This window comes from Streptomyces sp. TRM70350, assembly GCF_019219825.1.
GTDB lineage: Bacteria > Actinomycetota > Actinomycetes > Streptomycetales > Streptomycetaceae > Streptomyces.
This window is the reverse complement of record NZ_JAHUXH010000044.1, coordinates 1-40813: the sequence shown is the minus strand read 5'-3', so window position 1 is coordinate 40813 and position 40813 is coordinate 1. Positions and strand designations below refer to the sequence as shown.

23 protein-coding genes and 7 pseudogenes are annotated in these 40813 nt (G+C 68.6%); 7 read left to right on the top strand and 23 right to left on the bottom strand.

The window, feature by feature from the left end; translation table 11 throughout:
* Positions 1-295: 295 nt before the first annotated feature.
* From KWI83_RS35310 to KWI83_RS35255, 12 genes and pseudogenes are all read right to left on the bottom strand, one after another.
* Positions 296-589 (bottom strand): annotated as a pseudogene (locus KWI83_RS35310) (glycosyl hydrolase 53 family protein); the annotation flags it as partial.
* A gap of 192 nt (positions 590-781) precedes the next feature.
* Complete coding sequence (locus tag KWI83_RS35305; protein WP_218518465.1) at positions 782-2818, bottom strand: glycosyl hydrolase 53 family protein; 2037 nt, start codon at positions 2816-2818, stop codon at positions 782-784.
* Positions 2819-2828: 10 nt separating this feature from the next.
* Entirely contained in the window at positions 2829-4904 is a 2076-nt protein-coding gene (locus KWI83_RS40155; RefSeq protein WP_218518464.1) for a carbohydrate-binding protein, read from the bottom strand.
* A gap of 187 nt (positions 4905-5091) precedes the next feature.
* Positions 5092-6441, bottom strand: a complete 1350-nt coding sequence (locus KWI83_RS35295; RefSeq protein ID WP_218518463.1) for a right-handed parallel beta-helix repeat-containing protein — start codon at positions 6439-6441, stop codon at positions 5092-5094.
* A gap of 4 nt (positions 6442-6445) precedes the next feature.
* On the bottom strand, positions 6446-8299 hold the full coding sequence (locus KWI83_RS35290; RefSeq protein ID WP_218518462.1) for a hypothetical protein: 1854 nt from the start codon (positions 8297-8299) through the stop codon (positions 6446-6448).
* 99 nt (positions 8300-8398) lie between these two features.
* A complete protein-coding gene (locus tag KWI83_RS35285) occupies positions 8399-9235 on the bottom strand; it encodes a carbohydrate ABC transporter permease (protein ID WP_308122361.1) in 837 nt (278 codons plus the stop codon).
* Between the two features lie 127 nt (positions 9236-9362).
* A pseudogene (locus KWI83_RS39475) lies at positions 9363-9917 on the bottom strand (carbohydrate ABC transporter permease); the annotation flags it as partial.
* 324 nt (positions 9918-10241) lie between these two features.
* Positions 10242-11525 carry an ABC transporter substrate-binding protein gene (locus KWI83_RS35275; RefSeq protein WP_218518461.1) on the bottom strand — a complete coding sequence of 428 codons (1284 nt, stop codon included), beginning with the start codon at positions 11523-11525 and terminating at the stop codon, positions 10242-10244.
* Between the two features lie 678 nt (positions 11526-12203).
* Positions 12204-13256, bottom strand: a complete 1053-nt coding sequence (locus KWI83_RS35270; RefSeq protein WP_308122360.1) for a PaaX family transcriptional regulator C-terminal domain-containing protein — start codon at positions 13254-13256, stop codon at positions 12204-12206.
* 319 nt (positions 13257-13575) lie between these two features.
* Positions 13576-14331: a transposase gene (locus KWI83_RS35265; protein ID WP_218518459.1), complete on the bottom strand. Its 756-nt coding sequence runs from the start codon at positions 14329-14331 to the stop codon at positions 13576-13578.
* A 572-nt stretch (positions 14332-14903) separates the two neighbouring features.
* Positions 14904-15302 (bottom strand): hypothetical protein, encoded by a 399-nt coding sequence (locus tag KWI83_RS35260; RefSeq protein ID WP_218518458.1) that lies wholly within the window; start codon positions 15300-15302, stop codon positions 14904-14906.
* Positions 15299-16145, bottom strand: a pseudogene (locus KWI83_RS35255) (IS5 family transposase). Before KWI83_RS35255 ends, KWI83_RS35260 begins: the two are co-directional and overlap by 4 nt.
* Before the next feature lie 121 nt (positions 16146-16266).
* Between KWI83_RS35255 and KWI83_RS35250 the strand changes: the two are divergent.
* From KWI83_RS35250 to KWI83_RS35240, 3 genes and pseudogenes are all read left to right on the top strand, one after another.
* Positions 16267-17312, top strand: a pseudogene (locus KWI83_RS35250) (DDE-type integrase/transposase/recombinase).
* 310 nt (positions 17313-17622) lie between these two features.
* Positions 17623-18519: an aminoglycoside phosphotransferase family protein gene (locus KWI83_RS35245; RefSeq protein WP_218518457.1), complete on the top strand. Its 897-nt coding sequence runs from the start codon at positions 17623-17625 to the stop codon at positions 18517-18519.
* A 1154-nt stretch (positions 18520-19673) separates the two neighbouring features.
* The gene (locus KWI83_RS35240; protein WP_374106444.1) at positions 19674-20711 is read left to right on the top strand and encodes a LacI family DNA-binding transcriptional regulator; all 1038 of its coding nucleotides are present in this window, start codon (positions 19674-19676) and stop codon (positions 20709-20711) included.
* Between the two features lie 21 nt (positions 20712-20732).
* On the opposite strand, the gene KWI83_RS35235 is transcribed toward KWI83_RS35240, so the two are convergent.
* A complete protein-coding gene (locus KWI83_RS35235) occupies positions 20733-20975 on the bottom strand; it encodes a hypothetical protein (RefSeq protein WP_256363256.1) in 243 nt (80 codons plus the stop codon).
* Between the two features lie 528 nt (positions 20976-21503).
* On the opposite strand from KWI83_RS35235, the pseudogene KWI83_RS35230 reads away from it, so the two are divergent.
* A pseudogene (locus KWI83_RS35230) lies at positions 21504-22581 on the top strand (IS110 family transposase).
* A 111-nt stretch (positions 22582-22692) separates the two neighbouring features.
* On the opposite strand, the gene KWI83_RS35225 reads toward KWI83_RS35230, so the two are convergent.
* The 4 genes from KWI83_RS35225 to KWI83_RS35210 form a co-directional block, all read right to left on the bottom strand.
* Positions 22693-24114, bottom strand: coding sequence for an MATE family efflux transporter (locus KWI83_RS35225; RefSeq protein ID WP_218518456.1), 1422 nt, complete (start codon positions 24112-24114; stop codon positions 22693-22695).
* 127 nt (positions 24115-24241) lie between these two features.
* Entirely contained in the window at positions 24242-25426 is a 1185-nt protein-coding gene (locus KWI83_RS35220; protein ID WP_218518455.1) for a glycosyltransferase family 2 protein, read from the bottom strand.
* Between the two features lie 486 nt (positions 25427-25912).
* A complete protein-coding gene (locus KWI83_RS35215) occupies positions 25913-26623 on the bottom strand; it encodes a hypothetical protein (protein ID WP_218518454.1) in 711 nt (236 codons plus the stop codon).
* 145 nt (positions 26624-26768) lie between these two features.
* A complete protein-coding gene (locus KWI83_RS35210; protein ID WP_218518453.1) occupies positions 26769-26963 on the bottom strand; it encodes a hypothetical protein in 195 nt (64 codons plus the stop codon).
* A 973-nt stretch (positions 26964-27936) separates the two neighbouring features.
* Between KWI83_RS35210 and KWI83_RS35205 the strand changes: the two genes are divergently transcribed.
* On the top strand, positions 27937-29178 hold the full coding sequence (locus KWI83_RS35205) for a helix-turn-helix domain-containing protein (protein WP_218518452.1): 1242 nt from the start codon (positions 27937-27939) through the stop codon (positions 29176-29178).
* Between the two features lie 689 nt (positions 29179-29867).
* Here KWI83_RS35205 and KWI83_RS35200 read toward each other — a convergent pair.
* From KWI83_RS35200 to KWI83_RS35185, 4 genes are read right to left on the bottom strand one after another with little or no spacing between them, the layout of a single operon-like run.
* Positions 29868-30905 carry an alpha/beta hydrolase gene (locus tag KWI83_RS35200; RefSeq protein WP_218518451.1) on the bottom strand — a complete coding sequence of 346 codons (1038 nt, stop codon included), beginning with the start codon at positions 30903-30905 and terminating at the stop codon, positions 29868-29870.
* 50 nt (positions 30906-30955) lie between these two features.
* Positions 30956-31378 carry a RidA family protein gene (locus tag KWI83_RS35195; protein WP_218518450.1) on the bottom strand — a complete coding sequence of 141 codons (423 nt, stop codon included), beginning with the start codon at positions 31376-31378 and terminating at the stop codon, positions 30956-30958.
* Positions 31375-32592, bottom strand: a complete 1218-nt coding sequence (locus tag KWI83_RS35190; RefSeq protein WP_218518449.1) for a cytochrome P450 — start codon at positions 32590-32592, stop codon at positions 31375-31377. The genes KWI83_RS35195 and KWI83_RS35190 overlap by 4 nt, the downstream gene beginning before the upstream one ends.
* Complete coding sequence (locus KWI83_RS35185; RefSeq protein ID WP_218518448.1) at positions 32589-35798, bottom strand: non-ribosomal peptide synthetase; 3210 nt, start codon at positions 35796-35798, stop codon at positions 32589-32591. Before KWI83_RS35185 ends, KWI83_RS35190 begins: the two co-directional genes overlap by 4 nt.
* 130 nt (positions 35799-35928) lie before the next feature.
* On the opposite strand from KWI83_RS35185, the gene KWI83_RS35180 reads away from it, so the two are divergent.
* Together KWI83_RS35180 and KWI83_RS40515 are read left to right on the top strand one after the other, a co-directional pair.
* Positions 35929-38907: a type I polyketide synthase gene (locus tag KWI83_RS35180; RefSeq protein ID WP_218518447.1), complete on the top strand. Its 2979-nt coding sequence runs from the start codon at positions 35929-35931 to the stop codon at positions 38905-38907.
* Positions 38908-39220: 313 nt separating this feature from the next.
* A pseudogene (locus KWI83_RS40515) lies at positions 39221-39412 on the top strand (TauD/TfdA family dioxygenase); the annotation flags it as partial.
* Positions 39413-39735: 323 nt separating this feature from the next.
* On the opposite strand, the pseudogene KWI83_RS35170 reads toward KWI83_RS40515, so the two are convergent.
* Both KWI83_RS35170 and KWI83_RS40510 read right to left on the bottom strand, forming a co-directional pair.
* Positions 39736-40283: pseudogene (locus tag KWI83_RS35170) on the bottom strand (DUF1611 domain-containing protein).
* Positions 40284-40288: 5 nt separating this feature from the next.
* Positions 40289-40681 carry a DUF1611 domain-containing protein gene (locus tag KWI83_RS40510; RefSeq protein ID WP_218518444.1) on the bottom strand — a complete coding sequence of 131 codons (393 nt, stop codon included), beginning with the start codon at positions 40679-40681 and terminating at the stop codon, positions 40289-40291.
* Positions 40682-40813 lie beyond the last annotated feature (132 nt).

Here is a 40813-nt window from a genome sequence, read left to right as displayed (position 1 = left end):
CGCGAACGGAGTGGTCGGCGCCGTGTCCAACGGCCCGACGGCGGCTGGTGCCTGCCCCGCGCCGAGCAGGGACAGACCCACGCCCGTCGCTCCGGCCGCGCTCATCTTGAGGAATGTCCGTCGTTGCATGGTCATGGATGTCTCCTTGGGTGCAGGGATGGGTGTAGCGATTGGCGTTCGGCTGGGCCCGTTGCCGGGTGCGTCCAGTCGGCGGCAGGTCGACTGGACGCGCGGCGCGAAAGCGGGTGTGGGTGCTCCTCCACCCGCGAGGGGCGGCAGGAGCGTTGGCGGTTTGTCAGGGAAGCCACCGGATGTTGGGGTTGGTGCGGCCGTTCGGGTCGAAGACGGCCTGGTTCTCCCAGGCGTTGCCGCAGTTGTTGATGTCGGCCGGGTCCCAGCCGTTGCCTCGGACCGCGTGCCAGGTGGATTCCCAGTAGAAGATCCCGGTCGTGCCGGCGCTGCGGGCGGTGTTCTGCACGGCGGCGACGTTGGCCTGCTGCCCGGCGGGGGTGGCCGAGTGACCGGAGCACTGGTGTGAAGCGGTGATGATGTCGCCGGTGCCGTCGTGGTCGGCCGTGGTGTACGGGTACGCGGTCTTGGCCCACGCCTGCCGGCCCGGCTACCGCGCCAACCCTGCATGGACTCCGTCTGCTGATCTGCCCATGCCGGCATCGCGACCTGCTTCGCCGACGTCGCACCGCCGTATCCCGGCCGAAACGCCCAGGACGACCCCGCATCATACAATCCATCCGCTTCCTGGTCCTTCGCTTGGCGATGGAGGCTATGAGGTGGTCAAGTCGTGTTCGCCGCGTCTGGGAACGACGTCGATGACCGCCGTGACCGGTCCTGTGTCGGTCATCCCGGTGACTGTCACCTCGCCCGGCCTGTCGGTCGCGCCAGGTGGCAACGGCTGCCAGCGGACGGGGACACTGGTGATCGTGTTGTTGGCGGTGGTGAGCATGTGGATGGAGGAGGGCAGCTTCGGGGCGGCTCCCACCACGGTGGCGGTGTAGATGGTGTCCTGGAGGATGTGCTTGGCGCGGCTGGCGTTGAAGACGTTGATGGACGCGTGCGGCTCCCACGTGTTCGCCAGTCCGGGCACGGCCCGGAACATCGGCTGGTAGCCGGCCGGCTCCCACACCAGCACACCTGAACCTCGGTTGTCGACCACGTCGTTGGCGGCCTGGAATACCCTCCGGATAGCGTCCGCCTGCCCCTGAATTGTTCGCGGGTAGGGTGAGTTGGGCACCGGCGAGCCGTCGCCGCCCGAGGCGGGGTAGGCGGTTTCGGCGATGTCGATTTCGTAGCCTGGATAGGTGGTGGCCATGGTGTTCAGATTGAGATCCAGCGCCTCGGGCGTACCATGCCACTCCGGGTAGTACGAGATGGCCAGCACATCAGGGTTCTGACCCTTCGCCTTCACCCGGGTGAGGAACTGGTGCCAGAATTCCATGGTTTTGGCGAGCTTGTCCTTGTCGACGATCACGTGTATCTCGACCTTGGATGTCGGTGACGCGTCGCGGACGGCCTTGATCCCGGCCGCGGCCAGGGTTGTGAACCGGTCCCACGCCTGGTCGTAGAGCTGCTGCTCCACCGGGTCGGTCGACCGCCAGTACCGCCACAGCAGGCCACCGCCGGGCTTCGACTGGTAGATGTCGGCCTGGTCGACGAAATACGGCGGATTCGTCGTGCCGATGTGGGCCGCCTCGCTGCCGTACATGAACCCATTGATGATCTCGTTACCGACGGCGACCTTCTCCGGCGTGGTGCCCTGCTGGATCAACCGGTCCAGATAGTCGGCGGTGAAGTCGTACACGGCCTGGGACAGGTCCGCGAACTCCAGCTCGGCCCAGGCGCGTGGTTTCGGTTGCTTGCTCGGGTCCGCCCATGAGTCCGCGTAGTGGAAGTCGATACCCAGGCCCATGCCCCGCTGCTTGATCCACTTCGCTGAGACCAGTGAGCGCTCCGGACCCTGGCGCGGTATCGGCGTCGGTTGACCGGTGCTCTCGCTGCGCGGCTCGTTCCATATCCGCAGCCGTGTGTGCTGCATGCCACGATCCTTGGCCACGTCGAGCAGGTGTGGCCCGGCGCCGCGGTCTTCGGCCAGGGGGTCGACCCAGTACTGCTGGTCCTGGACGTCGTCCATCCAGGACAGATCGGCGCCGAGGGTGAGGTCGTTGCGTAGGTAGTTGAAGACCTGGAGCTCGCTGACACCAGCCCGGGCACGGCCCGGCCCACCAGTGAACATCAGCCGGACGAAGCGCGTTTCCGGCCGGGTGAACAGGTGCACTTCCCCTCGTGACACGGCTCGGTTGTGGGACCTGTCGGTGATGGTCTTCCACCGGCGACCGTCGGATGAAGCCTCGACGACGTACCGGTAGGCCACGCCACGGTCCGGGAATATCACCTTGACCTTACGCAGGTTGTCGTAGGTTCCACCGAGGTCGACGGTGAGCCACTGCCGGGCGCCGGCACGACCGGGGTGCCAGGACGTCGTCGGGTCGCCGTCGATGGCCAGCCCGGCGTTCGACGAGCCGTTGCTGGCCGTCGCCGAGGCCCAGGGCTTGGCAGCGATATTGCTTTCGATCGGCTTGATGTCCGCGGTTCCGAAGGTCGCATGGGCCGGCGCGGGCACCATGAGTAAAGTCGCGGACACCATGGTGACCAACGTCGTCGTGCCCGCGATGACGCGGGGCAGACGCTTACTGCTCATGTCCTTCTCCTGACGATGTGACTTACTTGCGGCAAGTGCTGTTTCGCACGCGGTTCGGCCGTCGTTCTCATGGGCACTGCTCGTTGTGCAGCGCACCGTGGTCACGCCGGTGATGTCAGGCAGCCGCGGCACCGACATCGAGGTGGTCGACGTTGGGTAGTCCGGCTGCCGTGGCCGGATCCAACCGGATGGTGTTGCTGCCGGCGTTCAGCGAGACGGTCACGGTCTTGGTCGACCACGTCGTCCACGCACCGGTGGACTCGAACGAAACCGTCCCCACCGTGGTTCCGTTGACGACCAGGTTCACCGGCCTCGCACCGCTACTGGCGCCATTGGCGAACCGGACCCCCAGCGTCGCCGTACCAGCGACCTCGGAGTTCACAGTGAACTGCGCGAAGGCCCCCGCAGCGTTATTGCCGTTGCAGAACCCGCTACCGGAGAAGCCGGCGTGATTCGAGTCGATCGTGCCCTGGCACTCCGCCGGCGCGGTCTCTGCCTCGTAACGCTGCCCCGTCGGCGGAGGCGCGTCGGCAGAGGTCTTTACGAGTCCGAGGTCGTCGACGAAGAGGTATCCGTTGTTGCTCGCCGCTCGGATGGTGACGGTCGCGGTACCGGCGGACAGCGGGATCTCCGCGAGCTCACGACGAGTCCAGCCACTCGATGCCGGGACGTTGAGCGTGCGCGAGCGACCGGCGGCGTCGGTGACCGTCACCTGCGCGGCACTGAGCGAACCACTGGTTTTGGCGAAGAGGGACAGCTTGTAGGTGCCGGCCGGCACGGTGATCTGTTGCCGGACGCCACCGGCGTAGGACTGTCCCGCGCCGATCTGCAACCCGAAGCGGGACCCGTTCGCACCGCCGTTGACGTTGGTCACGATCGAACTCGGTCCCGACTCACGGAAGTTGGTCCACCCCCGCACCTGGGGGACGATGATGCGGTCGGCCTGGAAATTGGGGTTGAGCACGTAGTTGTTCGCCGGCCCGACACGCCACTCTCCGGTCGTGACGTTGAACTGCCACTGGCTCACCGAGTGGAACTGCGGCCTCGCGCCGGTCTTGGTTATCGGCACCCACTGGTTGTACCCGATGCCGTTCCAGGCGAAGTCGGCCCAGCGGTCGCCGGCGTAGATCACCGTGTTCTGCTTGGTGCCGTTGACCGTCACGAAGAACCCGGTCTGGGTCACGTGGCTGTAGTCCATCTCGGTGCCGGCAAGCGTGTACTCGCCGGTGTAGGAACCCTGGACGTTGCCGCTGGTCGACTCCATGACATGGTTGACCGACGTGTTCCAGCCGTGCAGATCCGACGCCGCGTGGTAGTACTTGCCGTCGAGCTTGAACATGGCGTTGCCCTCGCGGCCGGAGGAGTTGCGGCCGATCTCCACGCCGGGCTCGATCCGGAGCGAGTCGGACTCCCGGAACTTGGCCACGAAGGCGCGAGAACGTCCTTCGCGGTTGGAGAAGATCAGGTAGTCCTTGCCGTTGTCGTCGGTGAAGACGGTCTGATCCCCCGTGCCGGTCGTGGGCGAGTTGGTGATCTGGGTCTGGAAGTAGCCGTAGTCGAAGGTGTCGGTGGGTGAGTCGCCCTGCAGCAGCAGAACGCCGTGCCCGCCCCTGCCCGTGTGCCACATCTGCACGGCGAGCACGTACTTGCCGGTGTTCTCGTTGTACGCGACACCGAGCCGCCCGACCCAGCCCGCACCACCCAGGTTGGCGCCGTTGCCCACGCCGGTGGAGCGCGTCGCGACGCGGTTCTCGAACTTCCAGTTCACCAGGTCCTTGGACGAGTACACGGGGATCGAGACGAACCTGACGTCGCCGTCGTACTTCCTCGTCGGATTGGCCCGGTAGAGCTCGGCGCCGGTGTAGTGCACGCCGTACCAGTAGTAGGTGTCGCCGAACTTGAAGACCCCGCCGCCCTGCGAATAGATGGGGTTGCCGCCGGTGTCGTTCCAGAAGGTGTCGTTCGTGATGGTCTGGAACGTGCCCTCGTCAGCGGCCTTCAGATCGGCGGCGGCGGTCATCAGTGCCGTCTTCGCGGCAGCGACCTCCGATGTGGTGGCCGATGTGTCGTCGGCGACACCGGCCGCGGTGGTCAACGCCTTGGCGAAGGGTGCCCAGGAGTCAGCCGTGTACTTCGACGGAGTGCGGGTCTGGTAGTCGGACACCAGGTACTTCAGGCCGCGATCCGTCACCGGTCCAGCAGCGGCACCCCGGTCTTGGAGCGCCGTTGCCGATGTCCTCGTTGCCGATGTCTCCGTTGCGGGTGTCTCCGCCGCAGCGGTGCTCGCCGAGAGCGGCGCCCCTAACACCAGCGACAACAATGCGGCGGCGGCCACCTTCCAGTACTTCGAAACGACACGCGGTCTTTGCCTCAAGATGTCACCTTCCATCGTCCTCAAAGGCGCCGAGATCCGGCGCACTTCCGCTGAAGGGCAGTCCCACGTCGGTGCCCTTGTCAATCAGGGCACTGTTCGCCGCGAGACGGAGGTGGGGCAGCACGGGCAGGCTTCCGTCGGTCTGACGGGGCGCGTCCCAGCCGGACGTCGACACACTCTGGAACTCGGAGTTCGACAGGGGGACCCCGAGGTTCCAGGAGTTGTACGCGGCGTTCGTGCCCGCCATGTTCGACGTCGGCGTTCCGGTGGAGGCGATGTTGTTGCGCAGGTTCCCCCGGCCGACGGCGGCGCCGCGCGAGTCGACTCCCCTCATGTTGAAGTTGGGGCGGTTCCCGTAGCCGGTGTTGTTGAAGAAGTCGTTGGCCACCGGGTGGTGGTTGGCGTAGAAGCCGGCCGCCTTGTTGAGGAACGCCACCGAGGAGCGGACGGTGTGCTTCGGCGCGTTGGCTTCGTAGTCGCCCCCGTAGCCGCCCGACTTGAAGCCGGCTCCGTTGCCGGAGGGCGTCGTCGTCCCCGGCACGTACCCGTTGCGCCAGGCCCACGAGTTCTCGATGATCACGGGCGAGTAGGTGGAGATGAGGTCGAACCCGTCATCGGCGTTCCACCACGCGCGGCAACCCCGGAACACGTTCGCGGCGCGGCCGGCCGGCGTGTAATGCGAACCGAACCCGTCGGCGTTTTCACCGGGCCCGTCATTGCTGCGCAGGTCGTAGTTGTCATGCGCGTCCGAGTTGAGGACGAGGTTGCCACCGCCGCCGTTGATGAACAGGCCGGTTCCCATGTGGTGGTGGGTGTTGATCTGCTCGAAGATGTTGTTGCTGCCGGAGACCCAGATCCCCCAGGACTCGGCGTTCCGGTTGTTGTTCTGGGGAACGCCGGTGACTTCCAGTCCTTTGAGGTGGATCCAGCTGCCGGTGACGTTGAAGCCCTTGATGCGGCAGTTGTCCGTCATGCGCGAGAAGTCGAAGACCGGTTTCTCGCCCGGATGGGCCCAGTACCGGATCGGGTTGCCCGAGCTCCCGCTCTTGTTCAGGGTGATCGCGTCGACTCTGGCGGTCTGGCTCGAACAGGCGCTGTTCGCACGGGTGTAGGCGTAGGTGCCGCCCCGGAAGTAAACCGTGTCACCCGCCTTGGCGACGGCCTGCGCATGGGCGATCGATGCCCACGGAGCGGCCTGCGTACCCGCTGCGGCGTCATTCCCGTTCGGGGCGACGTAATAGGTGTTTCCGGCCGCCGCACCGCTCGCGGACGCCGAGCCGGGGACCATCGCGACGGAACTCGCCGTGACCACCGAGAGCAGGAGGGCAGGGGTGACGAACTTCGCGGTTCTCACAGCGTCATCTCCCGGCGTAGGTGATGTTCGGCCGCGGTGGCCGGGTCATGCCGGCACCGAGGAAGTAGTCGACGTGGTGGGACTGCATGTATCCCTTGAGCGTCATGGCGTTGCGGTAGGCGGGGTTGTGCGCGAGCGTGTACAGCCTGGTGCTCGTCGGGTGATCGGTGGTGAAGATGATCAGCTGGTTGTAGCTCGCGTTGGTGTACACGGCTTCCTCACGCCAGTCGCCGAGGATGTCGCCGTAGAAGGTGGGCTGGACGTTCTGGCTCGCGTCGACGGCGCCGTAGTTCGAGGTGGTGAGCAGCCGTGCCAGGCTGTTGCTGGGCTTGGGGTTGTTCGGGTTCCACTTCTCGAACTTGCCGTCGTTGAGCAGTTCCATCGTGATGTCGCCGTCCCACCACAGGCCCAGCTGCGGCCAGGGACGCAGCGAGGTGTTCGGTTCGGTGAGGCGGTTGGCGGGTGCGTTGTAGAGGCCTGAGAAGGACCAGACCTCCATGCCGGGGAACCGTGGGTCGATGTCGCCGGCCATGCCGCGTCCCACGTCCGCGGTGCCGGACGCGGTGTGCCGCCAGATGATGGAGCCGTTGGTGGCGTCGTAGTAGTACTCGCGCAGCCCGCTGGGGTTGTCCTGCTGGACGCCATAGCCCTGCAGGCCTGGGCGGTCGGGGTCCATCTTGGCGATGTGGAAGCGGTCGCCGTGGATGACGCCCGCCGGGCCCAGGGAGTACCGCAGGGTGCCGTTGCCGTTGAGCACGAACCCGATCTCGGCGACCTCGTCGGTCCCGTCGCCGTTGACGTCGATGACGCGGGTGTTGTGCCCGTCGGGTGTGTTCTGGTTGCCGCGCAGCCACTTCCACTGCTGGGTCAGGGACTGGCCGGTGAACTGCCAGGCGCCCATCATGAGGTTGAACGCCCCGTTGCCCCTCCGGTTCTTCATGAAGGCGACCAGACTGGGCCGGGAACCGTCGAGGTGGCCCACACCGAACCGGGCGTACATCGGGCCGTCCGCCAGGTAGTCCGTCGGCACGGGAGCGGTCGCGCGAGGCGCCCCGGTCATGCCGTCGAGAATCGCGATGAACTGGCGGTTGTTGTTGCTGTGGGTGAAGGTGGCGCCGTTGCCGAAGCGGACACCGTTGGCGATCCGCACGGCGACCTCGGCGCGGCCGTCGCTGTCGAAGTCGTAGACGGTCACGCCGTCGTTGTGGCCGACGTCGATGGTGGACGATCCGCCTTCGATGTTGTTCTGGTTGGTGCTGTTCGGTCCCATGTTGACCGACCAGAGGAGCTGCCCGTCGCGCCGGTAGGCCTCGAGTGTCTGCGGCGATGTCTGGCGATCCAGGACGAAGTCGTACTCACCGTCGCCGTCGAGGTCGCCGACCCAGACGAACTTCACCGGGCCACCGGCGCGCAGCGGTACGCGGACGGCCGGCTCGACGGCGTGGTTGGCCGTCAGGGTGAAGGCGCCGCTCGGGGGCTGCTCCGCGCCGTTGATCACGGGCCGTACCCGGTAGCTGTTCGACCGGGTCAAGTCGGCTGTCGTGTCGGTGAAGTTGGTGCCTTGGGTCAGGACCGCGGAGTTGAGCTTGACCTCCTGGCCTCCGGCGGTGGTCCGGTACACGTTGAACCCGATGCCGTCCGGATCGAGTCCCAGCAGCCGCCAGGAGACGAGAACACTGGTGTTGCTCGACCGCACGGCCACGACGCCGCGGCCGAGGTTCTCCATCGGTCTGGCGGCCGCCGCCGCGACGCCGTCCGTCGTCGTCGCGGCACCCGCGTCGACTGCGAGCGTCGTAGCCACGGCGGACAGGAGTACGGCTGTGGTTCCGGCTAACGAGACCTTGATGGACTGTTTCATGGATCCTCCCGTGCAGGGGCAGGGCTCGTGCCTGCCTGAAGAACTCGATGCAGGTGCGGAGACTGCTTTTCGAAAGGCGCCGACCAGGCGCGTGCTGCTTCAGAACTTCATGGCGCCGGCGGCCAGGTTGGCGATGAAGTGGCGCGAGCCGATCAGGAAGACCCCGATCAGCGGGATCACCGACATGAGCGCTCCGGCGATGACCATCGACTGGTCCGTGGTGTAGACGCCGTTCAGCTGCTGCACGGCCACCTGCAACGTCACCTTGCCCGGGTCGGTCATCACGATCAGTGGCCACAGGTAGTCGTTCCAGATGTGGAAGAAGGTGAAGATCCCCAGGAACGCCAGCCCCGGGCGAAGCACCGGCAGCCCCACCGTCCACCACTGGCGGAAGAACCCGGCCCCGTCCACCCTCGACGCCTGGATCAGCTCGTCGGCGATCGCCCCCTGCGCGTACTGGCGCATCCAGAAGATCCCGAACGCGTTGGCCGCACCGGGAATGATCAGCGCCTTGAGCGAACCGACCCAGCCGAGCCAGGCCAGGGTGACGAACTGCGGCACCAGCGCCAGCTGCATCGGGATCATGAAGGTGGCCAGCACGATCCAGAACAGCACCCTCCGCCCGGGGAAGTCGTGCTTGGCGAAGGCGAAGGCGGCCAGCGAGTCGAAGAGCAGCACCAGGAACGTCACGGCTGTGGCGGCCACGACGGTGATGCCCATCGACCCCCAGAAGTCGATCCCGTCGAACACCTTGTTCATGTTCTCCCACAGGTGGGGGCCGGGAATCAGCTTGGGCGGGTAGGCGAAGACGTCCCCGGTGGTGTTCGAGGCCATCACGAACATCCAGTAGAACGGGAAGATCGTGATCAGCACGCCCAGCAGGAGCACGGCGTGGCCCACGATCGTCCGCGACCTCGCGGCCGTCCCAGCGCGCACGGGACTTCCCCTTCCGCTTGCCGGTACCGATCACGTCCTCGTCGCGGCCGCTGATCAGCCGCCAGTTGATGACGGAGAACACCGCGATCAGGAGGAACAGCGCCCAGCCGACAGCCGCGCCATAGCCGAACCGGTTGAAGATGAACGCCTGCTGGTACAGGTAGAGCACGATGGTGGTGGCCTCGCCGCCGGGCCCGCCGACGTTCCCGTTGTCGTCCACCGGGAACAGCACCTGCGGCTCGGTGAACAGTTGCAGCCCGCCGATGGTGGAGGTGACGGCGACGAAAAGGATCACCGGGCGGAGCATCGGGATGGTGATCCGGAAGAAGGTCTGGCGGTTGGTGGCGCCGTCGACCTTGGCCGCCTCGAACACGTCGCTGGAGATGGCCTGCAGGCCGGCCAGGCAGATGATGGCGTTGTAGCCGACCCACCGCCAGGTGGTGATCGCCGCCACGGATGTCTTCATCGCCCACGGGTCGGACAGCCAGCCGACCTCGCCGGCGTTGATCGCCCGCAGCGCGCTGTTGAGCAGCCCGGAGCTGTCGCTGAAGACCGAGCCGAGCACCAGGGTCATCGCCACGATCGAGGTGATGTTCGGGACGAAGTAGGCCACCCGGTAGAGCGCCTTGAACCGCACGGCAGTGTGCAGCGCGTAGGCGATGACCAGCGCCAAGAAGATCATCGGGACGGTGGACAGGATCCAGATGATCAGGGTGTTGCCGATCGACTGCCAGAAGTCGGAGTCGGTCACCAGGTACGCGTAGTTCTCCCAGCCGATCGACTGCGTCTCTCCGATGCCGTCCCACGACATGAACGACAGGTAGATGGAGAAGCCGACCGGGAAGACGCCGAAGACGGCGAAGAGGATGAAGAACGGGGAGACCGCCGCGTACATCGGCCAGTAGCGGCGCCAGCCGGGCAGCGGCCTGGACCCGTCCGGCGGCGGCTTGGCGGCGCTCCCGCGCCGCTTGACGGTCTTCCCGCGCAGCGCATCGGCGAGGCCCATTCAGATCGCCCCCTCGCGGGTCAGCTCGCGCTCGATGGTGTCCTGGGCGTCCCTCCATGCCGTGTCGACGTTCTTGCCGGACTCCACGTTGGCGAGCTCGGCGGCGAAGACGGGGTCCATCACCCGGTCGTACGGGCTCTTGTAGACGGTCTTGACCTGCCGCGCCGACGGGCCGAACACCTCGATGGTGCGCTGCCCGCCGTAGAAGGGCCGGGGCTCACGCATCTCCGGCCTCGTGAAGGAACGCGGGGAGGACGGGAACAGCGACATCTCCGTGAACGCCTTGACCTGGTTCTCCGGAGACTGCAGCCAGGTGAGGAACTTGTAGGCCGCCTCGGGGTTCTTGGAGTACTTGGTGATCGCCAGGAACGAGCCGCCGACGTTGCCGGCGCCGCCGGGCGGGTCGGTCACCCGCCACTTGCCCTCGGTCTTCGGCGCGGCCGACTCCGGGAAGGCGAAGCCCCACCACACCGCGCCGATGCCGACCGGCTGGCGGCCGCTGGTGACCACGCCGTACAAGTCGGTGGAGCCCTCCGGGGCGCCGGCCGACAGGCCGTCCCTGCCGATCCGGTAGGCCAGTTCGAATGCCTCGCGCAGCTCGTCCCGGTCGCCGATGTACCGGCCGTCCTCGGTCATGAACTTGCTGGCCAGCTGGCCCAGCCGGATGCTCCAGACGTGGCGGATGTTGGGGCAGATCACCGCGCGCTCCTGGGACTTCTGCAGCTCCTTGCCCAGCGCGATGAAGCCGTCCCAGTCCGGGGCGCGGGCGGCCAGCTCCTTCGGGTCGGTGGTGATCCCGGCCTCCTGAAGCAGGTCGGCGCGGTAGAACAGCCCGGTGGGGCCGGTGTCCATGGGGAACGCGATCATCCGGCCCTCGGGCGTGATGCACTCGTTCCACTTCCAGTCCAGGTACCGGCTCTTCAGCTCGGCCGCGCCGAAGTCGTTCAGGTCGACGAACACGTCCTGGTTGGGGAAGTAGGTGGCCACGTCGGAGTTGATGCCGATGATGTCCGGCACCAGGGACTTGCCGGCGAGCGTGGTACGCACCTTGGTGTTGAAGTGGCCGCCGATGTTGGTGCGGCTGAGTCTGAAGCCCTCGGCCCCGGGAATGCCCTTCGTCTCGGCCCGGGCGACCAGCTCGTCGCTCACCGACCGGTCCCAGGTCCACAGCGTGATCTCATCCGAGTCGCCGAGCGAGCGCTGCGACCCGCAGCCGGCCAGCCCGAACCCTCCGGCGGCCGCTCCGGCGCCCAGCGCCAGAAGCCGCCTTCGTGACACTGCCATGGGCGGGTGCACCACCTTCCGAGCGAGCGGCCCACCCCTTGATCGCTCCGGTGGTGACCGAACAGACATCGCGAACGGCTGCTCTGGTCGAACATGCCCCGGCCGTTGAAGCCCCCGGGCCAGGCGTAGGACGACAGGGGACGTTCACGTCGACGATGTTCCGTACGCCCATCGCCCTGCTGCCGTCGCTCCCGGTCATCCACCGTTTCGTGATCCACGCGAACGCAGCCACCTGGTCGTTGATGATGCCCTTGGGCGAGCACCAGTCGTACTTGAGGCAGTCCAGGCCCCAGACGGCGAACTGGCGGGCGTCCTGCGCGTGCCCGGGCTGCGTTGGCCATCGGGAAGGTGTTGAAGTACGGCGCGCAGGTCTTGTCCGTCGGCACCGCGCAGATGCCGGACTCCAGTCCCTTGCTGTGCAGCCAGCCGCCGAGGGCTCCAACTCGCACGCTGGTCCGGGAACCACCGCAACTGTCGAGCCGACCAGCCGTAACTCACCCATGGAGATGCCTCCTGTCACCACTGATGCGGAGGTGCAAAGGCCCGAGGCGGCGTGGGGGATGCAATCCGCTCGTTGCGCGCCACATGATTGTGAACGTTCCCACATCGCTTCGAATGACAGAAAGAGTCGCGATCGGACTCTCATCTGTCAATCGCTGCGACCCAATCCCTTTGAACTCAGCCGTGACTGTGACCGATACCAGCACTCATGCCGGCGATCGTGTGGGCACTGATGTCGAGGTGCGGACCGTCCGCGGACTGGGCCGCCACCGAACGGACGTGTTCCTGGGCCGGGTGGGCCAGACCGTCGTACACCGCGACGCACACTTCCCGCGCCCGGGACCGAGGCCAGTCGGCCGGCAGCAGCTCGATGGGCAGCAGGGGGTCCAGTACCGGGAAGTGGCGGTAGGTGTTCATCACCTCGGTGCGGGCGCGCACCGCCGCGGCGCCGGTGACTTCACCGGCGCTGATACGGGGCAGCAGGCTGCTCCACCGCCGGATGAAGATCTCGTACTGGTCGGCGATGCCGGGCAGGTCCCATGCCTCGACCGGGTTGCGATTGGCCTCCGTCTCGAGATCCACCTGTCGCGCGCGGAACACGCTCACCGCCCCCAGCGCCAAGTCGGCCAGCTCAGCACGCCCCTTGGGGGTGAGCGGGTGCGGCGACGCCCAGACCGCGTCGTACAGCGGCGCGAATCCCCGCCACCGCAGCGCGGTGCGCAGCGCGCGCCGTCGCGTGCTCTCCTGTTCCGGCACGGAGAAGGCGACCAGTGTCCACCATCCGTCCCATGAGTCGGGTTGCGTGGTGAACGTGGCGATGGAGCCACCGCCGCTCCACAGATCGACAGCGGCCTCCCGCGTCAGCCGATACGAGCTGTACCGCCCCCGCCGACTGCCCTCCAGCACCCCTCGACGCGCCAGCCTGCTGATCGTCGTACGGGCGGCTCCCTCGGCCACGTCGAACCCCCTCAGCAGCGCCACGATCGCCGCCGCCGGCAGCCAAGCCCGAGCCGGAAACGTGTAATCAGCGATCAAGGTGACCGCCAAGCCCGCTGGTGAAACGTCGGCCTGCCAGCGCGGCAACCGCATCGGCCCAGTGCCGTCGCCGGAGAAGATCTGCTCGTGGTGGGACAGGTTCGCCAAGGCTGCTCCGACGCGTCTAATACGGCGGTGCCACTGTAACGGCCCGACCCAAAGCCCGGACCTGACCCGGGCGTCGGCTGTCGCCACCCTGTCCACCGATGTCTCCGACGGCCACCTCGCGCCAGGGAACGCACACCCGAACATCACCTGACTGACATAGTTGATAACAGCTCGATGCCCGGTCGGACGCTGAGTGAAGCATACTTCCGAGCAACAGAGGGATCCCGCCTGCCGCCCTGGCTGCGAGTGCCACGGACGGTCCGCCGTCATTGCATCAACGGGGCGGCGGGCCGTCTGGGCCGGATGTAGCCGGCGATGCCCAGGCCGCCCACTTGAACGATCTCCAGCATGCGCTTACATCGGCAATTGTTTGACCGTGTTACGTTCACGAGCTTGATGCGGGTGATCACGATGGCGGTGCTGGGGGCCGGGTGACCCATACGAGTCGGTTGAGCAGGTGGCGGATCTCCACGGCGGTGTAGCGGATCAGCTTTTCAACGCGGCCTGAAAGGCCCCTCTTGGGGCACCACGACCGGATGGGCGGTGCGGGCAACAGCTCCGGTTCACCGGGGTCTTGAAGGTCGCGGGTGCGGGTGTCGGTGATGGTCAGGAAGGCGAGGGCGGCCAGGGACAGGGTGATGTGACGGTGCCAGGCGTCCCAGGTGCGGACCTCGTAGTGGTCCAGGCCGCAGTCGGACTTCGCGGTCTCAAAACAGTCCTCGATTCCCCAGCGCAGGCCCATCACGCGGACCATCTCGCCGATCGGGGTGCCGGCCCTGGCGTGCACCGCGAAGTGGGCGACCTGGCTGGGGTCGGCGATCGAGCGCCGCACCAGCAGCAGGTGGACATGGCCGCTGCGGGGCCCCGTCTCGGCGCCGCCGGGCCAGGTGACCTCGGCCAGCGCCCAGTCGTAGGAGCGCGGGCCCTTGGCCCCCGCGCCACACGAGCGACGCTCGAAGACCAGCGGGATACGGGCGGCGAGCTGGACAACGCGCAGGGGCCCGGTGCCGGGGGTGGACACGGTCTCGTCCACCGGCACGGCCATGACATAGGAGATGCGGCGGCGCTCCAGGGCGGCGCGGAGCTCGCGGTCCTGGCCGTAGGCGCTGTCGGCAGCCACCCAGCCGAACGGCACGCCTGCCCGGCGGCATCGCTCGACCATGCGCGGACAGCGGGCTTGATGCCGCATCCGGCCGCGAGTCCCGGACACCGTTGTTGACCGTCGAGACTACGCGTCGCCGCGCTCGCCCCGTACCGGCCGGGCCGGTCACGGTTGCCGTCGTCCGGCAGCCACAGAAGGATCGAGCCGATGGGGCGCTGTCGTTCCATCGGCAGGGACTGCCACAGGTCAGAGATCCAACTGATGCGCGCATCCACAGCCGTCCGAAGCCGACGACGTCGACGGCGCCCTCCTGGATCGCGGAGCTGCAGCAGTGTCAACTACCAGCGATCAGCAGCAGTCGTCCATCATCCTTGACGGATATACGGATATTGGGACGCCTGGATCCCGAATGTGGAGATCACACTCAACTGCTGAGGAGGCACGGCGCGCTGAGGACGATCACCCAACCCGAAAGGGCACGCCGCCCTTCAAACAGCCGACCAGACGCCCGCATCACCTCGCTCCCGGCCAAGGTCATGCACGTCCCAATCAGTGCCAACTGGCCTGCTGTTGTGCCAACTAAAAATCCTGGTCACAGGTGGGAGCAAGGCTGCTGGTGGAGGTTCCGTCGGCTATTGGTTCCTGGCGAAGTTGCCAGTGTCGGCCTCGGTGAGGATCCCGAGTTTGACGAGGCGTTTCAGCTTGGCGCGGGTGCCTTCGATGTTCTTCGGCAGCAGTTCGTGGCCGAGGGCTTCGCAGACGTCCTTGGCCCGTAGCGGTCCGGTCGCGTGGTTGAAGGCGGCGAGGATGCGGGGGTAGTCCGGGTGCTCGGGCAGCTCCGGCGGGGAGGCGGGGAGCCGGTCGGCGAGGCCGGTGACGGTCTTGCGGGTGATCGTGAGGTGCCCCAGGTGCGTCTCGGCCTCCCGCAACCGGGTCTGCAGGTCGTCGATCTGTGCGCGGAGGTCGTCGGCCAGGGCCCGGGCGGCGTCTTCCTGGAGGTCCAGGGCATCGAGCAGGGGCCGGATGTTCACGCTGCCGCCGCCTGCTCCGCGCGCCAGGTGGGGGCGTTCGCGCCGGTGAGGCGTCGGGTCATGACGTGGGTCATCGCCCAGTAGACGCGGGAGGCGGAGGAGGGACAGTGCTCGTAGTCGCGGACCAGGCGCCGGTGCAGTATCAGGATCCCCGTAGGTCTGCTCGACCCTCCACCGCTTCGGCCGCGGCACGAACCCCTTGTCCTGCGGGTTGCGTGCGACGATCACGACGTCAATTCCCAGGCCGGCGCCGTGTTCGACGACCTGGTTCTTGAAGCCCTGGTCGACCAGGGCTTTGCCGACGGTTCCGCCGGTGTGCTCGGCGACCTGGTCCAGCAGGACGATGCCCGCGGCGTTGTCGTGGGTGTTCGCGGCGAGGACGACGACCGCGATGACCAGGCCGAGGACGTCCACGGCCAGGCCGCGTTTGCGGCCGGGCACCCGCTTGGCAGGATCGTGTCCGGTCGTGGAGGCGGGGACCCCGGCGGCCACGTGGACACTCTGGGTGTCCAGGACCACCAGGGTCGGGTCCTCTAATCGGCGGGCGCGTTCGCGGACCTGGCAGCGCAGAAGTTCATGGATGACCTGGTCGGTTCCGTCGTCCCGCCAGGCGGCGAAGTAGTAGTAGGTCGCGCTCTTCTGCGGCAGGTCGTGCGGGAGATAGGCCCACTGGCAGCCAGTCCGCCCCTGGTAGAGGATCGCGTTCACGATCTCCCGCATGGCGTAGGCGCCCTGGTGGCCGCTGACCGAGCGGTGCCGGTCCTTCCACGCGGTGATCACCGGCTCGATCAACGACCACTGCTCGTCCGATAAGTCACTCGGATACGGCTTGCGTTCACTCACCCAATCACCAACCGCGGACCGGCAGATTCCGCCCCGCCGCCACATCATCAGGCGACAGCAGACCCACTCAAAGACTCACGAACCGCCCACTGAGAGAGCACGATAGGAGAACCATCCCCTCATGACCAGCACCACGCCCGCCGGACCCGACCCGGCCCTCCGGCCGACGCGCCGCACTTTCAGCCCCGAGTACAAACTGCGGATAGTGGCCGAGTACGACGCCGCGCCCAAGAACGAGAAGGGCGCGATCCTGTGCCGCGAGCGGTTGTACCACTCGCACGTGAAGGAGTGGCGGGCCGCGCGGGATGCCGGAGCCCTGGAGAAACTGGTCGATCAGCGCACCAGCCCGGCGAGGCCGAAGAAGTCTGGCGCCGAGGCGAAGAACAAGAAACTGCGCCGCCAAGTGGAGCGCCTGGAGAGGGAACTGGCCCGGAGCAAGGCCGCGTTGGAGGTCATGGGAAAGCTTCCGCGCTCGCGCCGAAGACAGGCCACCCATCCCGCCAGGACGGTGCCCGAACTGGTGGCCACCGCCCCGTCGCAGGTGTTCACCTGGGACATCACCAAGGCGGCCGGACCGGCCAAGGGCATCTGGTATCACGCCTACGTCATCATCGACATCTTCAGCCGCTACATCGTCGGCCACACCGTCGAGGCGCCGAACCCGCCGAGCGAGACGAGGAGTTGATCCGCGAGACCATCGCCCGCAACGGGATCGTGCCCGAGACCGTGCACGCCGACCGCGGCACCTCGATGACCAGCAAGAAGGTCTCCCAGCTGCTCATCGATCTCGGGGTGACAAGATCGCACTCCCGGCCGAAGGTCTACAACGACAAGCCCTACAGCGAGGCCCAGTTCAAGACCACGAAGTACATGTCCGACTATCCCGAACGGTTGGACTCCGTGACCCACGCCCGAGAGTGGTTCGACGCCTTCATCGCGTACTACAACCATGAGCACCGGCACTCGGGCATCGGCTGGCACACACCCGCCTCCGTCCACTTCGGCACCGCCGAGGAGGTCCGCGACCAGCGGGCCGTCACCCTCGCCGAGGCATGCGCCCGCCACCCCGAACGCTTCGGCCGCCGCCCCCAACCACCCCATATACCCCAGACCGCCTGGATCAACGACCCGGCCAAGCGCCGCGAACCCGCACCACAAACCTCATAGCGTCACGACAGTCTCACTGGACTTGAAATCTTCCGGCTCAACAACTGGCACCGACCGCGCGCCGCTGGGTGAACAGGGGGCAACTACTCCCGATGTTGCCATTCATTGCCTTAGTTGGCAACACATGCGCCTACTCTGTCACGGTGGGAGATCGAGCTGGGATGCCCGTACCGTCGGCCGCGGCGATGTGGCAGCCGCGTCTGCGACCTGGGGCGACCGGAACGTTTCAGACACTTGGGCGGCCGAGAATCCCAGCCGATCCGGTCTGCTTTTGGCGTGACGAATGGGACTAGTGGAAGGCCCTGCGAGAATGATCATGCACGATGACCAAGTGGACGTGACCACCGAAATCGTTGCGACCTTGGTCCAAGAGCAATTCCCTCAGTGGAGCGGCAAGGCGATCCAACTCGTGTCGTCGACCGGGACGGTCCACGCCATCTTCCGTATCGGGAACGACCTCTCCGCGCGTTTCCCACTGCGCCTGGTCGATGCCGCCGAGGCGCTGGCGGTTCTGGAGCAGGAAGCCCAGGCGAGCGCGGAGCTGGCACAGGTGTCTCGGTTCCCCGTCCCGGAACCCGTCGCCTTGGGAAAGCCTGGAGCGGGTTACCCCATGCCGTGGTCGGTCCAGACATGGCTGCCGGGAACGGTCGCCTTTGATGCCGACCCGAGTGGGTCGGACGCTTTTGCCGAGGACCTTGCGGCCTTCATCGCAGCCCTGCGGGACGCCGAGACGCGGGGGCGGCTTTTCAGCGGCGAAAATCGTGGCGGCGTTCTCACCGACCACGACGACTGGATGGCGAAGTGCTTCGAGGAGAGTGAGGGGCTGCTCGACGTGCCCCGGCTGCGCGAATTGTGGAGCCACTTTCGGGAGTTGCCACGTACGGGTGCCGACGTGATGAGCCATGGTGACTTGATTCCCGGCAATGTACTGGTCGCGGGAGACCGGCTCAGGGGCGTACTCGACACCGGCGGCTTCGGCCCGGCCGACCCCGCGCTGGATCTGGTCAGTGCCTGGCACCTGTTGCAGTCAGGCCCGCGGGAAGTACTCCGGCGGACACTGGCCTGTGACGATCTGGAGTGGGAGCGCGGCAAGGCCTGGGCGTTCGAACAGGCGATGGGGGTTGTCTGGTACTACGTCGAGAGCAATCCGACGATGAGCAGCATGGGGCGTCGGACACTCGATCGCATTTTGGAGTCGATGGAGTGATACACCAACGGGAACAGCTCGGCTGCACCGCCCAGCCGGAAGCGGCACAGCCACACACCCCGGCATGAAGGGGATGTACTCCCGGTTCGTGGCCCTGCGGATCAGGCCCGCCGGATGCGAGATCCGCAAGCACGCCGACGGCCCGGAGCTGCCAGTTCTGGCTGTCCAACTGAGGTAGATGCGTAGGATAGTGGCAGAGGGGCAGATGGTTCTCATGAGAGGACATCGACCACGGCTGCCCCCAGGAAGTACTCGTGGGAGTCGCGTGAGCTCGCTGTCGACCTCGGCGTGCACTCCGAGGTCGACAGCGAGCTCATCGACGACCATCCACGCCTGGGAGTCGAGTGCGTACTTCGGGAACTGCACATCGCCTCCTCCACCTACTACCGCTGGCGCCGAGCGCGAGCCGTGGGGACACGTGCGCCGGGACGCCGAGTCGGACGTGGGCGTAGACGCCGACGGTGACGCCGATGTGGGTGGCCGAGGAGTTCCTTGATCACGACGAGGTCGATGCCTTGTCCCGGATCAGGCGTCGGTCGGGGCGGGGCGCTTCACTCATCTCCGTGATCCTTGTCCGGTGGCCACTGCGGCAGCTGTTGTGCGATCGGCACGTTCGTCGCCTCGCTGCCGCGGACTCACCTTCGATCCGCCCCTCGCCGGAGGGTCCGCGGGACACTTCTTGTCAGCTCCGACCATCCCCACTGGGAGCAGGACAGCCCCGGGGACGCGCCATGGACCGACTGAGCGAAGATCCACCGCTGCTCGGCTTCTGCCGCCGAACTCTCAGTTGGCGCCACCAAGGCTGCGGATCATCCGGCTCCACAGGTGCGTCCGGCAGCGCCGAAAAGACGCCGGCCTTTGCGTGCCAGCCGCGGAACACGCCACGGAACATCTGGTGGGGCTCGTGCGGTAGAGGACCCCTCAAAGAAGCCACTGTGCTCTCCTTCGCTTGGCCCGTTACCGTTAACGTGACCGTTAACGCAATTCTCGCTCAGGGGAGCGGATTCCGTCAACGCCCGCCGCCGGACGGCTCACGATCCGCCGGTGGCGTTCTGGCGCTGCCCTGCTCTCGTGGCAGTGCCGGGCTGGTGATGGCGCGGCAGGCCGGTGAACCTGATTGACTTGGACACAGGGCAGCACAGGAACAGAAGTGAGTGGGCAGCGTGGCCGGACAGCGGGAAACGGAAGACCAGCGGGCGCGGGGTGTGAGAACCGTCAAGCGCGTCACGCTCCGCGACGTTGCTCAGGCGGCAGGCGTGTCCCATCAGACCGTCTCCCGGGCGATCAACGGCAAGGGGGAGATCGACCCGGGGACTCAGCAACGCGTGCTCGATGTCGCAAGGCAGTTGCGGTACCGGCCCAGCCGGTTCGGCCGGGGGCTGGTCCGCCCGGACGTCGTATCCGTCGGGCTCATCGTCCCCGACGTGGTCAACCCCTTCTTCCCGGAGTTCGTGGCAGGAGTGATTGCGGCCGCGGACGAACGCGACTGGCAGGTGCTCGTGGCCAGCACCGAGAACGATCGGTCCCGGGAGCTGGCCCTGGTCCGCTCACTCGGCCAACAGGTTGACGCTCTTGTGGGCTACATCAGCCATCCCGATGCGCAGCTCGAACCGTACGTGGGCACCGTGCCGCTGGTTCTGGTCGATCGCGGGCTGGACTCGTCGAACCACGCGTTGGTCGACATCGACACCGCGGCCGGAATCCGGGCCGGGATGCAGCACCTCATCGACCGGGGTCACCGCCGGATCGGCATGATCGACTGCGAGTGCGTGAGCGCCCCGATGGTCCGGCGCCGCACCTTCCTCGAAGTCGTCGGCGAACATGCGCTGCCCGTCGACGAGGGCTGGGTTGTCATGGGTGAGCAGTCCCCGGCCGGGGGCGCCGCCGCGTTCGAGGCGCTGTACGCCGCGCGCCCGGACCTCACCGCCGTGGTCGCCTTCAACGACCTGGTTGCGATCGGCGCGCTCCGGGCCGCCCGCCGGCTCGGCGTCCAAGTACCGGACGACTGCGCGCTGGTCGGCTACGACGGGCTGAGCGTCGTCGATCTGGTCGACCCGCCACTGACCACCCTCCACCTCGACAAGCGACGGCTGGGCGAACTGGCCATCCACCAAGTCGACCAACTCCTCGCGGGCGAACTGCCACCCCCTATCGTCCTGACACCAAGCTTGAATGTCCGCGGCACGACGTGACCCACCTTTGACCTCGATCCGTCAGCGGGGTTCGGTCGCTGAGTGGCTCGACGGTTCGCCCATGATGTCCCCTGATGTCGGGGGTGGGCCGTCGCGTGACGCTGCGGCTGCGCCGGGTTCAAGGTGACGGCGGGCGTGTTTCGTGAGGCGGGCCGGCAGGTGGTAGAGGCGAAAGCACATGGTGCCGGGCTCGGCATCGACCAGATCGGCGTGGTCGCGCAGCGCCAGGAGGTTGTGCAGGCCCATCGCCTTGTTCGTGCGCACCCGGTCCTCCACTTCTGTGTGATCACGGTGGAGGGCGTCGAGGAATTGAGGCTGGTGGGAGCCGGCGATGCCTCACATCCGGCCGATGACCCTCCGGACGATCAGCAAGGTGCTCTTTGGGCCGGCCCTCCCGGGTGTTCAGGCCGGTCAGCTCGGCCACGAAGTAGCCCTCCTGGAGGGAGCCGTCCTGTTTCAGGGGAGGTCTCCCAGGCTGTCTCGGGCAGCTGTTGAGCCAGAGATGCTCCAGCAGCCCGTGGATGCCCATTACCCCCCGTTATCTTCTTCGCGGTTCCGCAACGGGACCGCTGGCCTCCGGGCCCGGCATGACTGTTCCCCCCTGTCGAAGGGATGACCTGGGGTGGTGTCACCGGGCCCGGAAGGTGCCGTCGGAGACGCTGATCAGAGGCCCGACTACCGCCCCGCCGAGCGCAACGCCCGGCACCTCCCGGGCGGCAGGTCTGCATAACGTGGATGCGCGTGCGACACCGATGCCGAGGCCGGCACGTTCAACTTCCCTGGAAGGGCGCGATGTTCGACACCGAAGACGTGGGCGTGTTCCTCGGCCTGGACGTCGGCAAGAGCGCCCATCACGGGCACGGGCTGACCCCGGCCGGCAAGAAGGTCTTCGACAAGCAGCTGCCCAACAGCGAGCCGAAACTGCGGGCCGTCTTCGACAAGCCGACCGCGAAGTTCGGCACCGTCCTGGTGATCGTGGACCAGCCTGCCTCGATCGGCGCTCTCCCGCTCACCGTCGCCCGCGACGCGGGCTGCAAGGTCGCCTACCTGCCGGGCCTGGCGATGCGCCGGATCGCCGACCTCTACCCGGGCGAGGCCAAGACCGACGCGAAGGACGCCGCGGTCATCGCGGACGCCGCCCGCACCCTGCCCAACGCACTGCGCTCGCTGGAACTCACCGACGAGATCACCGCCGAACTGACCGTACTGGTCGGCTTCGACCAGGACCTCGCGGCCGAGGCCACCCGCGCCTCCAACCGGATACGCGGCCGAGGCGATCCGGCCCAAGGCCCCCCGCATGGCACAGCGGCTGATCGACGAGGTCTTTGACGCGCTCGACGAACAGACCGTCATCGTTCCCGGGACCGGCACCCTCGACATCGTGATCCCGTCCCTGGTCCGCTCCCTGGCCGCCGTCCACGAACAGCGCCGGGCCCTGGAAGCACAGATCAACGCCCTGCTGGAGGCACACCCTCTTTCCCAGGTCCTGACCTCGATGCCGGGGGTCGCGGTCAGGACCGCCGCTGTGCTGCTGGTCACCGTCGGTGACGGCACCAGTTTCCCCAGCGCCGCCCACCTGGCCTCCTACGCCGGGCTTGCGCCCGCCACGAAGTCGTCGGGGACCTCGATCCATGGCGAACACGCGCCCAGAGGCGGCAACCGGCAGCTGAAACGGGCGATGTTCCTCTCGGCATTCGCCGCCCTGCACGACCCCGCCTCCCGCACTTACTACGACAAACAACGCGCCCGCAAGAAGACCCACACCCAAGCCCTCCTCCGCCTCGCCCACCACCGCATCAGCGTGCTCTTCGCCATGCTCCGCGACGGCACGTTCTACGAGCCACGCACCCCCGGAACCGCCTCCGCATGACCCACTCACCCTTGACGAAGGACATAGAGGCACCCCCCCGCCGACCCGGATGAGGAGTTCGGCCGCGCGGCGCCGAGCGTGCACGTAATCAGCGGGGACGAGTCCCCTTGTTCATCTCGTCGCGGTTTCGACGAGCCTCTGAACCCACTTGCGGCGATAAACGCGATAGCCGCTGATGACGGCCTTCACGATTTCCTCGCTGTTGATGGCGACAAAGACAAGTGGGAACGGGAGATCCCATACGAGCGCCGCCATGAATGTCAGCGGAATGGCGATCATCCACTGGCAGGCCAGATCCGCCCTCAAAATGTAGACCGTGTCTCCCCCGGCCCTCAGGAGACCGTTCTGGAGAGTCATGCATGTCATCCGGAAAATGAACACGAATGCCAAGACGACGGCGGTTTCCCGCGCGACGCCGATCGTCTCGCCGTCGATTTCCCCGTAGATCTTCCCCACCCAGAAGCTGGTCAACAGCAGGAGCAGACTGCATACGGCCGCGACAGCCGTGCTCCAGATCAACAGGGCCTTGCTCATGCACCATGTGCGCTCTTCGTCGGCGCCTTCCCCGATGCTGTTCCCGATGAGCACCGCCGCCGCCGTGGCCACACCGTTCGCGAAGCACACGGCGGTGTCCTCGATCGGATTGATCATCGACAGAACCGCCAGCTCCTGCGTGCCGGCCCGACCGACGATGGCGCTGTAGCAGAAGATTCCGATCGCCCACGACATCGAACCCAGTGATACCGGAAGGCCGACACGCCAGATCTTCTGCAGGATTCCGTTGCCGACACCGTCGCGGAGGTCCCGGATGCGGAAGGCCATGGGATGGCGCCTTCCGTACAGGTACACGATGAACAGAAGGCATTCCGCGTAGGTGCTGATGACGGTTGCCCAGGCCGCCCCGGCCAGTCGCAGTTCGGGCATTCCCCAGTTGCCGAAGACAAGACCGTATGCCAGAGCCACATGGAGGAACAGGCCGATCAAGGCGAGATTCATAGCCGTCTTCGCCTGCCCCAGGCTTCGCAGACTCGCGGCCAGCACCGATATCACAGCGAAGGGAATGATCATCGGAATCACAGTTCTGATGTATTCGGTACCCAGCGATATCACGCGGAAATTCTCCGTGCCCACCGCCATGATCTCCCTCGCCCAGACGAAGCAGGCGGTGCAGACGACCACGGCGATCGCGCTGGCGATCACAACGGTCAACGTCGTGGCCTGGCGGGCTTTCCGCGCACTGCCGTTGCCCCAGAACTGTGCGACGATGACCGCGCCGCCATTGGCCGTTCCCAGCATGGCCATGATGACGATGAAAATGACGCGGGTGGAATAGCCGATGGCGGCTATCTCATCGGTACCCAGGTGCGATACGAAAAGCGCGTCAACGATTGTCCTGGACGAGGACATGAGGGACTGCAGCGTCACAGGAACCGCCGTGGCGCACACCAACGCTATGAACCTGCGGTCGAGCGCCAACCTGAGACCGCTGTGCACCGCCCCTCCCGCGCCGTCCACCGTCTGCGTCACGGTCATGCCGCCTCATCTTCCCGAGTGCGTTGTTGGAGTTCACGACTGTCAGCCCGCGCGGGCGGGCCGGGGATGACGGTCTCGTGCCCTCCCCGGCCTGCGACGTTCCGGCGCGGTCGCCGGTGGCGGGGTCTCAGCGCAGCGCTTCGGCTTCCGGAGCCACGACCTTCACAGCGACACGCTCGGCTTCCCGAAGGACGGTGTCGCGGAACTGCGTGCTCAGCTCGAGGACAGGGGCCAGAACGCGGCACTCGTCGATGCTCTGGTCGGTGTAGGGCAGGGCGAGCCCGGCCAGCGGGAGAACCTCGCGAGAGGTGTGCTCGTCGAACATCGTGCTGATCCAGGGGGCGGGAGTGTGCGACTCGGTGTCGATGGCGGCGCCCACCACGAGGACACTGCGGCCGTTGATCGTGCCACGCACGACACCCATCTGCTGCCCGTCTGCGGGCACGGCGGCGGCCACTTCACGCGCGGCGTCCGGATAGAGCCGGTCCGCATCGAGCTGGTCGTACGCGATGGCCATCTCCACGTCCAGGACCGGCCACTTGGAGAGGTAGAACCGCCAGTTGATGATCTCCGTCTCGGACTGGTCCACCTGGTTGCGTGGGTGCGGCAGGTGCACGCCGTAGACGCCTTCACCCAGCACGATGGGCGTGCCCGTGAGTGAGACACGGCGGGCCCACTCCTGGTCCTCGGGCCCCCAGCCGCGGAAGCCCTCCTCGTAGGTGAGGCCGTGCTCCTTGACGATCGCCGCGGGGACGGCGACGAGGGCACCGCAGGCGTAGACCCAGGGGAAACGAGCGAAAGCCGACGCGTACTCGGGAGTCCAGCGGTAGTCAAGCTGGACGTTGCCCTCCGTTTCCAGCTCCGCGAGCACCTTTCGGTAGTCGCTGAACGGGCGGACCTCGACGGCCTCCACGTCACGCCTGACGACGTCGTTGTAGCCGATCATCTGCCCCACCACGCAGATCTTCTGCCCGTGCTGGAAGTACCGGGTGTAGAGGTTCTCCAGGAATCGCGAGGGCACGACCATGTCCGCGTCCAGAACGACGAGGACCTGCCCGGACACGTGCCGCAGCGCCAGGTTCCTGGCGTGGCAGAGATTCCACTCGACGCCCGACATCACCGTGACGATGTTGAGCCGGTCCGAGAACTCCTCGCACACGGAGGCGAATTCCGGCGAGTTCTCCAGCGCACCGATGATGACTTCGAACTCCGAACGGTCCATGGTCTGTTCGGCGAGGGCGGCGAAGGCGAGCTTGATGTTGTCCAGGCGCTGCTTGTACGGAATCACGATGCTGAACTTCGGGGCACCCATACTTGCTCCTCCTGCGAAGTCGTCTGCCTTCCCGGTGGTCCGTCGAGGGGACCGGGAACCTTCAGACAAGAGTTTGGCGCAAGGTTGCCAAATTTGGCAAGAGCTTGGAAACCCGCTCGCAGCAGAAGGAAAGGAGCTCCCCGTGCGCGGATGTCACCGCGCACGGGGAGCTCTGTCGTAGGGGAGTTGGATGAGGGCAACGGACAGGGCCGCCCCGACACCGCGCCCTCCGGGCGTCGGCGGGTGGCGGGGTGGTGCCGTCGAGCCGACGGATGACCGACCAGCCCCAGATCTCGGGCAGTCGGCGATGTTCGCCCGCCACTTCCCGCCGCGGACTCGATACCCGGCTCGCTCGACAGAACGGCCCACTGCGGAAACCGAGCGGCGATCGACCGGCGGACGAGCGGGACGTCGATGTCGGCTTCAACCTGTGGATTCGGCTGTCGCAGAGATGGCATCCCGAGACGGCTTCTGAACAGTGCCCGGTCACGCGGCGGGAAGAGCCGTCGGTGCGGACTCATCTGCGCGAGCCGCCATCTCATCCACCGTCCGGGTGCGGTCGCCTCCGCCGTCGTGCAGCAGTACGACGGAGCCCGGGCGCGCCTGGTCGAGGATGATGTCGGCGCCGGCCCGGGCACCCGGCATCGACCAGCCGTCCGGCACCACGTCCCACAGCAACGGTCGTAAGCCCGGACTCGGAACAGGGCCGGCGTGGCTTTCGCTTCCTGGATGCATTCGATCTGCCCCTTGAGCTGAGGCCGGGTCAGCGGGCTGGGCACGGGCGTTCATGCCCACGCAGAAGAACGTCGCCGGTACGCCGTAGCGTTCCAGGATGCGCCCGGCTTTCTCCGACTGCAGTCCGTCGCCGAAGGTGAGATCGATCTCCTCGCGGTCACGGTGACTCACGCACCGGCCCGCAGCGGTCAGCTCCGCCGCCTCGGCCGCCGTGCCCGCGATCCATGCCTCATGCTCCGGCTCACGGCCGGTCCACGTGCTGCGTGAACGCTCCGGACCGGCCAGCAGATGCGGATCCGCCCGGTGGACGGCGAGGCTCGCGGCCATCATGCGTCCGTCGAGGATGCCGTTGGTGCTCTCTACCCGGGTGCCCAGCGGCCGCCCGCGCAGCGCACACGGATGGCCGATCAGCTCCTGCCAGGCGCCGTGGCCGAGGCCCAGCTTCTGTGCGCGCCGCAACATGTGCCGCCGGTACGGCTTCACTGGCGACCGGGCGGGGCCGACCTGACAGTACGAGGCGTCGACGACGTGACGACCTCACCGGACAGCTGGTCGGTGTCCAAATGCGTGCCGGCGTCGAGGCTGTCCAAGTAGTGCAGCGGGTGGATCACCGCATGGGCGCGGTCGGTCTGTGGCCCGTTGCCCCGTAGTCGTGGTGCCAGGGCATGCCCGGGGCGTCCGGGCGCTGCCGGTCGCGGTGCAGGTGGTGGAAGACGACGTCGGGTCCCATCAGCCTGCTGAGCATCTGGAGGAGCGACTCGTAGCCGATGAGTTCGCCGTGGCCCAAGACTTCCAGCTCCATCACGGGCAGAACCCCGTGGACGTCTGGGTCGAGGCGAGAGGCGATCGACCGCGTGCGCAGCCCTTCGGCTACCCAGCGGTCGACCTCGCCGCGTGCCCCGACACCAGGATCGGTGGGAAGGAAGCACGGCAGGATCAGGTATCCGTGCTGCTCGGGGCTCGGACGCAGGGCCGGCTCGGTGGTGAGCGATGCGAAGTCATGGCAAAGCGTCCAGTCTCGCACGGGTGGGGGGTGGGGTGAGGGGGCCGGTGGACGGCGTCCGGGCGTGCCTCAGCGGAACGAGTGCGGAAGGGGACACGAGGACCAGGTCGCTCGGCAGAACATGAGAAGCCGGCCGTCACAGGAACGGGACACCGAGGCTGCCGCAGGGGGGAGATGCGCAGAGGGCGCGGAAAGGACGGCCAAGCAATGGCAAGCCCGGCCCTCAACGTGCCCGGTGAGGCAAAAGGGACGCCGCGGCGCACGTGCCGTGCCTGCGGGAGGGGCGGTACGACCGCTCCAGCCCGTGTTACGGCCAGTCAATCCTGCCGTCGGAAGCTAAGGCAACGATCGACGTCTGCTGCTTGGGCCAGTCTATGCCCTGTTGCCAAGAGGCGATCGAGGCGCTCAGAGCCAGGACGGAGAGAGCTGCTGCGGATGCCGTACGAAATCGCCTGAACATGTTCGAATCCATTCATGAAGTTGCAGGTGGGGGGGTTTCAGGGATACAGCCCAGCAGGGCGAGACCAACGTAGCCCACTCCGGTCGCGCATGGCAATAGCTTGCCACACTTGGCAAGTAAGCGATTGCCATCGGCGAGGTAGCTAAAATTGGTTGACAATTGAATCTGGCAAGTTACTTGCCTGATCAGTCGACGTTTCCCTACACTGAGACCAAGCAGCACCTTCAGTACATTGACTGCTCGCCGAGCGTCGCGGGGGAGGCTGAGCGGTGTACTGTCGCCGCATCCGTGCATCTGAATAGTGAGACTCATATGCTTGATCAGCCAGCTTTCGGACAACGCCTCAAGGAACTGCGCCTCGAGCGCGATCTTTCGCAGGCCGCGCTGGCCGGCAAGGAGATCTCCACCGGGTACTTGTCCCGTCTCGAGTCGGGCGCGAGGCAACCCACGGAACGCGTGGTCAACTACCTCGTCCAGGCACTCGGGGTCGAGCGCTCGGCCTTTGACACCCCGCCAAGTGGAGGCTCCCTGGCCCAGGCGCTCTCCCTCGCCATCTCCACGGAGAGCGACGAGAGCAGCGAGAACCTCATCACCGTACTCGCCCAAGTGCGGGAGGAGAACCTGTTCCTGCGCTGGCAAGCCCTGTGGCACATCTCGCGGTACCGGCAGCGTCGCGGCGAGCGGGCCGAGGAGCTGGCGTGCCTGGAGGAACTGGTGCAGGTGGCCGACAAACTCGTCCTGCCCGAACTCCAGTGCAGAGCCCGATTTCAGCTCGCCCGCGCCCTGAGGTCGACGGGTGAGGTGTCGCGGGCGCTGGACCTCGCACTCCACGCCTACCAACTGGCCAAGGGTGCCGCACTCGCCGTCCCGGACACCGGGGGCGCGCTGCTGACGCTCGTCTCCGTGGAGGCCGAGGCGGGTCGGCTGCCCGATGCCCGGGCGCACGTCGACGAACTGGTCGACCTGGTGGCGGCGCGGTCCGACACGCTGGCCACCGAGGCACTGTGGTCGGCCGCCACCGTGCGGTTCCGGCAGGGCGACCACGAGGGCGCCCGGGACTGCCTCGAGCGGGCCATGAAGGAACTGGACAGCGGCGTCGACCTGACGTTGTGGGCGCGGCTGCGGCTGGCCGCCGCGTCCCTGCACCTACAGAGCACGCCGCCGCGGACCGAGCGCGGCCGGGAGTGTCTCCAGGAGGCGGCCGGCGCCCTCGCACTCATCGGCACGGCCGTGCTCCGCCAGGAGTTGCTCACCCTCCAGACCCACCTCGCCTTCCACGAGGGCCGGTACACGGACGCACGGCAGCTGTACGACGAGCTCAACCGTGACGAGCTGCTGGTGACCTACCGGGACCAGGTACGGCTGCGCATCCTCGACAGCCGGCTGATGATCCTGGAGGGCCGCGAGCAAGAGGGCATCCGCCACCTGAAGGAACTCGGTGAGCAGGCCCAGCAGCAGTCCAACATCGACCTGGCCGCCGAAATCTGGCGGATCCTCGCCGAATGCCTGGAGGACGTGAGCCAGTTGCGCAGGACGGAAGCGGAAGAGGCGTAAGGCGACAACAGCACACCCCTTGACGGCCCGTCAGGAATCCGACGGGCCGTTTTGCCGTGGTTACCGGGATTGCCGGAACCGGGTCAGCGACCGGCCGTGGCCAGTCCGGCGTCGGCCCAGTTCGCCGGCCGCCTCCGGCGTGGGGCTGCCGCCAGGTGCGACGGGCGGCTCGGCGTGCAGGACGGACTGGTGGGCCGTATGCGCACCTCGCCCAGGACGACGCCATCCGCGGTGAGCCACAGTTCCACGTGAAAGACCCCGAACCGCAGGCCCGAGCGCGGCCGTGACCCAGCGGTCGATCTCCACGAAGTGCGGGGGCGGCAGCACCTCCTTACCCGTCACTGCGAGGACCTTCGGCCGGTGAAGAGGATGACGCCCTCCATAGGGCGGCCCGGGCGACCGATTCCCGCACGCCGTCGCGCAGCCAGGAAGAAGACCCGCTACGCGGTCCGCTACGCAGCCGAGGGCACCATTTCAGACACCGAGGATGTCTCCTCACCAAGACCGCCGGCCTTCCAGACCTTTCTGGACCAGAACGAGATCCCCCGGTCGAAGTGTCGCGCGCCCTCGACGGGCCGCTCGGCGCGCTGACCCCAGCCGGGCGTGCGAGCGCCGCTCGATGTCGACGCTGGAGGGCAGTGGGTTCCCCCTCCCCCGGCGACCAGCAGCGAATGAGGTGGAGGCCGGAGTCAGCGGGTGTTCCGTCCCTCCGTCGTCGCCAGTATGCGTCGTAGCCAGGACACCCGGGCCCCGTGGGCCGCGCGGGAGATCGCGGCCTTCGGGACCCACTCGTCGAAGCTGTGGAAGGCACCGGACCAGACGTGAAGTTCGGCCTGTCCGCCCGCCCGCCAGATGCGGTCGGCGTATGCGACGCCCTCGTCCCGCAGCGCCTCCACCGAGCCGACCTCGATGAACGCCGGCGGCAGCCCCGACAGGTCCCGGGCCCGTGCCGGGGCCGCGTAGTACGAGACGTCCTCGGTGCCGCGCCGTGCGCCGAGCAGCGCCGTCCAGCCCACCCGGTTGGACGCGCCGTCCCAGAGCCCAACGTGTTCCATCTGGATGTGCGAGAACGTCTCGCACCGGTCGTCCAGCATCGGGAACTGGAGCAACTGACCCCGCGGCCGGGGGCCTCGGCGGTCCCGGGCGAGCAGCGCGAGCCCTGCCGCGAGCGCGCCACCGGCGCTGTTTCCGCTCAGGACGATCCGGTCCGGGTCCAGCCCGAGGTCCGTGGCGTTACGGGCGAGCCAGGTGAGGCCGGCGTAGCAGTCCTCCACCGGGTGGGGGTCGGGGTGTTCCGGGGCGAGCCGGTAGTCGACGGATACCACGGCCAGGTCCAGCTCCTGGGCCCGGTCCAGCTCACCGGCCAGCTCCGTACTGCGGTGGCTACCGGCGACCATGCCGCCGCCGTGGGTGTGGTAGATCACCGGGTGCGGCCCCGTCGCGGCCGTCGGACGGCAGATGAGCAGGGGCAGGTCGGGCGCGCCGGGCGGCCCGGGGACCGTACGCTCCTCGATCTCGAACCGTCCGCCGCGCCGGATGTCGGCATCGGTCAATCGGCCGGCGTCCGACCTGCGCCGCCGGTCGGCGACGAGTTCGGGCGTCAACGGCATCGGCAGGTCGTCGAGGACGGCATGCAGAGGTGTCGCCAGCTCGGGATCGAAGGGCGGCGGACCGCCCACTCCTCCATCTGCCACATCTGGGCGTGGATGTGCGGGAGTGATGGTCATGGTGCTCCTGAGGTTTGCGGTGGAAGAGCGCTGAGGGGAGGGGGGAACCGTCAGTCGACCGTGTCCGCGCCGGTCAGCGCCAGGGCGTCGACTTCGAGCAGCAGGTCAGGGCGGTAGAGCGCCACCACCTGGACCACGGTGCTCGCCGGTGGCCGCGTGGTGTCGATGAACTCGTCGCGCGCGGCGAGGACGGCCGGTACGTGGGCGATGTCCGTCATGTAGTAGGTGAGCTTGATGATGTCGTCGAAGGTGAGTCCGGCGGCGGCCAGACAGCCGCGCATGTTCTCGAAGATCTGCCGGGTCTGCGCGGCCGGGTCGCCCTCGCCGACCAGCTCGCCGTTCTCGTCGAACGGCATCTGGCCGGCCACGGCGGCCACGCGGCCCGGCCCGGTCACCACATGGGTGTAGCCGTCGCTCGGGTGGACGCCCGGCGGGTGTGAGATGTGGGTGAGGGTGGTGCGCCTGGTGGTCATGAGAATCCTCCGTCTCGCGGCGTCGTTCTTGGAGTCAGGTGTACGGGCAGTGCCGCGGGTCCGTTGACGGCGTTCGACCGCACGCGAGTGACGGGACCCGCCTGTTCGATCACGCCCGTCGAGTCGAGGAGTTCCGTGAACAGAGCCCGCATCTCGGCGCGGGCCAGTGTGCTGCCGATGCAGAAGTGCTCGCCGGAGGCCAGGGCGATGTGCCGGTTGGGGCGGCGGTCGATGTCGAAGCGGTACGGATCCTCGAAGATGTCCTCGTCCCGGTTGGCCGAGGGCAACCACAGCACGACCCGGTCGCCGGCCTCGATCCGCTCGCCCCGGATGACGCGGGGCCGGGTGGCGGTCCGCATGCTGTGCGTCGCGCTGGAGGTCCAGCGCACGATCTCCTCCACCGCGCCGGGCAGCAGCGCGCGGTCCTGGCGCAGCCGGTGCCACTGGTCGGGGTGCTGGAGGAAGGCGAGCATGCCGCCGATCAGGGCGAGCCGGCCGTTCTCCGTGGCGCCGATGAGGTTCTCGCAGTTGAGCAGCACCTCGTGCTCGCTCAGCAGCTCGCCGTGGACGGTCCCGTTGACCAGGGCGCTCACCAGGTCGTCGGCGGGTTCGGCCATGCGGTCGTAGAGCAGCTCCATGAAGTACTCCATGAGCTGCGGGTGCGCGGCCAGCGAGGTGTGCGCGGAGAACGCCTCCTCGCACCACCGGTAGACATCCTCGTGGTCCCGCTCGGGGATGCCGATGATCCCGCAGATGACGGAGTGCGAGAACCGTCCGGCGAGGTGGACGAAGTCGCAGCCGCCCTCGTCGAGGGCGGCTGCGACGGCCGTACGCGCCGCTGTCCGGATGGAGTCCTCCAGCACGCGCACGGCACGGGTGCTGAACCAGTCCGCCATGAGCGACCGCAACTCCTTGTGGCGCGGCGGGTCGGACAGGGCGAGGGTCAGTCCGCCTCCGGGGTCGTCGCCGAGCCGGGCCGGGCGCAGCAGCACCCCGCGGGCCGAGCTGAAGCCGCCCGGGTCGCGGTAGACGGACCGGATGTCCTCGTACTTGGTGAGCGACCAGAAAGCGGGCAGTTCCCCGGCCTCGTGCCGGTGCACGGGGGAGAACTCCCGCATCCAGCGCCACAGCGCGTGCGGGTCGCCGCTGACGTGCAGTTCGGGGTCGGCCATACGGGAGAGGAGGTGTTCGGGCGATACGGCGGTTGCCGTCATGACGGTGCCCTTCCGGAAGTGAGCCGGTCCGGTCGGTCCAGCCGGTCCAGTTGGTCGGAGAAGTGTTCGGTGATCTCGCGGGCCACGGCGGGCGGTACGGCCTCCGGGCGGAACGTCGTCTCCACGCGCAGCCCGCCCGTGCCGTCCGGCCAGCACTCGGTGTGCAGTTCGAGGGGCAGATCCGGGTAGGGCTGGCGCAGGAACGCGCTGCGCAGACCGGGGAGTTCGAGGTCCGGGGTGGGGTTGTCCTGGAGCGCGAAGAGGGCCTGGTAGAGCGGGGGCCGGCCGGTGCGGGGCGGGTCGACGAGAGTGAGGACCTCCCCCAAGGGAACCTCCTGCGCGGCGAAGGCACGGGTGACGATCCCGCCGGTCTCGCGCACGGCGGCCGCGCCGCCGTCGAGGGCTGTACCGCGCAGTCGCAGGCACAGCATGGTGATGTGGCACCCGACGACGTCCTCCAGCCCCGCCGCGTCGCGCTGCGCGACCGGGACACCGACCGCGAAGTCCCGCTGTCCGGTTACCTCCGCGACGCTTCGCGCCCACAGGGCGAGCAACACGACGAACCGGCTCACACCGCACTCGGCGGCCAGCGCGTCAACCGCACCGAGTCCGGGCACCGGGACCTGGGCCACCACCAGCGCGGGCTCGCTGTCGCTCGTGGTCTCGGGCGGGCCCGGTGGCCAGCGCAGCTCCGGCACGGCGGTCAGTTCATCCACCAGGTATGCGCGGTGGGCGTCGGGGGCGGCGAGGGCCCGGCGCAGGATGCGTTCCGTGTGCAGCTGACGCAGCGACGGGGGAGCGGGGCGCGGGCCGGCGGCGGACAGCATGGCGGCCCGCGCTCCCGCACCGGGCAGCGCGGCGGTGTAGGCCGTGCTCAGGTCGCGGGCGAGCACCGACTCCGACCAGCCGTCGAAGGCGATGTGGTGCACCACGCAGCCGAACACCGCCGTGTTGGACCCGGCCACCGGTACCAGCGCCGTGCGCCACACCTCTCCCGCGGCCAGGTCGAGTTCGTCGGTCAGCTCGGCGCGCAGCGCCCGGACCGCGGCGTCGACGGACGGCTCCTCGTCCAGCTCCTCGACGTCGGGAGGCGCGATGTCCACGAGCACGGCTGACGGGCCCGGATCCGCGAGATAGGCGGCGCGCAGCGCCTCGTGCCGGCCGTGCACCTCGTCGACGGCGGCGCCCAGAGCCGCCCGGTCCAGCTCGCCCTCGACGGTCCAGGTGAGCAGACAGTGCGAGGTCAGATCGGTGGGGGCGACGAGCCGGCGGGTGAGGTACACGATCTGCATGGGCGTGAGCGGAGTGGTGCCGTCCGGGGCAGGCGGCTCGGGAGCCACTGGCACGTCGGCCGTGTCCCGCAGCCACCGCGCGAGCGCCGAGACGGTCGTACGGCCGTAGAACCGCGCGACCGGAACGGGGCGGCCGAACCGGGCCGCGAGCCGGGCGCACACCCGCCCCGCCCCGAGCGAGGTCCCGCCGAGTTCGGCGAACGGCACGTCGAGCGGTACGGAGTCACGGCCGAGCACGGCCGCGAAGGTCTCCGCGACGGCCCGTACGACGGGGTCGGGCACGGTCTCGGTCCGGTCCGGGCCGGACGTGGACGGCGGCCGGGCCGGCTCCGGTGCCAGCGCGAGCAGGGCCCGCTCGTCGAGTTTTCCCCGGTCGGTGGTCGGGAAGCCGTCGACGACGACCAGCAGCGCGGGACGCTGGTAGGGGACGAGCGCCGCGTGGAGCGTGGCGAGGGCGTCGGGCAGCGGGTCGTCTGGCCGGAGCGGCACGCAGAACGCGATCAGTTCCAGGCTCGTGCCGGAGGCGTCCGGGCGGGGCAGCACCCGGCAGGACCGTACGCCCGGCAGCAGCTCCTCCGCCTGCCGCTCGACCTCGGCGGGTTCCACGCGATGGCCCCAGATCTTCACCTGCCGGTCGGCCCGGCCCCGGTAGTGCAGCAGTCCGTCCGGGTCCCACTCGACCAGGTCGCCGGTGCGGTAGACCCGTACGTCCTCGCCGGCACCGTCACCGAAGCCGTCGGCGTCGCCCGGATCGAGCGGGATCCGGATGAACTTCCGCTCGGTCAGGGCGGGATCGCCGAGGTAGCCCAGCGCCAGCCCGTCCCCCGCGACACACAGTTCGCCCGTCTCGCCCACCGCGCACGGGCGGGTGCCGTCCGGCTCCAGGACGTACACCCGGGTACCGGGGACCGGACGACCGAGGGGGATGCCGCCGGGGCGGTCGCAGTCGGCCTCGGTGATGCGGTGCGTGGTGGTGAACACGGTGGACTCGACCGGGCCGTACCCGTTGATCAGGGCGATGCCGGGATGCCGGCGCAGAAAGCGGCGCACATGGGGAACGGAGAGCCGCTCACCGCCGATGAGCACCTGGCGCAGGCCGTGGAACGCGTCCGGGTCCTCGTCCACGACCATGTTGAACAGGCTGCTGGTGAGCCACACGGTGTTCATGCCGTGCCGCAGTACACCGGCGCGCAGCGCGGTGGGTGACAGATAGGGCTCCTCGACGATCACAGAGGTGCCGCCGTTGAGGAGCACCGACCACAGCTCCAGGGAGAACGCGTCCCAGGACACGGCCGCCGCCAGCGGCATCACGGTGTCGGCGGCGAACGACGCGAAGCCGTCCCGGGGGAAGAGCCTTGCCGTCGCCCGGTGCGGGGTCACGGCCCCCTTGGGGCGGCCGGTCGTGCCCGAGGTGAAGAAGACGCAGGCCGGGGCGGAGCCGTCGACGCGCGCGGGCCGGAAGCCCGGTGGTGCCGGTTCGGGAACGGGGCCTTGAGGCGGTGACCAGATCCGCAACGGCGGTCCGCCCAGGGGGAGTTCGCTGCCGTGTTCGGCCACCGCGAGGGGTGGGTCGAGTTGCGCGCGGATGTCGCTCAGTCGCCGCTCGGGCCAGGCGGGGTCCAGCAGCGCGTACGCGGCGCCGGTCTTGAGGATCGCGAGCAGGGCGACGACCAGACGGGCGCCGCGCGGCAGCAGGACCGGGACCAGGTCGCCGGGGCCGGTGCCGGCGGCGACGAGCCGGGCGGCCCAGGCGTCGGCGGTGCGGTCCAACTCCTCGTAGGTGATGGCGCGTTCGTCGTCGACGAGGGCCACCGCGTCCGGCCGGGCGCGGGCGTGGCGGGCGAACGTCTCGTGCAGGCCCTCCTCGGGCGCGGCGCATGGACGTCCCACGCTCCAGGCGGCGTTCGGTCGCAAGCGCACTCTCTCCCCCTCGACTGCTCCGTGCAGGCACGAATCAAATGATTGCCAGGATTGGCAAGAGATTGCCATAGTATTGCCATTGCTGACAACCTACTCAGGTGCCCCGATGCGGAAGGTGGTTTCGATGACTCGCGACCGATCCCTGGACATAGCCGTCACCGGCATCTCCGCAAGGTTCCCCGGCGCCGCCGACCTCGACGCGTGGTGGACGGCCCTGACCGAGGGCCGGGTCCTGACCAGTCGCTACGAGAAGTCCGACCTGCTCGCCGCGGGCGTGCCCAAGGACCTGCTGGACGACCCCGACTACGTACCAGTCCACGGTCGTCTCCCGGACGCCGACCGCTTCGACAACGTGCTGTTCGGGGTCAGCCCGCGCGAGGCCGAGATGATGGACCCACAGCACCGGCTGATGCTGGAGGCCGCGTGGGCGGCCCTGGAGGACGCGGGCGTCACCCCGCGCGGCCGGGGCGCGGAGCGGGCGGCGGGGGCGCAGAGAACGGCCGTGTTCGCCTCCGCCAGCGGCAGCGGCTATCTGCGCGCCATGGTCGCGAGCGGGGAGCTGGACGCGCTGACCATCGAGGACGCGATCCACGGCACCGAGCCCGACTTCATGGCCAGCCTCCTGTCGTACAAGCTGGACCTGAACGGGCCCGCGGTGGCCGTCCAGACCGCCTGCTCCTCCTCCCTGGTCGCCCTGCACATGGCCGTCCAGTCGCTGCTGAACGGCGACTGCGACCAGGCCCTCGTCGTCGCCGCCGGGATCCCGTACCCGCAGGCCGGACACCTCGCCGTGGCCGGCGGCATCCACTCTGCCTCGGGGGAGTGCCGACCCTTCGACGAGAACGCCGACGGTGTCGTCGCCGGGTCGGGGGTGGCGTGCGTGGTGCTGCGTCGGCTCGCCGACGCGGAGGCGGACGGTGACGACCCCTACGGTGTCGTGCTCGGCACGGCGATCAACAACGACGGGGCGGCGAAAGCGGGTTACTACGCCCCGTCCGTCGGCGGCCAGGAGGCCGTCATCCGCGCCGCCCTGTCCACGGCGGACGTCGGCGGCGACACCATCGGCTACCTGGAGACGCACGGCACCGGCACCCGTGTGGGCGACCCCATTGAGTGGTCGGCGGCCTCGGCCGCGCTGAGCGGGGCGGGCGCCCCCGAGGGCTCGATCGCGGTGGGGGCGGTCAAGGCCAACGTCGGCCATCTCGACAACGCCGCAGGGCTGGCCGCCCTGATCAAGGCACTGCTGGTGGTGAAGACGGGCGTGGTGCCCCCGGTGGCCGGGTTCACCGGCCTCAACCCGCTGCTGGAGACGGACGGTTCGCCGCTGTACGTCCCCACCGAGTGCGGTCCGTGGACGGGGCCCGAGCCGCGCCGGGCAGGGGTCAGCTCCTTCGGCATCGGCGGCACCAACGTGCACGTGGTCGTCGAGCAGCCGCCCGTCGCACCGGCCGGGCCCGACTCCGACGACCGTGCGCGGCTGGTGCTGCTGTCCGCCGCCGACGCGGAGGCACTGGATCGCTCGGCCGCCCGGCTGGGCGCCCGACTGGCCGACGGCGCGGACCTGACGGACGTCGCCGCCACCCTCGCCACGGGACGGGCCGAACTGCCGGAGCGGCTCGCCGTGACCGGGCGTACCACCGCCGAGGTGGCGCGGCGGCTGACGCGGAACACGGCCGCCGTACGCGGCAGCCGTCCCGCGGGCGGGCCCGCGCCCGTCGTGTTCGCCTTCCCCGGGCAGGGCACCCAGTACCCGGGCATGGCACTGCCGGCCGCCGAGGCCCTGCCGGGCTTCCCGGCCGCGCTGGAGCAGTGCCTCGCCGCCTTCGAGCCGGCGCTCGCCGAACGGATGCGCCGCGCGCTCCACGACCCCGGCTTCCCCGCCCCGGACCTGGCGGCGACCGAGCTGGCCCAGCCCGTCCTGTTCGCCTTCGAGTACGCGGCCGCCACCGCCCTCGTCGCCCTCGGCGTCACCCCCGCCGCGGTGGCCGGGCACAGCCTCGGCGAGATCACCGCGGCCTGTGTCGCCGGGGTCTTCGACCTCGCCGACGCCGCCCGCTTGGTGACCGTCCGCGGGCAGGCCATGCAGGAGTGCCCGCAGGGCGCCATGCTCGCGCTCGGCTGCGAGGAGGAACGCATCCGCGAACTCATCGCCGTCTCAGGCCTGCCCGGTCTGGAGCCGGCCGCGGTGAATTCCCCCGACGGCTGTGTGGTGGCCGGTCCCGTCGCGGCCGTCACCGAGTTCGAGGCACGCCTCGCGGGCCGGATCCCCGTACGCCGTCTCGCCGCGGACCGCGCCTTCCACAGCGCGCTCGTCGAACCCGCGCTGCCCCGGCTGACCGACACGCTTGCCACCCTCGCCGTCCACAGGCCCTCCGTGCCCTTCGCGGCCAATGTCACCGGGCGCCTGTTCCCGCCGGACAGCGACATCCGGCCGCAGCTCTTCGCCGAACAGGCGCGGCGCACCGTGCGGTTCGGGGACGCCCTGGCGTCGGTCGCCGACCACCTTCCCGACGCGCTGGTCGTGGAGGTGGGGCCCGGCCGGGTGCTGTCCGCCCTCGCGGAGGCGGCCGGCCTGCCCTCCGTCCCGCTCTCGCCGTCCCGTACGGCCCACCCCGCCGACGAGGTCCTCGCCGCCCTCGGCACCCTGTGGACCCGGGGCCAGCCGCTCTCCCCGCGTGCCCTGTGCGCCCCCGGTCGGCGCCGGGTCCATCTGCCGACCTACCCGTTCGCGGGCCCGCGCTGGATCGCCCCGGAGGCGGCGCCGTCGACGGATGCGTCACGGTTGGTCAGGGCCAGCGAAGTCGTCGAGGAGGCCGTCCCGGTCCAGGAGCCCGTGCCGACGCGGGCGGCGAAGCCCGCGCCCGCCGCGCCGGAGGGCCCCACCGCCCTCCTCACCCGCCTGTGGACGGAACTCCTCGGCCACTGCGACCTCGCCGCCCACTCCGACTTCTTCGACCTGGGCGGCGACTCCTTGCTGGCCACCCGCCTCGCCCGCCGGGCCACCCGCGAACTCGGCGTCCGGGTCCCCGTCCGCGACCTGATGACCGCACGCTCCCTGAGCGGCCAGGCGGAACTCCTGACCGCCCTCATGACGGCCCGCTGACCGACAGTCCACCCGACCGACCAGACCGAGACCGACAGACCGACAGACTGACATCGACAGTCCGAGACAAAGGCACACATCGTGACCGCTCCGGTACCAGGCGTCTTCCTCCGGGATCGGAGTCTGACCTACGACAGTCAGGCCGCCCTCGCCAGCGCCTTCGGCGAGGTGCCCCTCGGGCACCCCAGCTACGCCGCCCCCGAGAACCGGCCCAGGGTCAGGGAGATCGACTCCCGGGAGGGCACCCGCGCCAACGACTGGCACACCGCACTTGCCCGAGCCGCTGCGGGCCCTTGCCGGCCGGCTGCGGGTAGTGCGCAGCAACGACTCCAGCTACACCGACGCCACGGTGGCCGCGCGCCGCGAGTACGTCTCCACCCTGTTCGAGACCGAGCACCCGGCGGTGCACGACCACCCCGAGACCGGTGAACGTGCCCTGGTGTTCGGCGGGTTCGCGCGCCGGGCGGTCGGCCTCGGTCCCCAGGCGTCGCGCGATGTCCTGCGCATCCGGCAGGAGCACGGGGCCACCCCGGAGCACACCGTCCGCTGGCGCTGGCGCGGAGGACCTGGCGATCTGGGACAACCGGTCGACACAGCACTACGCCGTCTTCGACTACGGCACCCGGGACCGGCGCGCGGAACGCTGCACCGTGACCGGAAGTGGTCTGCCACAACCCCGCTAAGGAAGAACGCGACCGCCACCACCGCGATCATGCCCTCAAGCGCATCGCGGCCGAACCGGAGCGGATCCGTGCCCCGCGTGAACGCGACGCCAAACACGCGGCGACAACGAAAGCGTGTCATGACGGCGCCGGCGTCGCGCCCGCGTCACCGGGGCGGCAGTACCGCGTCCAGCAGCCGGTCCGCCCCGTACCGCAGCACATCGGTCGTCCGCAGCCCGGTCTCCTGCTCCAGGCGGTCGATCGCGTCGCGCGCCTCGTCGTACGGCAGGCCGCGTGACATCACCGAGATCCCGGCCACCCGGCAGGCGTCGTCGGGCCAGACCCAGCGCACCGCCTGCTCGTTGATCTCGATGGCCCGGCGCACCGAGGGAAGACGGTGCCCCGGCAGCAGACCGACGCTCTCGCGCTGCAGGTCGTGACAGAGGACCAGGGAGTCCGGCCTCGCCCCGTGCAGCAGCCCGAGAGTGACGGCCGAGTAGCGCGGATGGTTCAGGGCCTCCTGGCCTTCGACCAGGACGAGATCGTGCTCCTGCGCGGCGTCGAACACGACCTGCTCCACCACGCTGTTGACGAAGTCGGACATGACACCGTCGACGGTCACGCCGCCCCGGAGATCATCATGCCGACCTGGCCGGTGGCCACGAATCCGGGCGCGAGTCCGCGGCCGAGTGCAGCCCGCCGCAGCTCCAGCATCGTCGTCATCTTGCCGCTGCTGCAGTCGGTGCCCACTGCGAGCACCGTGTGCGGCCCCGCCCGGTGCTCGCGGTAGTGGACCACCGGCCGGCCGTCCGCCGCGAAGTCCGTGAAGTACAGCTCATGGGGCGGCCTGCGAACGTCCCGGATGCGTGCCCCCGTACGGGCGGCGACGGCTCGGCATCGTCGGCGAACTGGTAGTGCAGACCGCTGACCACGTCGAGCCCCGACTCCAGCGCGGTGAGCACCTGTTCACGCCAGTACGGATCGACGGCCGACCCCACGGGTTCGTCTGCCAGGAGCACCAGAAAGAGCGCGAGCTCCGCTACGGATCCGGTATCCGGGGTGGAGCGGTCCAAAGAACAGCCTGGCGCGATGGCACTGGTGATTGACAGCATCGGATCCTTCGAAGTGGCCGCCAATGACCCGCGAGGACGTCAGGGGCCGCAGTCCCTCGCCCACCTCCAGGACGTGGAAGCGGCGCGTGCCTGCCTGGAGCGGGCGATCGACGGCTCGGCAGCGATGTCGCC

Coding starts and splice junctions, on each gene's coding strand:
- KWI83_RS35275 (WP_218518461.1), bottom strand. CDS start 11,525: ATGGCAGTGTCACGAAGGCGGCTTCTGGCGCTGGGCGCCGGAGCGGCC.
- KWI83_RS35245 (WP_218518457.1), top strand. CDS start 17,623: ATGATCATGCACGATGACCAAGTGGACGTGACCACCGAAATCGTTGCG.
- KWI83_RS35195 (WP_218518450.1), bottom strand. CDS start 31,378: ATGACCACCAGGCGCACCACCCTCACCCACATCTCACACCCGCCGGGC.
- KWI83_RS35220 (WP_218518455.1), bottom strand. CDS start 25,426: ATGGGTGCCCCGAAGTTCAGCATCGTGATTCCGTACAAGCAGCGCCTG.
- KWI83_RS35290 (WP_218518462.1), bottom strand. CDS start 8,299: ATGAAACAGTCCATCAAGGTCTCGTTAGCCGGAACCACAGCCGTACTC.
- KWI83_RS35210 (WP_218518453.1), bottom strand. CDS start 26,963: ATGGAGCTGGAAGTCTTGGGCCACGGCGAACTCATCGGCTACGAGTCG.
- KWI83_RS35190 (WP_218518449.1), bottom strand. CDS start 32,592: ATGACGGCAACCGCCGTATCGCCCGAACACCTCCTCTCCCGTATGGCC.
- KWI83_RS35180 (WP_218518447.1), top strand. CDS start 35,929: ATGACTCGCGACCGATCCCTGGACATAGCCGTCACCGGCATCTCCGCA.
- KWI83_RS40510 (WP_218518444.1), bottom strand. CDS start 40,681: ATGCTGTCAATCACCAGTGCCATCGCGCCAGGCTGTTCTTTGGACCGC.
- KWI83_RS35265 (WP_218518459.1), bottom strand. CDS start 14,331: ATGGTCGAGCGATGCCGCCGGGCAGGCGTGCCGTTCGGCTGGGTGGCT.
- KWI83_RS35200 (WP_218518451.1), bottom strand. CDS start 30,905: ATGACCATCACTCCCGCACATCCACGCCCAGATGTGGCAGATGGAGGA.
- KWI83_RS35205 (WP_218518452.1), top strand. CDS start 27,937: ATGCTTGATCAGCCAGCTTTCGGACAACGCCTCAAGGAACTGCGCCTC.
- KWI83_RS35225 (WP_218518456.1), bottom strand. CDS start 24,114: ATGACCGTGACGCAGACGGTGGACGGCGCGGGAGGGGCGGTGCACAGC.
- KWI83_RS35215 (WP_218518454.1), bottom strand. CDS start 26,623: ATGTTGCGGCGCGCACAGAAGCTGGGCCTCGGCCACGGCGCCTGGCAG.